Source organism: Streptomyces sp. NPDC098781 (assembly GCF_044759995.1).
In the GTDB taxonomy this organism is placed as follows: Bacteria; Actinomycetota; Actinomycetes; order Streptomycetales; family Streptomycetaceae; genus Streptomyces.
On record NZ_JBIWAK010000016.1, the window covers coordinates 57,672 to 103,509 of the forward strand.

Genomic DNA, 45,838 nt, shown 5'->3' on the forward strand with positions numbered 1-45,838 from the left:
TCCGGCAACGGCAACGACGGCAGCCGGATCACCGTACGGCAGCTGCTGAACCACACCAGTGGCCTGTTCAACTACACCGCGGACTTCCCGGTGATCAACAGCGTGGAGGGCTTCCAGGCCGACCGCTACACCACTTGGACCCCGCGGCAGCTGGTGGGCATCGCCATGCGGCACGCACCGGACTTCGCGCCCGGCACCAAGTGGGCGTACTCGAACACCAACTACACCCTCGCCGGAATGATCATCGAGAAGGTCACCGGGCGCACCTGGCAGCAGCAGGTCACTCAGCGCATCATCCGGCCGTTGGGCCTGCGCCACACCCTCGCTCCCGACACCGAGGCCCGCATTCCCGGCCGGCATCTGCACGGCTACTCCAACTTCGGCGAGTCCGGCCCGACCATCGACGTCACCGACTTCAACCCGACCGCCGCGGGGGCCGCCGGTGCCATGATCAGTACGACGGCCGACCTCAGCCGCTTCTTCTCGGCGCTGCTGGGCGGACGGCTGCTGCACCCCGCCCAGCTGGCCGAGATGAAGACGACCGTACGGGCCGCCGAACTGGACCCCGTGTGGCCCGGCGCCCGCTACGGCCTGGGCCTCATGGAGATCCCGCTGACCTGCGGCGGCGTCTACTACGGCCACGCCGGCGACCTGGCGGGCTACACCACCCGGGACGGCGTCAGCGCCGACGGCCGGCGAGTCGTGGTCGTGGAGGCGACCGGCGACGGAGCGGCCGACCTGTCCACGGAGCAGGCGCAGAACGGGGTCATCGACAGGGAGCTCTGTTCACCCGCCGGCAAGTAGACCCGCCCTCCGGGACGGACCGGCGATCCCGGCCGGTCAGACCCCTTCGGCCGCCCACCCCTGTCCGCGCAGCACGGCCGACACGTCCGGGGCCTGGTAGTGCTCGCCCTTGAGGACCTTGCCGTCGGCGCGGCGGGCGACCTGGCCGTCGGGGCCCAGCTTGGTCATGTTGGAACGGTGGATCTCGGCCAGCACGGCGTCGAGGTCGATGCCGTGCACCAGGGCCGTGCCGTAGGCGACATAGACGACGTCCGCCAGCTCGTGCGCGAGTCTGTCCAGCGGGCCGGTGACGGAGACCTCGGCGACCTCCGCGGCCTCCTCGGCGAGCAGCTCCCCCCGGTGCGCGGCGAGTGCCGGAGAGACCTCCGTCGGCGTGCTGCGGGTGTCGAGCCCGAAGGCACGGTGGAACTCACGGACCAGGTCGGCGGGAGAGGCACTCATACGGCGACTGTAGCGGCGGGGTACGACAGTCCCGATCACGGCCCTGCCCGGCTCCGGCGCCCGCCCCGTGTGACCTCGGCCCTGGTCAGCACCGCGCACCGGCTGGCAGGATCGCCGCATGTCCAAGGCACTCACCCACATCAGCAGGCGCCGGGCCCTCCAGGGCTCGGCCGCCGGGGTCGTGGCCCTCGGGTTGCTGCTGTGGTGGCTGATGCCCCTGGGGGAGGACCCGCCCAGCGGGACGATCACCTTCAGCACCGGCACGCGCGCGGGTGTCTACCAGGAGTACGGCGAGCTCCTGCGCAACGAGCTGGCCAGGGACATGCCGCAGCTGAAGGTACGGCTGCTGACGAGCGCCGGGTCGCAGGAGAACGTGGAACGGGTGGCGACCGGCAAGGCCGACTTCACGATCGCCGCCGCCGACGCGGTGGACACGTACCGGACGGGCGGCAGGCCCGCCACCGACCGGCTGCGCGGTGTCGCCCGGCTGTACGACGACTACGTACAGCTCGTGGTGCCGCCGGACTCGGACATCCGTTCCGTCGCGGACCTCAAGGGCAAGCGAGTGGCCATAGGGCTGCCCAACTCCGGCGTACGGCTGATCGCCACCCGCGTCCTGGAGGCCGCCGGCATCGACCCGGAGAAGGACATCACGCCGAGGGCGGACGGCATCGACACCGGGCCCAAGCGGCTCGGGCACGAGCTGGACGCGTTCTTCTGGTCGGGCGGCGTGCCGACGGACGGGCTGGAGAAGATCGCCGAGTCCTCCGCGTTCCGGTTCGTGCCGATCGACTCCGCCCTCGTCGCCAAGGTGCACGCCCAGGGCGACACGGCTCACTTCTACCGCGCGACCAACATGCCGGAGTCGGCGTATCCCACCGTCCAGAACGGCGACACGGTCCCGACGATCGCCGTCTCCAACTTGTTGATCACCCGCAAGGACATGGACCCCCGTCTCACCGAATGGCTCACCCGTACGGTGATCAAGAGCCGCGACGGCATCGGCGCCCACGTCCACTCGGCCCAGCTCGTGGATCTGCGTACGGCGATCTACACCGACCCGCTGACCCTGCACGACGGCGCCCGGCGCTACTACCGCTCGGTCAAGCCCTAGGACCTGTCGTTTGGATCATGCCGGCGTCGCGGGGTCTGGCACGCACATCTGCCGCGTTGTCGTCACTCGCCGACGCTCCGCGTCGACTCCCTCCTCCGCCTTGCAGCTGCACGCACCAGACCCCGCTCGGCTCGGCCGACAGGCGCAGTTCCTCTCAGCCGACCTGATCCAAACGACAGGCCCTAGGGGCGCGGCCCGCCGGCCGACGCTACGGCGTGGGCCCCGACCTGGGCACGGTCACCGTCACCCGCAGCCCGTGGGGCTCGTGAGGGCCGTACGCGATCGAGCCGCCGCCCGCAGCGAGCAGCGCCCTGGAGATCGACAGCCCAAGGCCCGAGCCCTTGATGTTCTGATGCCGGCCGCTGCGCCAGAAGCGGTCGCCGATGCGGGCGAGCTCCTCGTCGCTGAGGCCGGGGCCGCGGTCGGTCACCTCGATCGTCGACACGGTGCCGTTGGAGGTGACGGTCACCTCGACCCGCTCCTCCTTCGGCGTGAACTTGACCGCGTTGTCGATCACGGCGTCCAGCGCGCTGGACAGGGCGACCGGGTCGGCCCAGGCGGTGGTCGGCGGGCAGTCCCCCACCAGCCGTACGCCCTTCGCCTCAGCGGTCGGCGCCCAGGCGGCGACCCGCTCGGCGGCCAGCGCGCCGACATCGGTCAGCCGGAGGTCGGCCGCGGTGTGCTCGGCCAGGGCGAGGTCGAGCAGGTCGTCCAGGACCTGCGCCAGCCGCTTGCCCTCGGCCTGTACCGAGGCGATCTCCTCATTGCCCTCGGGCAGCTCGAACGCGAGCAGTTCGATGCGCAGCAGCAGCGCGGCGAGCGGGTTGCGCAGCTGGTGGGAGGCGTCGGCGACGAAGGCGCGCTGCTGCTCCAGCACGTCCTCGACGTTGTCCGCCATCTCGTTGAACGACCGGGCCAGCCGTCTGAGTTCCGGCGGGCCGCTGGCCACCGCGACCCGTGACTTCAGCCGGCCGCTGGCGATCTCGTGCGTGGTGACGTCCAGCACCCGTACCGGCCTGAGCACCCAGCCGGTCAGCCGCAGGGCGGCCCCCACGGCCACGAGCATCGCGGCCGTCAGCCCCGCACCGATGATCAGCCAGCCCTCGAGGATCCGCGAGCGCATCTGCCCGGTCGGCGAGTCGGTCACGACGACCGCGACGACATCACCGTCCCGGATCACGGGCGAGGCGACCACGAGGCGCCCGCGCTGCCAGGGCCACACCTGCTTGGGGTCGTGGCTGCGCCGGCTGAGCAACGACTCCTCGAAGGCGTCGCGCACCTCGCCGGTCTCGGGCAGGAACCAGGTCGTCGGCCCGTTGGCCAGGGGCGTGTCGTTGGGCAGGAAGACGCCGGCCCGGATGCCGTAGACGTCGTAGTAGCTCTCCAGCTCCCGGCTCAGGATGCGCAGGTCGTCGCGGGATCCGGGGGTGACATCGGCGGCAGGGCGGGCGATGGCCGCGAAGTACGCCGTGTCGTCGATCCGGTCGACGACCACGTCCTGCTGCTGGGCCGAGGCCAGGCTGACGGCGAGCGGCACGCCGAGGGCCAGCAGGACGGCCGCCATCAGGACGATGAGCAGCGGGAGGAGTCGAGTGCGCACCGTGCCCGCTACGAGGCCGGGGCGACGAGCCGGTAGCCGACGCCACGTACGGTCTCGATCAGGGCCGGCATACGCAGCTTGGCGCGCAGGGACGCCACATGCACCTCAAGAGTGCGCCCGGTCCCCTCCCAACTCGTGCGCCACACCTCGCTGATGATCTGTTCCCGACGGAACACCACCCCGGGGCGCTGGGCGAGCAGAGCCAGCAGATCGAACTCCTTGCGGGTCAGCTGGACGACCGAACCGTCGACGCTGACCTGCCGCGTGGGCAGTTCGATGTGCACGGCGCCCAGACGCAGCACACCGTCGCCGCCCGTCCCGGTGTCCTCGGGCGCGGTACGCCGGCTGACGGCGTGGATCCGGGCGAGCAGCTCCCCGGTGTCGTACGGCTTCACCACGTAGTCGTCCGCCCCGAGGTTCAGGCCGTGGATGCGGGAGCGGACGTCGGACCGCGCGGTGACCATGATCACCGGGGTGCTGGTGCGCTTGCGGATCTTGCCGCAGACCTCGTAGCCGTCCTGGTCGGGCAGGCCGAGGTCGAGGAGGACGACACCGAAGCCGTCGCCCTCGGGGACGAGCGCCTGAAGGGCCTCCTCGCCGCTGCGCGCGTGCGTGACGTCGAAACCGTGTCGCGCCAGGACCGCGGACAGCGCGGCGGCGACATGGTTGTCGTCCTCGACGAGGAGGAGTCTCATCCCGGCCTCCCTCAGTTCACCGGCCGTACGGTCAGGGCAGTTACACAGTGCGTGCACACGCGCGCGTGCACCATGGAAGTCACGCTGATGGACGCGGATGGCGTCAAGCGGGTTCCGGTTTCGGGCGGCTTCCGTTATCCAGCCGGTACGCGCCCAGGTGGCAAGTGCTACGACACGTGTCCGATTGCTATCGGATCGTGATGCTCAGATTCACCTCAGAACTAATGACGCAGGTCGGATACGGTTATTACTGTCCTCCGAAACCGAGGAGGACGGAGCCTGAGAGCGATGACCGAAGTATCGGTGGCCAAGGAAGATGTGGCCGCGTCCGGCGACCTGGTCGTCCTGAAGAACGTGAACAAGCACTTCGGCGCCTTGCACGTGCTGCAGGACATCGACCTGACGATCGCCCGCGGTGAGGTCGTCGTGGTCATCGGACCCTCTGGGTCCGGGAAGTCCACCCTGTGCCGCACCATCAACCGCCTCGAGACGATCGACTCCGGCGCGATCGCCATCGACGGCAAGCCGCTGCCCGCGGAGGGCAAGGAGCTGGCCCGGCTGCGCGCCGACGTCGGGATGGTCTTCCAGTCCTTCAACCTGTTCGCGCACAAGACCGTGCTCGAGAACGTGATGCTGGGCCAGATCAAGGTCCGCAAGACGGACAAGAAGAAGGCCGAGGAGAAGGCCCGCGCGCTGCTCGACCGCGTGGGAGTGGGTACGCAGGCCGACAAGTACCCCGCGCAGCTCTCCGGTGGCCAGCAGCAGCGTGTGGCCATCGCGCGAGCCCTGGCCATGGACCCCAAGGTCATGCTCTTCGACGAGCCCACGTCGGCGCTCGACCCGGAGATGATCAACGAGGTCCTGGAGGTCATGCAGCAGCTCGCCCGCGACGGCATGACCATGATCGTCGTCACCCACGAGATGGGCTTCGCCCGTTCTGCCGCCAACCGGGTGGTCTTCATGGCGGACGGCAAGATCGTCGAAGAAGCCGTACCGGATCAGTTCTTCAGCAATCCGCGCAGTGATCGCGCGAAGGACTTCCTGTCCAAGATCCTGCACCACTGACGGACTGCGTTCGCGCACCACTGACGGACTGCGTCTCGCACACTGACGGACCGCGTCTCGCAGTCGACGACCTGCGTCGACCGCCGCACTTGACGGCACACATCTCTTCTTCACACCAAAGGATGTTCACCATGAAGCTCCGCAAGGTCTCCGCCGCGGCCGCCGCTGCCGTCGTCCTCGCCCTCACCGCCACCGCGTGCGGTGGCGACGGTGACAGCGACAGCGGGTCGGGCAACGGTGGCGGCGACACGATCAAGATCGGCATCAAGTACGACCAGCCCGGTCTGGGCCTGAAGGAGCCGGGCGACAAGTTCTCCGGCTTCGACGTGGATGTCGCCACGTACGTGGCGAAGGAGCTCGGCTACGAGCCCGACCAGATCGAGTTCGTCGAGACGAAGAGCGCCGACCGTGAGAACGCGCTGGCGCGTGGCGACGTCAAGCTCATCGCCGCCACCTACTCGATCACCGACGAGCGCAAGGAGAAGGTCGACTTCGCCGGGCCGTACCTGCTGGCTCACCAGGACCTGCTGGTCAAGTCGGACTCGGACATCACCGAAGCGACCGACCTCAACGGCAAGAACCTGTGTTCGGTCACGGGTTCCACCTCGGCGCAGAACGTCAGGAACGACTTCGCCCCGAAGGCCAACCTGAAGGAGACCGGCGGCTACTCGGAGTGCATCGCCGGCCTCCAGAGCGGTTCCGTGGACGCCCTGACCACTGATGACTCGATCCTCGCCGGCTACGCCGCGCAGGAGCAGTACAAGGGCAAGTTCAAGCTCGCGGGTCTGAAGCTCAGCAACGAGAACTACGGCATCGGCGTCAAGAAGGGCGACACCGAGACCGTGAACAAGGTCAACGCCGCCCTGGAGAAGATGGTCAAGGACGGCGCCTGGCAGAAGGCAGTCGACGAGAACTTCGGTCCGGCCAACTACAAGAACGAGCAGGCCCCGAAGATCGGCGTCATCGTCCAGTAAGCGCACGGGTCCACCGGCGCGCCGCCGTCCACCGCGATCAGGGCGGCGGCGCGCCGCGCTATCCACGTACGCCACCCACCCGGAAGCGCGGGAGATCGTGTTCGATTTTCTTTCTGACTACAACGACCCGACCCTGTTGGGTGCCTTCTGGATGACGGTGAAGCTCACCTTCTTCTCCGCCATCGGCTCCATGATCTGGGGCACCCTCCTGGCCGCGATGCGGGTCAGCCCGGTCCCGCTCATGCGTGGATTCGGCACGGCCTATGTGAACATCGTCCGGAACATCCCGCTGACGGTGATCATCATCTTCACCTCGCTGGGCCTCGCCGACATCTTCGGCGTGACGATGGGCGCCTCCGACTTCGACATCCGGGGCTTCCGCCTGGCGGTCCTCGGTTTCGTCGCCTACACCGCGGCCTTCGTCTGCGAGGCGATTCGTTCCGGCATCAACACCGTGCCGCTCGGCCAGGCCGAGGCGGCTCGCGCCATCGGACTGACCTTCACCCAGACCCTCCGGCTGATCATCCTGCCGCAGGCCCTCCGCTCGGTCATCGGCCCGCTGGCCAACGTGTTGATCGCCCTGACCAAGAACACCACCGTGGCGGCCGCGATCGGTGTGGCCGAGGCGGCCTACCTGATGAAGGAAATGATCGAGAACGAGGCTGAGGTGCTGCTCATCGGCGCGATCTTCGCCTTCGGTTTCGTGGTACTGACCCTGCCCACCGGCCTCTTCCTCAATTGGCTGAGCAAGCGACTGGCGGTGAAGCGATGAGCTCCGTTCTCTACGATGCTCCGGGCCCCCGCGCCAAGCGGCGCAATGTGCTCATCTCGGTGGTCTTCTTCGCCCTGCTCGCCCTGCTCTTGTGGTTCATCTGGGCCGCGATGGACGACAAGGACCAGCTGGAGTGGGCCCTGTGGAAGCCGTTCACCCAGTCGGAGGCCTGGACCACCTATCTGCTGCCGGGTCTCGCCAACACGCTGAAGGCCGCGGCACTGGCCATGGTGATCGCCCTTCCGCTGGGCGCCTTCTTCGGCATCGCGCGCCTCTCCGACCACCGATGGGTACGGTGGCCGTCGGCGTGGGTGATCGAGTTCTTCAGGGCGATCCCGGTCCTGCTGCTGATGCTGTTCGCCAACGAGTTCTACGACCGCTGGACGAACGTCAGCAGTGAGCAGCGGCCCCTCTACGCGGTCGTCACCGGCCTCGTGCTCTACAACGCCTCCGTTCTCGCGGAGGTCGTACGGGCCGGCATCCTCTCGCTGCCCAAGGGCCAGTCGGAAGCCGCCATGGCGATCGGCCTGCGCAAGAGCCAGACGATGCGCACCATCCTGCTGCCGCAGGCCGTCACGGCCATGCTGCCGGCCATCGTCAGCCAGCTCGTGGTCATCGTGAAGGACACGGCGCTGGGCGGCGTGATGATCGGGTTCACCGAGCTGCTCAATTCGCGTGCGACGCTGGCGGCCTTCTACGCCAACGTCATCCCCAGCTTCATCGTCGTGGCGATCATCTACATCATCCTCAACTTCATCCTCACCAGCTTCGCGAGCTGGCTGGAGAAGAGGCTGCGACGCAGCAAGCGGGGCACGGGTGCCGTGCTCAGCGCCGAGGACATGGAGGAGCTGAACCCGGCGGCGACGGGTGGCACCTACGGGACGGGTGCCGCGACCTGACCCTCGGTCACATCTCCTGCGCGCGGAGGGCAGTGGCATGATCGCCACTGCCCTCCGTCACTTGACGCAAGCACCGGCAATGGGTTGCATACGTTCTGTGATCGTGCACCCTGCTCCAACTTTCTGTTCACTTGTGTTCCTGGGGACACCGCTGCGGGCAGGGGGCACCGCGCCATGGACCCGGTGATCATCGTCGGAGCGGGGCCCGTCGGGCTCACGCTCGCCCTGGCCCTGGCCCGTCAGGAAGTGCCGTGCGTGGTCCTCGACGAGGGCCCCGGCAAGGACGAACCCCGTCTCGCGCGCACCGTCGTCCTACGCGAGGACACGACCGCCCTCGTCGAGCGCCTGACGGATGTGCCGCTCGGCGAGATCGGGACCCGCTGGGCCGGATGGCGGTCGATGCGGCGCAAGCAGGTGATGCGCGAGGTCAGTTTCGACAGCGTCGGCGAACAGCCCGCGAGCCTCACCAACCCCGCTCCCCTGCACATCGCCCAGCACGTCCTGACCGGCGCCCTGCGCGCGGCCCTCGGCGACGAACCCCTCGTCAAGGTCGCCGTGGACAGCCGCCTGGACGCCGTCGAGCAGGAGCCCTCCGGCGTCACCGTCCACACCCGCGGGCCCAAGGGCACCTGGTGGCGCGGCAGTTATGTGGTCGGCTGCGACGGCCCCCGTTCCACCGTGCGCAAACTCATGGACATCCGCTTCCCCGGCCGTACGGCGGTGGAGCGACACGCCGTGGCCGCGCTGCGCGTGGAACTTCCGTGGCAGGGCCAGGCGTTGCTTCATCGGATGCCGCCGTGGCGGACGTCCGGACCCTCGAGCGGGGAGGTGACCGGGCGGCCGCTCCCGGAGGGGGTGTGGCGTCTGGACTGGCTGCTGCCGCCGGGCAAGGACCTGGTCACCCCCGAGCTGCTGGTGGCGCACGTCCGCGAGACGCTGGCCGGCTGGTCCGACGGGCCGACACCGTCGTACGAGCTCCTCGACACCGGAGTGCACACGGTCCACCACCGGCTGGCCCGGCGTTGGCGCGTGGGCCGGGTCTTCATCGCCGGGGACGCGGCGCACTGCCTCGGCACGCTCGGCACCCACGGCCTCGACGAGGGGCTGCGGGACGCCGACAACCTCGCCTGGAAGCTGGCTCCGGCCTGGCACCACGGATCGCACGAGGCGCTGCTCGACAGCTACCAGGCCGAGCGGCGCGCCGCCGTGGCCGCCCGGCTGCGCGCCGCCGACCAGGCGCTGCCGCTGCTGCGCGGCGGCGGAGGGCTGCGCGCCGTCGTCGCCGGCTCCGGCCGGGGCCATGACGCGCTGCTGATGGACGGCCACCTCGGGCAGGGAGCCATCGGCGCGCCGGGTTCGTACGCCGACTCTCCGCTCGCACCCCCGCAGCTGGAGGGCGAGGTCCCGGTGGACACGCCACCCGGCACGCCGGTCGTGGACGTTCCGGTCACCGCGGAGGACGGTTCCTTCGTGCGGCTGCGGGACCGGCTCGGGCGCGGCGCGCTACTGGTGCTGCTGATCGCGCCGGGCACGGGCGTCTGGGAGCGCAAGCACTGGGCCACCGCCGGCCTCATGCCCCGGCTCGCGGCCGCGGTGACGGCGTTGCCGTATCCGGCCGAGCTGCTGGTCGCGGAGAGCTACCCGGGCGCGGCGGCGCACGCCGTCCTGCTGGTGCGGCCCGACGGACACCTGGTGACGGCGCTGAGCGGAGTGCGGCCCGCCGACCTGTACGCGGCGGCCGAGGCGGCGCTCGGCGGGCCGGTCAAGGCTCCGGAGGAGGCGGGGGCGGCGGCCGGCTCGCGCTGAGCTGCCCGCACAGCTCCTGATCCACACCGGTCGAACCGTGCTCACCTCCGAACCGGAACTCACCTGATACTCACCTGATGGCAGCACTCACCGTCACTGTGCGGTCCGCATAGTGACAGTGAGTTGACCCGCCCACACCGGCATGGTGTACTCCGGATCGTGACCGACACCTGTGTGCGCCTGTGGCGGAGGGTCCATATGGACCTCGTCCGCTATGCGGGCTGCGTGTGTCGCCCGTCCTGCTGAACTCGCATCCCCCTTCTTCTTCCCGCACGCGCCGCGCCCTCGCCCGGCGCCGTCGCGGGCTCTTCGCGAACTCACTTCAGGACGGTGCCCGTGTCTGTCCCCCCTGCCGCCTCTCCTGCCGCCGCTACCACGTCCGAGCCGGTTCCCACGCCGGATTCCGCGTCGAAATCCGCGCCTGTCGCCGTCTCGGCCTCCGGACCCACGTCCGTGACGGCTTCCGCGCCGACGCAGGCGGACCTTCTCGACTTCGTACGGCGTACATCGGCCGACGCCGAGCTGATCGCCTCGCTTCCGCTCGACCCCGAGGGCCGTACCTGGGTACGGCTCGAAGGCCCCGGCGGCAGCGAGGCCTGGCTGATCGGCTGGCCGCCCGGGACGGGCACCGGCTGGCACGACCATGCCGAATCGGTCGGCGCCTTCGTCACGGCGGCCGGCGAGCTCAAGGAGCACTCGCTCGCCGTACGCCTGCCCGCCGACGGCTGGAAGACGCTGGAACTGGCGGAGGACGTGGACCGGTCCCGCCGACTGCCCGCCGGCAAGGGCCGCTCCTTCGGCCGACACCATGTGCACGAGGTCCTCAACGCAGCCGCCGACCAGCACGCGGTCTCCGTTCACGCCTACTACCCGCCCCTCCCGCAGATCCGCCGCTTCAGCCGCAGCGGGCCGATGCTGCGTCTGGAGCAGGTGGAGCGTCCGGAGGACTGGCAGTGAGCGGGGTGCGCGGGGCGGGAAACGAATCCGTGGTGCGTGACGGCGGCGAACGGCCGGTTGGCGAAGACGAGTTGAGCGTCGGCGGCGTGAGCGATCACCCCGTCGGCGGGGGTGAGGTGAGCATGAGCAACGGCGGCAAGAAGGAACGGCCGGTCGGCATCGACGAGTTGCTGGAGCGGGTGCGCGCGGGCTACGAACGGATCAAGCCCCGGCAGGCCTACGAGGCCGCACAGGGCGGCGAGGCGCTACTGGTCGACATCCGGTACGCGGCCCTGCGCGAGCGGGACGGCCTGATCCCAGGCGCCCTCGTCATCGAGCGCAACGAACTGGAGTGGCGGCTCGACCCGCAAGGCAGCCACCGCGCCCCCGAGGCCACGGGTCACGGCCTGCGGGTCGTGGTGATCTGCAACGAGGGCTACGCGTCGAGCCTGGCGGTCGAGTCACTGCGGCGCCTGGGACTGCGCCGGGCCACGGATCTGGTCGGCGGCTTCCAGGCCTGGCGGGCGGAGGGGCTGCCGGTGACGTCGGGGGCGGGTGCGGCGGCCTAGGGCGGCCGGTCGGTCGGCCGGCCGAGGGATGTCGCCTGGGTGGCTGATCGCCGCGCACGGAGGCCCGGTCACGTTGTCCACCCCTGATCGCCGCTCAGCGCTTCAGGGTTACCCCCGTCCCACGGTGACCCCGGCCCCACGGTGACCCCGGCCCCACGGTGACCCCGGCCCCGATGCGATGGGCGCCCCCGCGCGTCCACCGTGCCGGGCCCGGGACCCCGCGATCGCCCAAAAGCCCGGGGCTCCCCGGACCTGGAGGGGCCGAGCCCGCAGAGGCCGGTCCCCGCCACCATCAGAACCCCTCGCCCCCGAGGAACTCCGTGTCCTCGCCCTCCTCCTCCAACGCCTGTCGGACCACCCTCAGGGCCATGCCCTCCGGGTAGCCCTTGCGGGCGAGCATGCCCGCGAGGCGGCGCAGGCGTTTGTCGCGGTCGAGTCCGCGTGTGGACCGCAGCTTGCGGGCCACGAGTTCACGTGCGGTCGCCTCTTCCTGCTCCGAGTCGAGCTGGGCGACGGCCTCGTCGATCAGTGTGGAGTCGACGCCCTTGGTGCGCAGTTCCTGGGCGAGCGCGCGCCGGGCCAGCCCCCGGCCATGGTGCCGGGACTCCACCCAGGCGTCCGCGAACGCACCGTCGTTGATGAGGCCGACCTCCTCGAACCTCGACAGCACCTCCTCGGCGGCCTCGTCCGGGATCTCCCGCTTGCGCAGGGCGTCCGCGAGCTGCTTGCGCGTGCGCGGGGTCCCGGTGAGCAGGCGCAGGCAGATCGCCCGTGCCTGCTCCACCGGGTCCGCTGGGGGCTTCCTCTCCTCGGCCCTCGACGAGGAAGAGGCGCCTCCGTCCTCACCGGACGGCTCTGTACGGCCACGCCGACGCCGCCCGCGTGAACCACCCGGCCCGCCCGGCCCACTCGAGCCGCCCGAGCCGTCCAGGCCCCGAGCTCCGCCGGCCCCACCACGGCCGCGCCGCGAGCCGCCACGGGGGGCACCGGCGCCGTACACCGAGCCGCCCTCCGGCCATGCCTCGCTGTCGTTTCCCCCGTCCGCGTCTTGGATCCCGTCCCCCTCATGGGCGTGGCCGCCCACGAAGGGCGAGCCCTCGTCGCCGCCCCTCGTTCGCTCCGACGGAGCGTCCGGGTAGGCGGCGTACTCGGCCCAGTCCGTTCGCCGTGTCACCGGTCAGCTCTTGGCGGTCGCGGCCTTGGTCTTGGTGGCCTTGGCCGCCGCCGCAGGTGCGGGCACCGACTTCGCGGCGTCGTCCGGAGTCGCGGAGACCGCGGCGTCCGCGCCCGGCACGGCAGCCGGCTCCTCCGGCCGTACGCCGACGCCCAGCTTCTCCTTGATCTTCTTCTCGATCTCGTTGGCCAGGTCGGGGTTGTCCTTCAGGAAGTTGCGCGCGTTCTCCTTGCCCTGGCCGAGCTGGTCGCCCTCGTACGTGTACCAGGCACCGGCCTTGCGGACGAAGCCGTGCTCCACGCCCATGTCGATCAGGCCGCCCTCGCGGCTGATGCCCTGGCCGTAGAGGATGTCGAACTCGGCCTGCTTGAAGGGCGGCGCAACCTTGTTCTTGACGACCTTGCAGCGGGTGCGGTTGCCGACCGCGTCCGTGCCGTCCTTCAGGGTCTCGATGCGGCGGATGTCGATACGCACCGAGGCGTAGAACTTCAGCGCCCGGCCACCGGTCGTGGTCTCCGGGGAGCCGAACATCACGCCGATCTTCTCGCGCAGCTGGTTGATGAAGATCGCGGTGGTCTTCGACTGGTTGAGCGCGCTGGTGATCTTCCGCAGCGCCTGGCTCATCAGTCGGGCCTGAAGACCGACGTGGCTGTCGCCCATCTCGCCCTCGATCTCCGCGCGCGGGACGAGCGCGGCGACGGAGTCGATGACGATGAGGTCGAGGGCGCCGGAGCGGACCAGCATGTCCACGATCTCCAGGGCCTGCTCGCCGTTGTCGGGCTGGGAGAGGATCAGGTTGTCGATGTCGACGCCGAGCTTCTTCGCGTACTCGGGGTCGAGGGCGTGCTCCGCGTCCACGAAGGCGACCTGTCCACCGGCCTTCTGCGCGTTGGCCACGGCGTGCAGGGTCAGCGTGGTCTTACCGGAGGACTCCGGTCCGTAGACCTCCACCACACGGCCGCGCGGCAGACCACCGACGCCAAGGGCGACGTCGAGCGCGGTCGACCCGGTGGGGATGACCTCGATGGGCTCGTTCGGCCGCTCGCCCAGGCGCATGACCGCACCCTTGCCGAACTGCCGTTCAATCTGTGCGAGCGCGGCGTCCAGGGCCTTCTCGCGGTCGGTACCTGCCATGGGTTCCACCCGGTTTGCTTGAGTCGATCGCTTCACGTCAAAGACGCTAACGCCTGCCACTGACAATGCGCCCCGACGCCCGTCCGGCCTGTGGATAACTCGGGCACTTCTCCTACGAAACCGTGGCGAAATGCCCGCCGAGCGCCTCGCCGGCACCCCTATAAGAATGGATGTTCGATTTTCGTGTCAAGCGCACCACGCGGCACTTCGGCCCGCCCGACCCATCGCGTCGGTCCACAACCTGAGCCCGCGCCGGTCAGCGATCGAGTACCCCTTTGGGCGGCCGCTCCAGTGCGTGAGAACAACCGTGGGCTCAACGGCGGCCGACTGGGTACTCGGGAGCGACAAGCACCGCGGCCGACCTTCCACGAGCGGGGGTCACATCCGCAGTGCGCGGAGGACGGACAACCGGGGACGACGCGAAGAGGCACACGATGCGGGAGCTCTACCACGAAGAACTGGATTCGATCACGGACGGCCTCGTGGAGATGGCGAACCTGGCCGGCTCGGCGGTGGGCCGGGCCACCACCGCCCTCCTCGACGCCGATCTGCGCCTTGCCGAGGACGTGATCTCGGGCGACGAGACGATCGACGCCCTGCACCGGACCCTGGAGCAGCGGGCGATCACCCTGCTGGCCCGGCAGCAGCCGGTCGCAACGGACCTGCGGCTCGTGGTCACCTCGCTGGGGATGAGCGCCGCTCTGGAACGGTCGGGCGATCTGGCTCAGCACGTGGCCAAGCTGGCCCGGCTGCGCCATCCCGGGTGCGCGGTTCCGCTCGATCTGCGCGGCACGATCCAGGAGATGGGAGAGCTCGCCCAAAGCCTCATGGCACGTGCCGCCGAGGTGCTCGTCAGCCACGACGTCGACCTTGCGCTCCGGATGGAGCGGGACGACGACCGCATGGACGAGCTGCACAGCACGATCTTCCGGCACCTCATGGACGACCGTTGGCAACACGGTGCCGAGGCGGCCGTGGACGCCACGCTCGCCGGTCGCTACTACGAACGGTTCGGCGACCATGCCGTGACGGTGGCCCGAGACGTCGTCTACCTCGTCACGGGCGAGCACGCGGAGGACTTGCCGCCTGCCGCGCCCGTGGCCACCTGACCGGGCACGACCCCAGCGACACCCGGTGCCCCGGGACCCCGGCTCCGGACGCCCGACCCGGCAGCAGTCTCTTCCCGGTCGAACCCGTCCGTCCACCGCTCGGGGTGTCATACGCTGCGAGCGTGGCTCGCATCCCGTAGGCAGACGTGTCCGCCTTACCCGCCGACCTACGGGAGTGGCATGCGAAGCTGCCACCCGACTCGCACCTGTTCATGATGGTCGCCCACGCCGAGGCGACCGCCGGGACGCTGATGCAGCTCGGCTCGCAGCAGATCACCCGGCTCCAGCTGCCCGCGCGGCTGCGCGAACTCGCGGCGAACGCGACCGCGTGCGTGCTCGGTGCGGACTTTCTGCGTGTCCGGCACGTCCCACCGGGCGACCCGGTCACGTCGGTGGAACGCGACGCGATCCACCGCGGCGACCACTCCGGCTTCAGCGGCGTCGACCTGGCTGTGCTCACGTTCGCGACGGAGGTGGCACGCGGGACCGCGGTGGACGACGCGACGTTCGCGCCGGTCCGTGCCGCGCTGAGCGACCGGGAGATCGTCGAACTGGTGCAGGTCGTGGGCTACTACTGGATGTTCGGGCAGTTCGCGAATGTGCTGGCGATCCAGGCGGAGCCGTACGCGTGAACGACGGGGACCCGGGACTGTTCTCGGAGACCGCCTGGGACCGACCCCACTGGGCTGGGGCTGCGGACTGAGGCTGCGGGCTGGGCCTCTCAGCCCGAGCCCTCCTCGGAATCCCCCGCCTCGGTCGCAGACTTCTGCCCGCGCCGGCGTATCCACAGCGCACGCGCGCGGGCGAACAGGCTGCGTCCCGTTCTCCGCTCCCGCTGCCCGTGGACGCGGGGGTCGTCCGTGACGTCGTAGCGCTTCACGTAGGCCCCCAGGAACGCCTGAAGCGTGGCGATCACCGGAATGGCGATCAGCGCGCCCACCGCGCCGAGGAGGGCGGTGCCCGCGACGACCGAGCCGAAGGCGACCGCCGGGTGGATGTCGACGGTCCTGGCCGTCAGTTTGGGCTGAAGCATGTAGTTCTCGAACTGCTGGTAGATCACGACGAAGATCAGCACCCACAGCGCGTACCAGGGATCGACCGTGAACGCGATCAGCATCGGCAGGGCGCCCGCGAGATACGTGCCGATGGTGGGGATGAACTGCGACACCAGGCCGACCCACACGGCGAGCACGGGCGCGTACGGCACGTCCAGGCTCGCCAGCAGGATGTAGTGGGCGATGCCGGAGATCAGCGCCATCAGGCCGCGCGAGTACAGGTAGCCGCCCGTTTTCTTGACGGCGATCTCCCAGGCGCGCAGCACCTCGGCCTGCCTGGCGGGAGGCAGAACGGAGCACAGGGCGCGGCGCAGCCGGGGGCCGTCCGCCGCGAAGTAGAACGAGAACAGCGTGATCGTCAGGAGCTGGAAGAGACCGCCTAGGACCTGGGCGGAGACGTCGAGGACACCGGAAGCGCTGTTCTGCACGTAGTTGCGCAGCCAGTCGGACTTGAGCAGGCCCTCCTGGACGTCGACCCGGCGCAGGTCGGTGTGGAAGTGCGTGTTGATCCAGTTGATGACGGAGTCGAGGTAGTTCGGGAAGTCCTCGACGATCTTGATGATCTGGCCCGCGAGCATGGAGCCCAACAGGGTCACGAACCCGGCCGACACGACGATCACGGCGAGGAAGACGATGCCCGTGGCCAGGCCTCGGCGCATCCCGCGCGCGGCCATCCAGCTCACCGCCGGCTCGATGGCGAGCGCCAGGAAGAACGCGATGAAGACGTTGATCAGCAGCCCGGTGAGCTGGTGGAAGGCCCAGCTGCCCAGCTGGAACACGCCGACCAGCGCCAGCGCCAGCACCATGGCGCGTGGCAGCCAGCGCGGCATGCGGGCGTTGGACCCGGCGTCGCCCGCGCCCGGAGGCGGATCGGGCGGCGTCGTGCCGAACGGGGACCCGTGCCGGGGCAGCTGCCCGGTCTCGTCAGTGCGTGCCACGAAGCAAGTCTCGCCCACGCCACCGACAATCGGCCCCTGTCCTGCGATCTTCGTTACCGGTCAGCGCTTCTCTCCCGGAACGTTCATGACGGCACACACCACACGCCATACGTCCTTGGCCTCCCAGCCGGATTCCAGGGCCGCGTGCACCGTACGCCCGCCGAGCTCCGCCATCACATGGTCGCGCGCGAAGGTGTCGGCGTACCCCGCTCCGAAGTGATCCGCCATCCGCTGCCAGAAGACCGTCAACCGCATGCGTCCAGTATCCCGCCCCTGGGGTGGGCCTGTGCCGGGACCACTTGCCGAGACCGCTTTCCGCCCTACGGTCTGACGCATGCCCGAAACCGGAGCCGCCCCGCTCCCCCCGACGCCCCCGGCGCGTTCTCCGCTCTTCCGCGCCGAGCAGTTCATCTGGCTCACCGCGCGCGTGCTGGAGCAGCGCCTGTTCGCGTACCACTTCCTGAACGGCGCCGCCGACCCGGTGGAGGTCGCTCTGGACGCCTACCGCAACGAGGACGGCGGGTACGGCCACGCGCTGGAGCCGGACCTGCGCGGCCCGGTCAGCCAGCCCCTGCACACCCTGAACGCGCTGCACGTCCTCGACGCCATCGAGCGCTGCGGCGGACAGCGCGTGGACCGCGTGTGCCGCTACCTCACGTCGGTCTCCACCCGGGACGGTGCCCTCCCGGCGGTCGCCCCCGGCCAGCGCGGCTACCCCGCCGCCCCCTCGCTGCCGATCATGGACGACGCCCCCAGCTCACTCCTCGCCACGGGCCCGGTGGTCGGTCTGCTGCACCGCAACGACGTGTGGCATGCCTGGCTGTTCCGCGCCACGGACTTCTGCTGGCAGGCGGTCGAATCGCTGGAGAAGTCCCATCCGTACGAGATCGAGGCCGCCGTGGCCTTCCTGGACTCCGCTCCCGACCGCCCGCGCGCGGAGGCGGCTGCCGACCGGCTGGGCCGCCTGGTGCGCGAGCAGAACCTCGTGGCACTGGAACCCGACCAACTCGCCACCCGTCCCGTCTCCGCCGGCTATGGCCCGGCCGAGCACCACTTCCCGCACGACTACGCGCGGGCCCCCGGCTCCCTCGCGCGCGCGTGGTTCACGGACGCCGAGATGAACCGCTCCCTCGACCACCTCGCGACCGGGCAGCGGGACGACGGCGGCTGGCCGGTCGTCCGGCTCCCGTGGACACCGGGCGTCCCCCTGGAGGCCCGCCCCATGGTGACCGTCCAGGCGCTGCGCACACTGAGGGCCTACGGCCGCCACATCGGCTGACCGGCCTCAACCGCCCATGGCCCGCACCCCCGCGGTCACCACCACGGCCGCCGCGACGACGAGCAGGAACGGGGCCCGCAGCATCAGCACCAAGGCTGCCGCGGCAAGCCCGGCGGCCCTCGCGTCCAGCACCAGCGCCTGCCCGTCACCGAACGTCTGCTGGGCGGTGAGCGCGGCGAGCAGCGCCACGGGCAACAGCGCGGCGAGGCGTCGTACGACAGGCCGTTCCAGAGCACCCGCGGGCACGAGCAGCCCGGCGAGCTTGACGGCGTAGCAGCCCAGAACGGTGGCACCGATGGCTATCCAGGTGTTCATCGCACACCCTTCCCCGCACGTCGTCCCCGCGCCCACAGCAGGGCCGGCGCCGCGAGGGCGGCCACCAGAACGGGCACGCCGGCGGGCAGCACCGGGAGGAAGCCCAGCCCCAGAACCACGGCCAGCCCGGCCACAGCCCGCTCGGTGGCGGACGTCAGCATCGGCGCGAGCAGCGCCAGAAACACAGCGGGCCCCGCCGCGTCCAGCCCCCAGGCATCGGTGTCCCCGATGGCTTCGGCCCCGAGCCCGCCGAGCAAAGTGGTGAGGTTCCACAGCACATACAGACTCAGCCCGGTCACGACGAACCCGATCCGTGCGCTGCGCCGCGTCGGCTGTGCCAGCGCGACGGCCGCGGTCTCGTCGATCACCCATTGCGCGGCGAACGGCCGCACCGCGCGCGGCAGCCGCAGTACCTGGGACAGCCGCAGCCCGTAGAAGGCGTTGCGCACCCCCAGAAAGAACGCCCCGGCGGCCGCGGTCAGCGGAGTGCCTCCGGCCGCGAGCGCCCCCACCAGCGCGAACTGCGACGCCCCGGTGAACACCAGCAGGCTGAGCACACAGGTCTGTAGGAGGGTGAGCCCGCTGCCCGCCGACGTCACCCCGAAGGCGAACCCGGACAGCCCGACGGCGACGCCGACCCCCAGGGCGTCCCGCACGACGGCGGCATCGGGTTTGTCGCCACCCGCGCGGGGGTCCTCAAGAATTCTCTGTTCTGGCACGCCCTCGAAGGTATGCAGCCCGCTGGCGCAGGTCTTGTACGTTCTTGCGCTCCCGCTGATAGGCCCCTGGGGGCACACCGACGATCCGGGTGAAGTGCCGGTTCAGATGGGGCTGATCGGTGAACCCCACGGCGACGGCCGCCTCGGCCGGCGAGACACCCGCGTCCAACAGCCGTCGAGCCCGCCGTACCCGCGCATCCGTCAGCCAGGTGTGCGGCGGCATGCCGTACACATCCCGAAAGGCCCGCAAGAGCGCGAACGGGCTGGTAGCGAGGTCGGCGGCCAGCCGTTCCAGACTCGGCGGCCCGGCCAGCCGCCCTTCCAACACCTCACGCGCGCGTACGGCCGCCCGGGCCCCCGCCGTGCGCACCTCCCGCTGCGGCAGCACCCCGCCGTTCAGCCGCAGCAGCCGGGTCACGGCGACCCGGAGCAGGGTGTCGGCGGCCAGGGCGTTGCCCTCGTCGGCGGCCCGCAGCACCTGATGCACCAGGCTCACCGCGTAGGGGTCGTCCAGTACGGGCCGGACGAAACCCGGCGTACCCCGGACCGTGGTGGTCTCGGCGGCGATCTCCCCCACCACCTCCGGGGACGGATAGACGGCCCCGTACCGCCATCCCTCGGGAACCCCCGCCCGTCCCGTGTGCGGCGTGTCCGGATTGACCAAGGCAAGGGCGCCGGCCCCCGCGGACACATCGGTCCCCCGATGATGAAAGACCTCCACACCATCGGCGATGGCGGCGATCACGAAGTGCTCATGGGTGTGCCGCACAAAGGTCTTGCGTATGTACCGCGCCCGCAGCAGATCGACCCCGGGCAACTCGGCGTACTGCCAGTGCCGCGCCCGCTCGCCTGAAGCTGCCATACCCCCATTCTCCGGGACCGCGGCCGGTGCACCCACACTCGGCGGCACCCGCGTACGGTCCCGGCCCCCCACCACACCCGCCTCCGCGCGACCCCGCACCCCAACCGACCCCGCGCAGGCCGCCGCAGGCCCCCGCCCCACCGACCCCGCGCAAGCCGCCGTAGGCCCGGCGGACAAGCCTCCGCAGGCACCCCGCCCACCGACCACCGCCCAGGCACCACCCGTTTCCCCAGCTCAGGCCGCATTGTCAGTCCCCGGGTGCAGGATGGACACATGGTCAGCAACCCACGCCAAGCCCTAGCCGGCTTCTCCCCCGCCACCCGCGGCTGGTTCACGGGCGCCTTCTCCGCGCCCACTGCGGCCCAGGCGGGCGCGTGGCAGGCCATTCAGGAGGGCTCGGACGTCCTGGTCGTGGCCCCCACCGGCTCCGGCAAGACCCTGGCCGCCTTCCTCGCCGCCCTGGACCAGCTGGCCTCCACACCCCCGCCCGCCGACCCCAAGAAGCGCTGCCGGGTCCTCTACGTCTCGCCTCTCAAGGCCCTGGCGGTGGACGTGGAGCGCAACCTCCGCAGCCCCCTCACGGGCATCCGCCAGGAGTCCGTACGCCTGGGCCTTCCGGAGCCCGAGGTGAAGGTCGGCATCCGCTCGGGCGACACCCCGGCCGCGGAGCGCCGCGCCCTGTCGACCCGTCCCCCGGACATCCTCATCACCACCCCCGAGTCCCTCTTCCTGATGCTGACGTCGGCCACCCGCGACGCCCTGACCGGCATCGAGACAGTGATCATGGACGAGGTCCACGCGGTGGCGGGCACCAAGCGCGGCGCCCACCTCGCGCTCACGCTGGAGCGCCTGGACGAACTCCTCCCGAAGCCGGCCCGCCGTATCGGCCTCTCCGCGACCGTCCGCCCGGTCGACGAGATCGCCCGCTATCTCTCCCCCCGCCGCAAGGTGGAGATCGTCCAGCCGAAGTCCGGCAAGGAGTTCGACCTCTCGGTGGTCGTCCCCGTGGAAGACCTGGGAGAACTGGGCGGCTCCCCCGTCGCCGACGGGTCCGAAGGCACGGAGCGCCCCTCGATCTGGCCGCATGTGGAAGAGCGCATCACCGACCTCGTCCAGGCCCATCGCTCCACCATCGTCTTCGCCAACTCCCGCCGCCTCGCCGAGCGTCTCTGCAACCGCCTGAACGAGATCGCCTACGAGCGCGCCACCGGCGAGACCCTGGACGAACACCACGCCCCGGCCGAGCTGATGGGCGGCTCGGGCGCGGCTCAGGGCGCGCCCCAGGTCATCGCCCGCGCCCACCACGGTTCGGTCTCGAAGGAACAACGCGCCCTCGTCGAGGAGGACCTCAAGGCGGGCCGCCTCCCCGCGGTGGTGGCGACCTCCAGCCTCGAACTCGGCATCGACATGGGCGCGGTGGACCTAGTGGTCCAGGTCGAGTCACCACCGTCCGTGGCCTCCGGCCTCCAGCGCGTCGGACGCGCGGGCCACCAGGTGGGCGCCGTCTCCACCGGCGTGGTCTTCCCGAAGTACCGCGGCGACCTGGTCCAGGCGGCGGTCGTCACCGAGCGCATGCGCACCGGCGCCATCGAATCCCTCAAGGTCCCCGCGAACCCCCTCGACGTCCTCGCCCAGCAGGTCGTCGCGATGACGGCGATGGACACCTGGCAGTTCGACGACCTCCTCGCCACCGTCCGCCGGGCCGCGCCCTTCGCGTCCCTCCCCGAGTCCGCCTTCACCGCGGTCCTCGACATGCTGGCCGGCCGCTACCCGTCCGACGCCTTCGCGGAACTGCGCCCGCGCGTGGTCTGGGACCGCGTCGCGGGCACGATCACCGGCCGCCCCGGCGCCCAGCGCCTCGCCGTCACCTCGGGCGGCACCATCCCCGACCGCGGGCTCTTCGGGGTGTTCCTCGCCGGATCGGACCCGAAGAAGGGCGGCGGCAGGGTCGGCGAGCTCGACGAGGAGATGGTCTACGAGTCCCGAGTGGGCGACGTCTTCACGCTGGGCACGAGCTCCTGGCGCATCGAGGACATCACCCGCGACCGTGTCCTGGTCTCTCCCGCCCCGGGCGTACCGGGCCGCCTCCCCTTCTGGAAGGGCGACCAGCTGGGCCGCCCGCTCGAACTGGGCCGCGCGGTGGGCGCGTTCCTGCGCGAGGTCGGCTCGCTGCCCAAGGACGACGCCCGTCTGCGTCTCGTCACCGCGGGCCTGGACGCCTGGGCCGCGGACAACGTCCTGTCGTACCTGGACGAGCAGCGCGAGGCCTGCGGCCACATCCCGGACGACCGCACGATCGTGGTCGAGCGCTTCCGCGACGAACTCGGCGACTGGCGCGTCGTCGTGCACTCTCCCTTCGGCGCCCAGGTCCACGCTCCCTGGGCGCTCGCCCTCGGCGCGAAGCTCTCCGAGCGGTACGGCATGGACGCGCAGGTCATGCACGCCGACGACGGCATCGTGCTGCGCCTGCCCGACGCCGACCTCATGGGCCTGGATCTGCTGGACCAGGAGCCGAGGAAGGCCGGCACGGAGTACGACGCCGACCAGGCGCCCGTGGGCGCGGCCGACGTCGTCTTCGACAAGGGCGACGTCGACCAGATCGTCACCGACCAGGTCGGCGGCTCGGCCCTGTTCGCGTCCCGCTTCCGCGAGTGCGCCGCCCGCGCGCTGCTGCTGCCGCGCCGCAACCCCGGCAAGCGCACCCCGCTGTGGCAGCAGCGCCAGCGGGCCGCCCAACTGCTTCAGGTGGCGGGCGAGTTCGGCTCTTTCCCGATCGTCCTGGAGGCGGTCCGCGAGTGCCTCCAGGACGTCTTCGACGTCCCGGGCCTGACAGAGCTGATGGGCGATCTGGAGTCCCGCCGGGTGCGCCTGGTCGAGGTCACCACCCCCGAGCCCTCGCCGTTCGCCCGCTCCCTCCTCTTCGGATACGTCGCCCAGTTCCTGTACGAGGGGGACTCCCCGCTCGCCGAGCGCCGCGCCGCCGCCCTGTCGCTGGACTCGCGGCTGCTGGCCGAGCTGCTCGGCCAGGCGGAGCTGCGTGAGCTGCTCGACGCCGAGGTGCTGACCGAGCTGGAGCGGGAGTTGCAGTGGCTCACCGAGGACCGCCGCGTCAAGGACGTCGAGAGCGTCGCCGACGTCCTCCGGCTCCTCGGCCCGCTCACCGACGCCGAGTTGGTCGAGCGGGGCGCGGAACCGCACTGGGCCCAGGAGCTGGCCGGTGCCCGCCGCGCCATCAAGGTCCGCGTCGCCGGAACCGACCACTGGGCGGCGATCGAGGACGCCGGCCGGCTGCGCGACGCGCTCGGCACGGCGCTGCCCGTCGGCGTCCCCGAGGCCTTCACCGAGCCCGTGAAGGATCCGCTCGGTGATCTCCTCGCCCGTTACGCCCGTACCCACGGCCCCTTCACCTCGGCGACGGCGGCGGCCCGCTTCGGCCTGGGCGTGGCGATCACGGACGGCGCGCTCCAGCGGCTGGCGGCGAGCGGGAGGGTCGTTCAGGGCGAGTTCCATCCGGCCGGCATCGGCCAGGAGTGGTGCGACGCGACGGTCCTGCGCCGCCTGCGCCGCCGCTCCCTCGCGGCTCTGCGGCACGAGCTGGAGCCGGTGCCGCCGGCCGCGCTCGCGCAGTTCCTGCCGCAGTGGCAGCACATCGGCAAGGGGCACGGACTGCGCGGCATCGACGGCCTGGTGCGCGCCATCGAGCAGTTGCAGGGCGCCTCCGTGCCCGCCTCCGCCCTGGAGAAGCTCGTACTGCCGTCCCGCGTCGCCCAGTACACCCCCGGGATGCTCGACGAGCTCACCGCAGCCGGCGAGGTCGTCTGGGCGGGCGCGGGCTCGCTCCCCGGCAAGGACGGCTGGGTCTCCCTCTACATGGCCGACACGGCCCCGCTGCTCCTGCCGCAGCCCCACCCCCTGGAGCTGACCGCGCTGCACGAGTCCGTCCTGAACACCCTCTCCGGCGGCTACGGCCTGTTCTTCCGCCAGATCGCCGACCAGGTCCGCGCCACCACCCACCCCGACGTCACCGACCCCCAGCTCGCCGACATCCTCTGGGAGCTGGCCTGGTCGGGCCGCCTCACCAACGACACCCTCGCCCCCATGCGCTCCCTGCTCGGTTCCGGCCGCACCGCGGGCTCCACGGCCCACCGCGCCAAGCGGACCGTCCCCCGCGGCCGCTACGGCTCGCTCACGGCCGCGGCGCGCCCCGCCTCCCGCACCGGCCCACCCACCGTCGCCGGCCGCTGGTCCCTGCTCCCGGCACACGAACCCGACCCCACCGTCCGCGCCCACGCCCTGGCCCGCGCCCTCCTCGACCGGCATGGCGTGGTGACGCGGGGAGCGGTCGGCGCGGAGGGCGTCGAAGGCGGCTTCTCGGCGATCTACCGCATCCTGTCCGCCTTCGAGGAGAGCGGACAGGCACGACGCGGTTACGTGGTCGAGGGCCTGGGTGCCGCCCAGTTCGCGATGGACGGCGCGGTGGACCGCCTGCGGGCGGTGTCCAACGCCCGCGACCGGGGCGAGGACCTGCCGGGCCCCGCCATCCCCGACTTCCCCGACGGCTCCGGGACGCCCGAACCCTTCGGTGCCTCCGACGCCTTCGGCGCCACGCAGGACAGTCCGGACGGCACCCCCGCCTACGACATCCCCGACCTCGACCACGACTTCCTCGACAGCCACCTGGAACAGCTCGGCCCGGGCGACTACGTCTCACCCCGAGACCTCGCCCCCCAGGACGCCGGCCGCACTCCCCAGGGCAACCGGTGGCAGAACACCCGCACCCCCTACGGCCCCGGATCCGCACCCCACCGCTCCCGATCCGCCCCCGACACCCGAGCCGTCGTCCTGGCCGCCGCCGACCCGGCGAACGCCTACGGCGCGGCCCTGGCCTGGCCCGAGCCCCCCACCGGCGCCGGGCACAAGCCGGGTCGCAAGGCGGGCTCCCTCGTGGTCCTGGTCGACGGCGAGCTGACCCTTTACATGGAGCGCGGCGGCAAGACCCTCCTGGCCTGGCCCTCGGCCCCGGACACGGAACCCACCGACGACCCCCGCCTGCACACGGCGGCGGAAGCCCTCGCCGCGGCAGCCCGCGCGGGCTCCCTCGGCACGGTCACGGTGGAACGGGTGAACGGCGCCTCCGCGCTGACGTCCCCCCTGGGCACCCTCCTGGAGGGAGCGGGCTTCATCGCGACCCCCAGAGGCCTGCGCCTACGCGCCTGACGCCCTCCCCTCGGGCCCGGCCCGCCGCCTCACCCGTCCCCCGCCCTCACCCCATGCCACCCTTGACCCATGCCCGAAGGAGACACGGTCTGGCAGACCGCGAAACGGCTCCACACCGTCCTCGCGGGCAAGACTCTGATCCGCACCGACTTCCGGGTCCCCAAGTACGCCACGGCCGACCTCACCGGCCGCACCGTCCTGGACGTCACCGCACGCGGCAAGCACCTCCTCACCCGTGTAGAGGGCGGTCTCACGGTCCACTCGCACCTCGGCATGGAGGGTTCCTGGAAGGTCTACGCCGACGAGCAGCGCTGGACGGGCGGCCCCGCCCACCAGATTCGCGTGATCCTCACGGCCGAGGCCGCCGCAGCCGCCGTACCCGCTTCCACCCCCGGCGCCCTCCCCACCCACACGGCGGTCGGCTACCGCCTGCCCGTCCTGGAACTCCTGCGCACCGCGGAGGAAGACCGCGCGGTCGGCCACCTCGGCCCCGACCTGCTGGGCCCGGACTGGGACCCCGACCGTGCCCTCGGCAACCTGCTCGCGGACCCCGCCCGCCCCCTCGGCGAGGCCCTCCTGGACCAGCGCAACCTCGCCGGCATCGGCAATGTCTACAAGAGCGAACTCTGCTTCCTGCTCCGCGTCACCCCCTGGCTCCCCGTGGGCGCGCTTCCCGCCGAGCACACCGCCCAGCTGCCGGTGCTCGCCAAGAAGCTCCTGGAAGCCAACCGCGACCGCCCGATCCGGACGACGACGGGCCGCCGCGGCCAGGACCTCTTCGTGTACGGCCGGGCCAAGCGCCCCTGTCTGCGCTGCTCCACCCCGATCCGCGTAGCCGACCAGGGCGACGGCTCCCGCGAGCGCCCCACCTACTGGTGCCCGAGCTGCCAGGCCGGCCCGGCCCCGAGCAGGACGCGGGGCACCGCCGCACACCGCGGAACCCAACACCGTACGAACAATTGACGACCCGTCAGAAACCCTCGTACCGTCGCCTCATGGCCGTCAAGGCGTACGACCTCACCGGACGCACCGCATTCGTCACCGGCGCCGCCAGCGGCATAGGCCGCGCGTCGGCCGTGCTGCTCGCCGAAGCAGGCGCCGCCGTGCACTGTGCCGACCGTGACGCACAGGGCCTGCACGACACGGCGACCCTGATCAAGGCGGCCGGCGGCACGGCCCGTACCCACCACCTCGACGTCACCGATCGCGAACAGCTCCGCCGGGCCGTCGCCTCCTGCGAGCGGCTGGACGTGATGGCCGCGGTCGCCGGGATCATGCACAGCAGTCCGGTCCTGGAGACCCGCGACGAGGACCTCGACCGTGTGCTGGACGTCAACTTCAAGGGAGTGCTCCACGCCTGCCAGGAAGCCGCCCGCGCGATGCTCGCGCAGCGCGTCCGGGGCAGCATCGTCACCATGGCCTCGGGCGCCGTGGACACCGGAGGCCCCGGCCTGCTCTGCTACGGCGTGGCCAAGGCGGCCGTAGTGCAGCTGACGAAGACGCTGGCGACGGAGATGGGCCCGCACGGCATCCGGGTCAACGCGGTCGCTCCGGGGTGGATCCGCACCCCGATGACCGACCGGCACGACAGCGCGGCACAGACTCAGACCGAGGGGTTCATGGCCCGGATGTCGCCGCTGGGCCGGGTCGGCGAACCCGAGGACATCGCACACGCGGTGCTGCACCTGGCGTCGGACGCGTCGTCCTTCACCACGGGGCAGATCCTGCGTCCGAACGGCGGTGTGGCGATGCCTTGGTAGTCGGCGCCGGCCGTCTCACCCGCCCTGCCCGCCAGGCCCGCGCCCACCGACGGGCGTCCACGGCCCCCTCGGCCCGCGACTTCGGCACACAGTGCACCGGCAGGAGACTCAGCCCCCACCCCCCGACGGCGACGGCCGCCTCCAGCTCGCCCGCGCCCGGCACCAGCGCGAGCCGCAGCACGGCCCACCACCACAGCGCCCCGAACGCGAGAGCCGCCCCCCAGCGCGCTATCGGCCGTGCCATCCGCTCACCTCCAGCCCGAGGCTAGGCCGCCCGTGCAGCGGCCGGGAGGGCGCACCCACGGCACGCGCGGGCGGCGCGGCCCAACGCCTTCACCACCCGTCGAGCGCCGCCACACCGCGCCTCACCGTCCGTAGGGAGCCGTCACACACGCCGTCACGCCCCTCCCACCATGACCGCCCACCCAGACGACGGCAAGCGGACCGGAGGGACCCGGAACAGCACGAAACCCCGACCGCTCTCCCCCAGGTCTCCCCGGAGAAGCCCCGGCCGGGGCCTCACACAACTCCTCAGCGCATGGTCACGCCATACGCAGTGGCGGCACCGTCACGCGGCGACCACGTCCACCGCCTCGGCGGGCGCCTTGATGGTCACCCGTTCCGGTGGCACACCGGTCACCGACACGGAACCCAGCATCGGGCGGACCGACGCGGGTACAGGCTCGCTGGGTGTGGCCGCAGCAGACTGGGCCAGCTCGGCGAGGGCGAGCTCGTCGCTCACTTCTCGCATGAGCTCGGACATCCGTACGTCCAGCGCGTCGCAGATAGCGGAGAGCAGCTCGGAGGAAGCCTCCTTCTGCCCCCGCTCCACCTCGGAGAGATAGCCGAGTGAGACTCGGGCGGACGAGGAGACTTCGCGCAGAGTACGGCCCTGGCGCTGGCGCTGCCGACGCAGCACGTCACCCAGCAGGCGACGGAGCAGAATCATCGGTGGCTCCCTCCTCGGACCGCGTAGCCGCATCCTTCACGCCCCACCGTACCGCCTTGCGCCGCGGCCGTGCGGGGAGCGATGTCGTGTTCACTCAGGGCTGCAAACATCAAAACCCCCCGTTCTGTTCCGTATCCTGTGCCCGCTCATTCCCACTGTGTTCGCTCGCAAGCTCCTTCAGGAGGAGTGCGAGTACGCTCCGTACACTCTCCATACGAATTTCCTCGCGGCCGCCGTTCAACCGCAGGGCCTCCACTTTTCCGCCACCGGCAGAACCGGAACCGACGCCGACCGGCCCGTCGACCGCCACGAAAACGGTCCCCACGGGGTGTCCGTCCTGCGTATCGGGCCCCGCCACACCGGTGGTGGCGATGCCCCAGTCGGCCCCGAGAGCCTTCCGGACACCGGCCGCCATCTGGGCCGCGACCTGCGGATTCACCGCTCCGTGCCGCTCCAGCAGGGCGGCGTCGACGCCGAGCAGTCCCTGTTTGAGTTCGGTGGCGTAGGCGGTCACCGACCCTCGGAAGGCCTTCGATGCCCCTGGGACGGCTGTGATGTCCGCCGCAACCAGTCCGCCGGTCAGCGACTCGGCGACAGCGAGCGTCTCACCCTTCACTGTGAGTAGTCGCACCACGTCGGTGGCCGGGGAACTCACGCTTCGGTCTCCTCCAACGCGGCCTTGCGCTCGGCGATTCCCTGCCTGCGCAGCACAATGGCCTGTCTCACATAGTCGAGCCCGGTCACCACGGTCAGCACGACCGCCGCGGCCATCACCCACCACCGCAGGGTGGCCAGCCACCCCGTCAGCGCCAGGATGTACATCCCGACGGCCACGCCCTGCGTGAGGGTCTTGAGCTTGCCGCCCCGGCTCGCCGGGATCACTCCGTACCGGATGACGATGAAACGCAGCAGGGTGATCCCGAGTTCCCGGCCGAGGATGACGATCGTCACCCACCACGGCAGGTCGCCCAGTGCCGACAGACAGATCAGCGCCGCCCCCATGATCGCCTTGTCGGCGATGGGGTCGGCGATCTTTCCGAAGTCGGTGACGAGGTTGTAGGTGCGCGCCAGATGACCGTCGAACAGGTCGGTGATCATGGCGATGGCGAAGGCCGCCCAGGCCAGCGAGCGCCACGCCGGGTCATAGCCGCCGTCGGCCAGCATCAGCGCGACGAAGGCCGGCACCAGGACCAGCCGGAGCATGGTCAGCAGGTTGGCGACGTTCCAGACGCTCGCCTGGTTGACGGCCGCGGCCGCGATCTTCCCGCCGCGCGGGGGTTTCGCACCGTCCTGGCCGCCGCTCTCGGCGCCGGTGGCCGACGGACCGCCCGCCTTCGATCCGCCCACTTTCGAACCGCCCGCCTTGGACGAGCCGGCCCTGGAGGCACCCAACGAGCCGGCGGCGTTGCCCGCCGCACCCGCCTGGGAGGGGCCACCCGCGGCGGACGCCGGAACTCCGGTCATCTGGCCGCCTCCTCACTACACGCGAGCGTGCCCAGCAGCGGCTCGGCCACCAGGTCGACACCTTCCGTACCGACCACCTTCGCCTCGACCATACGACCCACCCGCAACCCGGCGCCGCTCGTGAGCAGCACCTGGCCGTCGGTCTCGGGCGCCTGGTGCGCGCCTCGGCCGTACGCACCCTCGTCCCCGTCCTCGGAGCCGACCGACTCGACCAGCACCTGCACGGTCTCCCCGAGCCGCTCCTCGGCCCGCTGCGAGACGAGTTCCTCGGCCAGCCGGGAGACACGTGCCAGCCGCTCGGCGACGACGTCCTCGTCGAGCTTGTCGTCGTACGTCGCGGCCTCGGTGCCCTCCTCGTCGGAGTAGCCGAAGACGCCGATGGCGTCCAGCCGCGCGTGGTTCAGGAAGCGCTCCAGCTCGGCAAGATCGGCCTCGGTCTCGCCGGGGAAGCCGACGATGAAGTTGGAGCGGACACCGGCCTGGGGCGCCTTGCCGCGGATGGTGTCGAGCAGTTCCAGGAAGCGGTCGGTGTCCCCGAAGCGGCGCATCGCGCGCAGCACGCCGGGCGCGGAGTGCTGGAAGGACAGGTCGAAGTACGGGGCGACCTTCGGCGTGGAGGTCAGCACGTCGATCAGGCCGGGGCGCATCTCGGCCGGCTGGAGGTAGCTGACGCGCACCCGCTCGATGCCGTCGACCTCGGAAAGCTCCGGCAGCAGGGACTCCAGCAGGCGGATGTCGCCGAGGTCCTTGCCGTAGGAGGTGTTGTTCTCGGAGACCAGCATGATCTCCTTCACGCCCTGTTCGGCCAGCCACCGCGTCTCGTTCAGCACATCGCTGGGCCGGCGCGAGATGAAGGAGCCACGGAAGGACGGGATGGCGCAGAAGGAGCAACGCCGGTCGCAGCCGGAGGCGAGCTTCACCGAGGCGACCGGGGCGCCGTCGAGGCGGCGGCGCAGGGGCGCGCGGGGGCCGGAGGCCGGGGCGAGGCCCTCCGGAAGGTCGGCGGGGGCGTGGCCGGGGAGCGCGACCTCGGCCGCGGACTCCTGCCGCTCGGCCGGGCTGATCGGCAGCAGCTTGCGCCGGTCGCGCGGGGTGTGCGCGGCGTGGATACCGCCGGACAGGATGGTCTGGAGACGGTCCGAGATGTCCGCGTAGTCGTCGAAGCCGAGCACGCCGTCGGCCTCGGGAAGCGCCTCGGCGAGGTCCTTGCCGTACCGCTCGGCCATACAGCCCACCGCCACGACGGCCTGGGTTCTCCCCTGGCCCTTGAGGTCGTTGGCCTCCAGGAGCGCGTCGACGGAGTCCTTCTTGGCGGCGTCGACGAAGCCACAGGTGTTGACCACGGCGACGTCCGCGTCCGCGGCGTCCTCCACGAGGTCCCAGCCGTCCGCCTCCAAACGGCCTGCGAGCTCCTCCGAGTCCACCTCATTACGGGCGCAGCCAAGGGTGACGAGTGCGACGGTACGGCGTTCAGGCATGGGCTCAAGACTACTTTGTCTCACTGACAGCCCACGTCGACGGGGTTGGCTGATCTTGGCCAACCCCGTCTGCGGCTCACCCCTTCAGCCGGACTTAGCCGGCCTGCGGGTCGCCCTTGGTGTAGGTGAGGCGCTCCACGGCGCCCGGCTGCCAGTCGTCCTCGATCTTCTTGCCGTTGACGTAGAGGTCGATCGCACCGGCGTCGCCGAGGACGAGGTTGATCTTCTCGTTGTCCTGGAAGGTCTTGGAGTCGCCCTGCTTGAGCAGGCCGTCGAAGAGGAACCGGCCGTTGTGGTCCTTGGCCGCGATCCAGCTCCTGCCGTCGGCCGCGGTGACCTGAACGGTCACCTTGTCCTGGGGGACGGCGGCGATGGCGCTGTCCGAGGGCTCCGGCTTGGGGTCCTTGGGCTTGTCGGTCTTCGGGGTGGGTGTGGTCTTGTCGGACGTCGGCGTCGAGCCGCCCTCGGCGACGGCCGACTTGCCACCGTCGTCCTCGCCCTTGAACGCGGTGAACCCGACGAACCCGACCACCGCGACGATCGCGGCGACCATGGCCGCGGTCCAGTTCGGCCCGCGGCGTTCGGGACGGATGCGCTCCGCCTCGAACAGGGGGGCCGCCGGGGTCGGCGCCGGCCGTCCGCCGTGCGAGGCGTCGTACTGGGCGAGAAGGGGGGCCGGATCGAGATGGACGGCCTTGGCCAGGGTCCGGATGTGGCCGCGGGCGTACACGTCGCCGCCGCAGGGGGCGAAGTTGTCCGCCTCGATGGCCTGCACGATGGCGATGCGGACCCGGGTGGCACTAGTGACGTCGTCGACGGTCAGCCCTGCGTCGATACGAGCCTGCCGGAGGGCACGGCCGATCGAGGGGCGGGCTTCCTCGGACACGTCTTCGAACGGACGCTCGTCTTCAGGGGAGTTGCCGATGGACACGGGGGCGCCTTTCGAGCGTTTAAGCCACCTGTGCTGGAGGTTCAGTCTAGGGGGGTAACGAAAGGGTGGGGCAACCGGGCGGTGGGACTTTATACGCCATCAGAATGGCCGGACACGCTGATGGTGGGGTAGGCGATTGTCGCTTCGCTCAACTTGACGTACGTCGAAGGGAAACGGTTGCTCAATGATCCCTTACGGGTGAGTCACGATCAGACATCGGCTCCTCAGGCACCCGCCCGCAAGGCGACCATGGCGTCCGTTTTCCCCCTCGGAGTGTTGTTAAGCCTCCCCGCGGATCACGGCGAGCACGCCGTCCAGCTCATCAGCTTTCACAAGAACGTCACGAGCCTTGGAGCCCTCGCTGGGCCCGACGATGCCCCGTGACTCCATGAGGTCCATCAGCCGCCCCGCCTTGGCGAACCCGACCCGCAGCTTGCGCTGGAGCATGGACGTCGACCCGAACTGCGTGGAGACCACGAGCTCGGCCGCCTGGCACAGCAGGTCGAGGTCGTCGCCGATCTCCTCGTCGATCTCCTTCTTCTGCTTGGTCCCCACGGTGACGTCGTCCCGGAAGACGGGCGCCATCTGGTCCTTGCAGTGCTGGACGACGGCCGCGACCTCGTCCTCGGTCACGAAGGCGCCCTGCATACGCGTGGGCTTGTTGGCCCCCATCGGCAGGAACAGCCCGTCGCCCTTGCCGATCAGCTTCTCGGCACCGGGCTGGTCGAGGATGACCCGCGAGTCCGCGAGCGAGGAGGTGGCGAACGCGAGCCTGGAGGGCACGTTCGCCTTGATGAGACCGGTGACGACGTCCACCGAGGGCCGCTGGGTGGCGAGTACCAGGTGGATGCCGGCCGCGCGCGCGAGCTGCGTGATGCGCACGATCGCGTCCTCGACGTCCCGCGGGGCGACCATCATCAGGTCGGCGAGCTCGTCCACGATCACCAGCAGATACGGATACGGCTGGAGCTCGCGCTCGCTGCCCTCCGGCGCCTTCACCTTGCCGGCCCGAACGGCTTCGTTGAAGTCGTCGATGTGCCGGTAGCCGTACGCGGCCAGGTCGTCGTAGCGGAGGTCCATCTCGCGTACGACCCACTGGAGCGCCTCGGCGGCCCGCTTCGGGTTGGTGATGATCGGCGTGATCAGGTGCGGGATGCCCTCGTAGGCGGTCAGCTCGACGCGCTTGGGGTCGACCAGGACCATGCGGACGTCCTCCGGGGTCGCCCGCATCATCACCGAAGTGATCAAGCAGTTGATGCAGGACGACTTACCGGAACCGGTCGCACCGGCGACCAGAACATGCGGCATCTTGGCGATGTTGGCCATCACATAGCCGCCCTCGACGTCCTTGCCGAGCGCGACCAGCATCGGGTGGTCGTCCTCGGCGGCGGCCGCGAGGCGCAGCACATCTCCGAGGTTGACCATCTCGCGGTCGGTGTTGGGGATCTCGATGCCGACCGCGGACTTGCCGGGGATCGGGCTGATGATCCGCACGTCCGGGCTGGCGACGGCGTAGGCGATGTTCTTGGTCAGGGCGGTGATCCGCTCGACCTTCACGGCCGGCCCGAGCTCGACCTCGTAACGCGTGACCGTCGGCCCGCGCGTGAAGCCGGTGACACGGGCGTCGACCTTGAACTCGGTGAAGACGGTGGTGAGCGAGTCGACGATGGCGTCGTTGGCGGCGCTGCGCGACTTGCCGGGTCCGCCGCGCTCCAAGAGGTCGAGCGACGGCAGCGAGTAGGTGATGTCGCCGGACAGCTGGAGCTGTTCGGCGCGCGGCGGCAGGTCGCGCATCTCGTCGGGAGCGGCCTTGGTGAGGTCCGGCACCTCCGACTTGTCCAGGTCCGCGGGCTCGCTCTTCGGCAGCTTCTCCTGCTTGGGCCGCGCGGCCGGCACGGGCGTCGGCACCGGGGTGGTCTCGGCGCGGTCGCCCACGCTGACGCCCTGGGTGAGGTCCGCGACGATCGGCGAGGGCGGCATTCCGTGCAGTACGGCGCCGTCGAGCGCGGCAGCGGCGGCCGCCGCGACGTCCACGGCGTCCATGGGACGGTCCATCTCGGGCTGCGGCACCGCGGAGCGCCTCGGACGCCCGCGACGCCGCGAGAGGGCTTCCTGTTCGGCGCCGTCCGGGTCGTACGCCGCGGGGGCCGGCCCGCGCTTACGACTGCGCGAGGCGGGCACCGACTCCCGCCACTGGTCGTCGTAGCGCTGCTCGTCCTCGGTGTACTCGTCCTCGTCGTCCTCGGGGTCGGGCAGGATGCCGAGCTTGATGCCCAACTGCCGCAGCCGCTGCGGGATGGCGTTGACCGGCGTGGCCGTGACCACCAGCAGTCCGAAGACCGTGAGCAGCACGAGCAGCGGCACGGCGAGGACCTCGCCCATGGCGTACGTCAGCGGAGTCGCCGCGCCCCAGCCGATCAGCCCGCCCGCGTCCCTTATGGCCTGCATCCCGGCACTGCGGGCCGGCGAGCCGACGGCGATGTGCACCTGGCCGAGGACGCCGATGACGAGCGCGGACAGGCCGATGACGATCCGGCCGTTGGCCTCGGGCTGCTCGGGGTGCCGGATGAACCGTACGGCGATGACCGCGAGCAGTATCGGCACCAGCAGGTCGAGCCGGCCGAAGGCGCCGGTCACGATGATCTCTACGAGGTCGCCCACGGGACCGCGCAGATTGGACCAGGTACCGGCGGCGACGATCAGCGCCAGGCCCAGCAGCAGCAGCGCGACGCCGTCCTTGCGATGGGCCGGGTCGAGGTTCTTCGCGCCCTGCCCTATGCCACGGAACACCGCGCCGACCGCGTGCGCGAGCCCGAGCCAGACGGCGCGCACGAGCCGGTAGACGCCCCCGGTGGGGTTGGGCGCGGGCTTCGGCGGCGCGACTTTCTTCGCCGCGGCCTTCCTGGCCGGCGCCTTCTTCGCGGGGGCTTTCTTGGCAACGGCCTTCTTCGCCGGAGCCTTCGCGGAAGCGGCCGCCTTCTTCGCCGGCGGCTTCTTGGCTGCGGAGGAACGTGAGGCCATGGAGGTGAGGTTACCGGTGTGGAGGACAGCGGACACGTGTGCCCACTGCTTCACCCGTTCGTGTCGCCCTTGCCGGGGCGGCGAACTGACGCCGGTTCACCGACCCGTCACACCCCGGACGATCCGGCGCCGCTCGTCGGCCAACCGGCGCCTTCGCGCCGTCAGTTCTGCGAGGACACCGAGGAGGTGCTACCGGTGCCGGGCTCCAGTGCGTCCAGCGCCCGCCGCAACCCGGTGAGTTTGCGTTCGAGATGGGCCGCCGTGGCCACCGCCGCCGCGTCCGCGGACTCGTCGTCCAGCTGCTTCGACAGCGCCTCGGCCTGCTCCTCGACGGCGGCGAGCCGCGCGGACAGCTCGGCGAGCAGGCCCGCCGGCTCCTTCGGCTCCGCGCCCGTCGACTTGCCGCCGCCCTCCAACTGGAGCCGCAGCAGCGCCGCCTGCTCCCGCAGCTGGCAGTTCTTCATGTACAGCTCGACGAACACCGAGACCTTCGCCCGCAGCACCCACGGGTCGAACGGCTTGGAGATGTAGTCCACCGCGCCCGCCGCGTAGCCGCGGAAGGTGTGATGCGGGCCGTGATTGATCGCGGTGAGGAAGATGATCGGGATGTCCCTGGTCCGTTCCCGCCGCTTGATGTGCGCAGCGGTTTCGAAACCGTCCATTCCCGGCATCTGGACGTCCAGCAGAATGACCGCGAAATCGTCCGTCAGAAGTGCCTTGAGCGCTTCCTCCCCGGACGATGCCCGCACCAGGGTCTGATCGAGCGCCGAGAGGATCGCCTCCAGCGCCAGCAGATTCTCCGGCCGGTCATCGACCAGGAGGATCTTGGCCTTCTGCACCATGGCCCGCCCTCCTCGCCCCGGCAGTGCACCGGGCTCCGCCCCAGGGGACGACTCCCTTACGCCGCCCGCCCTCGTGCCGGTCATGGTAGCCGCACCCTGCCTGTCGCCACACCCTGTCACCGCGATGTCACTGTGCACGTAGCAGAAACGCAGCAGGAGACCAGAAGGTTCCCCGTATCCCGCACTTCTACACGGCTTCGAGCACACTGAGTCAGCAACTCCGTGTGAACACTGTCGGCTGTCGTCACTGATCCCTCATCCACTGGTCCATCACCGCCAGGAGATGATCGGGATCGACCGGCTTCGTCACGTAATCGGACGCGCCCGACTCGATCGCCTTCTCCCGGTCGCCCTTCATCGCCTTCGCGGTCAGCGCGACGATCGGGAGCCCGGCGAACTGCGGCATCCTGCGGATCGCCGTCGTCGTCGCGTACCCGTCCATCTCCGGCATCATGATGTCCATCAGGACGACCGCCACGTCGTCGTGCTGCTCCAGCACCTCGATGCCCTCACGGCCGTTCTCGGCGTACAGCACCGACAGGCCGTGCTGCTCCAGGACACTGGTCAGCGCGAAGACGTTGCGGATGTCGTCGTCGACGATCAGCACCTTCTCACCGCCGAACCGGATGCCCCGGCGCGACTGCGGAGCCGCGCTCTGCTCCGGTGCCGTCCACTGCTCCAGCTGGGCAGGACGCTGCTCCAGCTCGTTGGCGGCCCTGCGGCGGCGCCTGAAGAGCGCGGCGGCGCCGTTCTGCGTCTCCCGGTACGACCGCACCTCGGCGGGCGTCTCGATCTCGACGTCGGACAGCTCCGCCAGTTCGGCCGCCGAGGCCACCAGGTCGCCCGCGTCCAGGGCCGGCAGCTGCTGCTGATAGCCGTGCGGAGGCAGTTCGCTGGGGTGCAGCGGCAAATACAACGTGAACGTCGAGCCACGTCCGGGCTCGCTCTGGGCGTGGATCTCACCGCCGAGCAGCTGGGCGATCTCCCGCGAGATCGACAGCCCCAGACCGGTGCCGCCGTACTTGCGGCTGGTCGTGCCGTCCGCCTGCTTGAACGCCTCGAAGATCACCCGCATCTTGCTGGCGGCGATCCCGATGCCGGTGTCGGTCACCGAGAATGCGATCAGCGGCGCGTCCGCCTCGGTCAGCGAGCCGGTCTCCAGCAGCTGCTCCCGGATCGTCTGCGGGACATCCATCCCGGCGGGCCGGATGACCAGCTCGACCGACCCGGAGTCGGTGAACTTCACCGCGTTGGACAGCAGGTTTCGCAGCACCTGGAGGAGGCGCTGCTCGTCCGTGTGCAGCGTGGCCGGCAGCTCCGGGGAGACCCGTACGGACAGGTCCAGGCCCTTCTCCGCGGTCAGCGGCCGGAAGGTGGCCTCCACGTAGTCCACGAGCTGGACGAGCGCGATACGCGTCGGCGAGACGTCCATCTTGCCCGCCTCGACCTTCGACAGGTCCAGGATGTCGTTGATCAGCTGCAACAGGTCCGAGCCGGCGCCATGGATGGTCTCGGCGAACTCGACCTGCTTCGGCGAGAGGTTGCCCTCGGCGTTGTCGGCGAGCAGCTTGGCGAGGATCAGCAGCGAGTTCAGCGGCGTCCGCAACTCGTGCGACATGTTGGCGAGGAACTCGCTCTTGTAGCGCATGGACACGGCCAGTTGCTCGGCGCGCTCCTCCAGGACCTGCCGCGCCTCCTCGATCTCGGTGTTCTTCACCTCGATGTCGCGGTTCTGCTGGGCCAGCAGCTCGGCCTTCTCCTCCAGCTCGGCGTTGGACGCCTGGAGGGCCTTCTGCCGGTTCTCCAACTCGGCCGACCGCTCACGCAGTTGCTCGGTCAGCTCCTGCGACTGCTTCAGCAGCACCTCGGTCTTGGTGTTGACGGAGATGGTGTTGACGCTGGTCGCGATCATCTCGGCGATCTGGTTGAGGAAATCCTTCTGGATCTGCGTGAAGGGGGTGAAGGACGCCAGCTCGATGACACCGAGCACCTTGCCCTCGAAGAGCACCGGAAGGACGATCACTTGCGCCGGAGGCGCCTCGCCGAGCCCGGAGGAGATCTTCAGATAGCCGCTGGGCGCGTTCTCCACGAGGATCGTGCGCTTTTCCTCGGCGGCCGTCCCGATGAGCGCCTCACCCGGCCTGAAGGACGTCGGCATGGAACCCATCGAGTAGCCGTACGACCCCAGCATCCGCAGTTCGTACTGGTCGTCGTTCTCGGCGGCCAGGTCCTTGCCGTCGAGCAGCGGCATGGCGACGAAGAAGGCGCCGTGCTGCGCGGTCACCACCGGCGTCAGCTCGCTCATGATCAGCGAGGCCACGTCCGCGAGGTCGCGCCGGCCCTGCATCAGCGCCGAGATCCGGGCCAGGTTGCCCTTGAGCCAGTCCTGCTCCTTGTTGGCGATCGTGGTGTCGCGCAGGTTGGCGATCATCTTGTTGATGTAGTCCTGGAGTTCCTGGATCTCGCCGGACGCGTCGACGTCGATCTTCAGGTTCAGGTCGCCTCGGGTCACCGCCGTGGCCACGCGCGCGATGGCGCGCACCTGCCGAGTAAGGTTTCCTGCCATTTCGTTCACGGACTCGGTGAGGTCGCGCCAGGTGCCGTCGACGTCCCGCACGCGGGCCTGGCCGCCGAGCTGTCCCTCGGTGCCCACCTCGCGGGCGACTCGGGTCACCTCCTCGGCGAAGGACGACAGCTGGTCGACCATCGTGTTGATCGTCGTCTTCAGCTCGAGGATCTCGCCGCGCGCGTCGATGTCGATCTTCTTGGACAGGTCACCCTTGGCGATGGCGGTCGTGACGAGGGCGATGTTGCGCACCTGCCCGGTCAGGTTGGACGCCATCTGGTTCACGGACTCGGTGAGGTCCTTCCACGTACCGGCCACACCGGGTACGTGCGCCTGACCGCCGAGGATGCCGTCCGTGCCCACCTCGCGGGCCACCTTGGTGACCTGGTCGGCGAACGAACTCAGCGTCTTCACCATCGTGTTGAAGGTGTCGGCGAGTTGCGCGACCTCACCGCGCGCCTCGATCGTCACCGTCCGCGTCAGATCGCCGTTGGCGACCGCCGCCGCGACCTGGGAGATGTTCCGCACCTGCATGGTCAGGTTCTTGGCCATCAGGTTGACGTTGTCGCTGAGGTCCTTCCAGATACCGACGACGCCCGGCACATGCGCCTGGCCGCCCAGGATGCCCTCGGTGCCCACCTCACGGGCGACTCGGGTCACCTGCTCGGCGAACGACGACAGCTGATCGACCATCGTGTTGACGGTGGTGACGAGTTCGAGGATCTCGCCCTTCGCGTCGACGGTGATCTTCTTGGACAGGTCTCCCTTGGCGACCGCGGTGGTGACCTCGGCGATGTTGCGCACCTGGATGGTCAGGTTGTTCGCCATGAAGTTCACGGACTGCGTGAGGTCCTTCCAGGTGCCGGAGACACCCTGCACCTCGGCCTGACCGCCGAGCTGACCCTCCGTGCCCACCTCACGGGCGACCCTGGTGACCTCCTCCGCGAACGACGACAGCTGGTCCACCATCGTGTTCAGCGTGTTCTTGAGCTCCAGGATCTCGCCGCGTGCGTCCACGGTGATCTTCTGGGACAGGTCACCGCGCGCGACCGCCGTGGCGACCTGCGCGATGTTGCGGACCTGGGCGGTGAGGTTTCCTGCCATTCCGTTCACGGAGTCGGTCAGGTCCCGCCACACACCGGCCACACCGGGCACCTGCGCCTGACCGCCCAGCCGGCCCTCGGTGCCCACCTCGCGGGCCACCCGGGTCACCTGATCGGCGAAGCCGGAGAGCTGGTCGACCATCGTGTTGATGGTGTTCTTCAGCTCCAGGATCTCGCCGCGCGCGTCGACGTCGATCTTCTGGGACAGGTCACCGCGAGCCACCGCGGTGGTCACCTGGGCGATGTTGCGCACCTGCGCGGTGAGGTTTCCTGCCATTCCGTTGACGGAGTCGGTGAGCTCCTTCCACGTGCCGGCGACCCCCGGTACGACGGCCTGACCGCCCAGCCGGCCTTCCGTACCCACGTCCCGGGCCATCCGCGTCACCTGGTCGGCGAAGGACGACAGCTGGTCCACCATCGTGTTCACGGTGTTCTTCAGCTGGAGCATCTCGCCGGAGACGTCCACGGTGACCTTCTGAGAAAGGTCGCCGTTGGCCACCGCCGTGGTGACCTGCGCGATGTTCCTCACCTGTCCGGTGAGGTTCCGGAACGCGGTGTTGACGGAGTCCGTCAGGTCCTTCCACGTCCCCGCCGCACCTGGCACCTGCGCCTGTCCGCCCAGCTCACCCTCGACACCGACCTCACGCGCGACCCGCGTCACCTCGGCACCGAAGGACGACAGCTGGTCGACCATGCCGTTGACGGTGTTCTTCAGCTCCAGCATCTCGCCGGCCACGTCGACCGTGACCTTCTGCGACAGGTCACCGTTGGCCACAGCCGTCGTCACGGCGGCGATGTCCCGCACCTGAATGGTGAGGTTCCGGAAGACCGTGTTGACGGAGTCCGTCAGGTCCTTCCACGTCCCCGCGGCACCCGGCACGTTCGCCTGGCCGCCCAGGCGTCCCTCGGCGCCGACCTCGTTGGCCACGCGCGTGACCTCGTCGGCGAAGATCCGCAGCGTCTCGGTCATCTGGTTGATCGTGTCCGCGAGCTGGGCGACCTCGCCCCGCGCCGACACGGTCACCTTCTGCGACAGATCACCGTTGGCGACCGCGGTCGTCACCTGCGAGATTCCTCGCACCTGCGCCGTCAGGTTGCCGGCCATGAGGTTCACCGAATCGGTGAGGTCCTTCCACACGCCGGCCACACCCGGCACCTTCGCCTGCCCGCCGAGCTCACCCTCGGTGCCCACCTCCCGGGCGACTCGCGTCACCTCGGATGAGAAGGAGGACAGCTGGTCCACCATCGTGTTGACGGTGTTCTTCAGCTCCAGCATCTCGCCGGCCACATGCACGGTGACCTTGCGGGACAGATCACCCTTGGCGACCGCCGTGGTCACCAGCGCGATGTCCCTCACCTGCGCGGTCAGCCGGTACGCCATGGTGTTGACGGAGTCCGTGAGGTCCTTCCACGAACCGGACATCCCACGCACGCGTGCCTGCCCGCCGAGCTTGCCCTCGGTGCCCACCTCGCTGGCCACCCGCGTGACCTCGTCGGTGAACGTGGACAGCTGATCGACAAGGTTGTTTACAGTCCGCCCGACCTTGAGGAACTCACCCCGAAGCGGATGACCGCCCCCCTCCTGACCCTGCGACCGCAGCTCCATACGCGGCGACAGATCACCGTCGGCCACCGCGGACAGCACCCGGCTGACCTCGGAGACGGGCCGTACGAGATCGTCGACCAGGGCGTTGGAGTTGTCGATGGCGGCGGCCCAGGAGCCCTCACAGGCGCCCGTCTCCAACCGTTCCGTGAGCTTGCCCTCACGCCCGACCATGCGCCGTACCCGCGCCAGCTCACCCGTGAGGTGGATATTGCGGTCGGCCACCTCGTTGAAGACGGCGGCGATCTCCGCCATCACGCCGTCCCCGGACACCGTGAGCCGCTTCCGGAAGTTCCCGTCGCGCATCGCCACGAGGGCCGCCAGCAGCCGGTTCAAGGCAGCCGTGTCCACGGCGGTGGTCCCGCCACGCGCCTTGCGCTCGTTCCTCAGGGACTGTCCGCCTTTCGCGCGCGTCTTAGTGCCCCGCGTCGCTGCGCCAGACTCCACTGTGTCCCTCCCGCAGGGGTCGACCGTCACTGCCGTGCTCGAGTTCTACTGTTCGGCGTACCCATTACCGATGAGTATTCCTGCCGGATATACCAGGCCACACCACGTGCTGCTGCCCGCGGTACGCGAATGACACCCAGCCTGACCGGACCTTCACAAGAAGCTTGCCCAGTGTTTCACCCCTGCTGAACCCGGCCATAACAGTTCGGCAGCTTCGCACATCGTCCGCACACCCTCCGGGCGGAAACACTGCCGACCGGCATCCGCATGGACGGCGAAGGTAAGTAACCTTGCATGCGGCTGTCCAGCCGCGCCGGTCCCGTCCGGCCTGGGCGGTGACAGGAGGAGTACGAGCGGGCATCGGAGGGGCAGCCGGACATGACCACCGGACTGATCCCGGGGGGACAATCCCCGGAGCGGCCGACGGGCGCGCAGATGCCGCACCAGCGGCACGAGCCGGGCGGCCACGGAGCCCTGCATGGAGACAATCGGACGAGGAGTTCAGTGATCACCGCGCGTGCGGCAGCCAGCTTCGATCCCGTCGGGCGATCGGTCGCGAGCGCCCGCTCCTTCGTCCGCGACACCCTCCAGGGCTGGGGCTTCGCCGACATCGTCGACGACGCCGTCGTCCTCACCAGCGAACTGGTGACCAACGCCGTCGTGCACGCGGGCACTTCCGCGGACGTCCTGTGCTTGCGCAGTGAAGATGGCGTACGAATCGAGGTGGCCGACCGGTATCCCGAGCGCGAGATCCCGCTCCAGGCCTCGCCCGTCAACATGGGCAGCCCTGACCGCGAGGGCGGCCGCGGCCTCCAGCTGTGCGCGGCCCTGGCCGGCCGCTGGGGCGTCGAGTACACGCCCACGCACAAGCAGGTCTGGTTCCAACTCGAGCTCCCCGAACGCCCGGTGGGCACCCGCGCGGCCGGCCCGTCGCTGCCCTCGGACCTCCTCCCGCTCGCCGACGGCCGCGTCCGCGTCGCCGTCGTCCAGATCGACCGCACGGGCGCCATCTCGTCGTGGAACGAGGACGCCGAGGAACTCTTCGGCTATGCCGCCGAGCAGGTCATCGGCAAGCCCCTGACCGACCTCGCCGCCTGGCCGCACACCCCGGGCACCAGCACCGGCATCGCGGAGGCGCTCCAACTCTCGCGCTGGGAAGGCAGCTACGGCATAAGGGGCGCCAACGGCCGCGTCACCCCGGTGTACGCCTCCCACCTCCGCGTCCGCGACACCGACGGCGACCCTTCCACGGTCTGCCTCCTGGTCCGCAACCACGAACGCGCCGTCCTCCAGACCCCGTTGCGCGTCCCCGCCTCCGACACCGCCTCCGAGTCCCAGAGCACCGACCCGTTCGAGGTGTTCATCGGCTCCCCGGCCCCGGACGACCTCGACGGCCTCCTCCAACGCACGGTGGAACGCGCCCGCGACATGCTCGACGGCGACTCCGCCTTCCTGCTCCTGGCGACCGACGACGAGACGGAACTGGAGGTCCGCGCCTCCACCGGCCTGCCCTCCGCCCGCCAGCGCTTCGCGCGCGTGCCCGTCGAAGCGGGCCCCGGCCGCTACGGCTCCGCCCGCATGCCGGCCGTCCACGAGGACCTCACGATGGTCCCCGGCGCCGTACCCCTCCTCAGGGGCACCGGCATGCGCTCGGTCGTCACGGTCCCCCTCAAGGTCGAGGGCCGCCTCACCGGCTCCCTGGGCGTGGCCGCCGAGGGCCCCGGCAGATACTCCAACGAGGAGGCACTGCGCCTCCAGTTCGCCGCCGACCGCATCGCGCTGGCGGTCGAGTCGGCCCGCCTCGGCGAACTCGAACGCCTGCGCCGCGGCTCCCTCAGCTTCCTCGTCGAGGCCTCCGACCTCCTGGCCGGCACCCTGGACCGCGACCAGACCCTGGCCCTCATGGCCCAGATGACGGTCCCGACCCTGGCCACCTGGTGCGCGGTCTACACGATCGCCGACCAGGCCTCCGAGCCCTACCTCTCCTACGTCCTGCACGAGGACGAGGAGCTCATCGACGGCATCAAGTCGCTGCTGTCGAAGATCTCCCCACCGGAGCCGATCGCCACCCCCGGCGCCCGCGTCTGGTCCGCCCCCGCCGAGTCCGCCCACCAGGCGGCCCTGCGCACCTCCATGCGCAGCCTCGGCCTCGGCGAACCCATCGGCCGCATCAGCGCGGGCATCGGCCCCACCCTCGCCACCGCGTCCGCTGTGGGCGGCGAGACGGTCGTACTGCCCCTGGTGGCCCGCAACCGAGTCATCGGCATGCTGACGCTCGGCAAGCCGACGGACGAACACTTCCGCCAGGAAATCCTGGAGTTGGCCGAGGACCTCTCCCGAAGGGCCGCCCTGGCCCTGGACAACGCCCGTCTCTACTCCGAGCGCACCGCCATCAGCCAGTCCCTCCAGCGCAGCCTCCTGCCGCCCGAGCTCCCCGAGATCGGCGGCGTCGAGGTCGAGGTCATCTACCGCGCGGCCGGCGAGGGCAACGAGGTCGGCGGCGACTTCTACGACCTCTTCCCCATCAGCGACGGCGCCTACGGCTTCGCCATCGGCGACGTCTGCGGTACGGGCCCGAACGCCGCGGCGGTCACCGGCCTCGCCCGGCACGCCCTGCGCCTCCTCGCCCGCGAGGGCCTCAGCGGCCCGGCGGTGCTGGAGCGCCTGAACTCCGCCATCCTCGACGAGGGCGCCCGCAGCCGCTTCCTGACGCTGCTCTACGGCGAGTTGAGGCCGCAGGAGGACGGCAGCGCCGAACTCAAGGTGGTCTGCGCCGGCCACCCGCTCCCGCTCCGCCTCCGCCAGGACGGCACGGTCGAGCCGGCCGCGGAGCCCCAGCCGCTGCTCGGCGTCATGGAGGACCTGGAGCTCTACGAGCAGACGGTCACCCTCGACCCCGGCGATGTCCTCCTCTGCGTCACGGACGGCGTCACCGAGCGCCGCGAGGGCAGCCGCATGCTCGGCGACGACGGTCTCACCGACGTCCTCACCACCTGCACCGGCCTCACGGCGGGCGCGGTGGCGGCTCGCATCATGCGCGCGGTCGAACGCTTCGCCTCTGACGCCCCGTCCGACGACATGGCGATCCTGGCCATGCGTGTCCCGGGTCTCCACAAGGACTGAGCGCAAGATCGGCAAAAGGGCATGAAAAAGGCCCCGCCCGAATGGGCGGGGCCTTTCTGGTGGAGCCCCCAAACGGAATCGAACCGTTGACCTTCTCCTTACCATGGAGACGCTCTACCGACTGAGCTATAGGGGCCTGCTGCCTTTTGCGAAGTTCCCCTCGCGGCAACGGAATAGATCATACCCCGAACACACCCGTGCCCCAAACCCATCAGAAGGCGGGCTGGAGCAGTCCTCCGAGCGCGTTGCAGGCGGACACGACGCGCTGCATGTCCCGCTTGGTCAGCGAGGCGTCGACGGGCAGAGCCAACGTTTCGTCAGCGGCCCGCTCGGTCTCCGGCAGCGACACACACCGCCGGAACTCGGGAAGCCGATGCACCGGAGTCTTCACCGGCACCCGGCACTCAACTCCCCTGGCCCGCACGGCCCGAGCGAACGCGTCGCGATCCGGCCGCCCGTTCCCCGGCACCCGCACGACGTACTGCTGATAGGTGTGCCCGTCACCGCCATCGGGCGTGAGCACGCCCTTCAGCTTCGCATCCAGGTACGAGGCCCGCTGCCTGCGCTGAGCGATCTCGTCGTACGGAACCTCGGACTCACCCTGCTCCAACACCAACAGCCCGTGCCGCTGGCCGACTTCGTGCAACCGAGCGATATCGGCAGACCGACCGAATCGGTGTACGGCCACCACGGCCGCCGTACGCGAGGTGACGGCCGCCTCGACGGCGACGCCGTCCAGGCAATAGGTCAGCGGATCTATGTCTGCGAACACCGGCAGAGCCCCGGCCAGGACCACGGCCTCGGCGACTTCGGCGTTCCCGAAGGCCGGTACGACGACCTCGTCACCGACTCCGACGCCGGCGGCCCTGAGCATTGCAGCAGTACCCATGTGGGGGATGTTGGTTGCGTTACGTGAACTTCAGGTGACGCACAACAAAAAAGGGTTGGACCCGGAACGGAAGTTCCGGGTCCAACCCGATAAAAGGAGTTCGGCGGTGTCCTACTCTCCCACAGGGTCCCCCCTGCAGTACCATCGGCGCTGTAAGGCTTAGCTTCCGGGTTCGGAATGTAACC

General features: G+C 70.4%; 37 protein-coding genes, 1 tRNA gene and 1 rRNA gene (1 of these 39 running past the window's edge). 17 read left to right on the top strand and 22 right to left on the bottom strand.

Going from position 1 to position 45,838, the window contains the following annotated elements:
* Positions 1 to 804: the 3' portion of a serine hydrolase domain-containing protein gene (locus tag ACIQWG_RS39630; RefSeq protein WP_404105640.1), read on the top strand. Its footprint begins 372 nt before the window's first position; the window shows 804 of its 1,176 coding nt (coding positions 373-1,176); the start codon falls outside the window, past its left edge; its stop codon occupies positions 802 to 804.
* A 36-nt stretch (positions 805 to 840) separates the two neighbouring features.
* Here ACIQWG_RS39630 and ACIQWG_RS39635 read toward each other — a convergent pair whose 3' ends face one another.
* The gene (locus ACIQWG_RS39635; protein WP_404105642.1) at positions 841 to 1,245 is read right to left on the bottom strand and encodes a MazG nucleotide pyrophosphohydrolase domain-containing protein; all 405 of its coding nucleotides are present in this window, start codon (positions 1,243 to 1,245) and stop codon (positions 841 to 843) included.
* A gap of 118 nt (positions 1,246 to 1,363) precedes the next feature.
* Here ACIQWG_RS39635 and ACIQWG_RS39640 point away from each other — a divergent pair, with 118 nt between their 5' ends.
* Positions 1,364 to 2,359 (top strand): TAXI family TRAP transporter solute-binding subunit, encoded by a 996-nt coding sequence (locus tag ACIQWG_RS39640; RefSeq protein WP_404105645.1) that lies wholly within the window; start codon positions 1,364 to 1,366, stop codon positions 2,357 to 2,359.
* Between the two features lie 208 nt (positions 2,360 to 2,567).
* Here ACIQWG_RS39640 and ACIQWG_RS39645 read toward each other — a convergent pair whose 3' ends face one another.
* Together ACIQWG_RS39645 and ACIQWG_RS39650 are read right to left on the bottom strand one after the other, a co-directional pair.
* Positions 2,568 to 3,959 (bottom strand): ATP-binding protein, encoded by a 1,392-nt coding sequence (locus tag ACIQWG_RS39645; protein ID WP_404105648.1) that lies wholly within the window; start codon positions 3,957 to 3,959, stop codon positions 2,568 to 2,570.
* Between the two features lie 8 nt (positions 3,960 to 3,967).
* Positions 3,968 to 4,654 (bottom strand): response regulator transcription factor, encoded by a 687-nt coding sequence (locus ACIQWG_RS39650; RefSeq protein WP_404105651.1) that lies wholly within the window; start codon positions 4,652 to 4,654, stop codon positions 3,968 to 3,970.
* A 288-nt stretch (positions 4,655 to 4,942) separates the two neighbouring features.
* On the opposite strand from ACIQWG_RS39650, the gene ACIQWG_RS39655 reads away from it, so the two are divergent.
* The 8 genes from ACIQWG_RS39655 (at position 4,943) to ACIQWG_RS39690 (ending at position 11,675) form a co-directional block, all read left to right on the top strand.
* Positions 4,943 to 5,719 carry an amino acid ABC transporter ATP-binding protein gene (locus tag ACIQWG_RS39655; protein WP_403447694.1) on the top strand — a complete coding sequence of 259 codons (777 nt, stop codon included), beginning with the start codon at positions 4,943 to 4,945 and terminating at the stop codon, positions 5,717 to 5,719.
* Between the two features lie 131 nt (positions 5,720 to 5,850).
* Positions 5,851 to 6,693: a glutamate ABC transporter substrate-binding protein gene (locus tag ACIQWG_RS39660; protein ID WP_404105655.1), complete on the top strand. Its 843-nt coding sequence runs from the start codon at positions 5,851 to 5,853 to the stop codon at positions 6,691 to 6,693.
* A 97-nt stretch (positions 6,694 to 6,790) separates the two neighbouring features.
* A complete protein-coding gene (locus ACIQWG_RS39665) occupies positions 6,791 to 7,465 on the top strand; it encodes an amino acid ABC transporter permease (RefSeq protein WP_404105659.1) in 675 nt (224 codons plus the stop codon).
* Positions 7,462 to 8,364, top strand: a complete 903-nt coding sequence (locus ACIQWG_RS39670; RefSeq protein WP_404105662.1) for an amino acid ABC transporter permease — start codon at positions 7,462 to 7,464, stop codon at positions 8,362 to 8,364. Before ACIQWG_RS39665 ends, ACIQWG_RS39670 begins: the two co-directional genes overlap by 4 nt.
* A 174-nt stretch (positions 8,365 to 8,538) precedes the next feature.
* Positions 8,539 to 10,170 (top strand): FAD-dependent monooxygenase, encoded by a 1,632-nt coding sequence (locus tag ACIQWG_RS39675; protein WP_404105665.1) that lies wholly within the window; start codon positions 8,539 to 8,541, stop codon positions 10,168 to 10,170.
* 174 nt (positions 10,171 to 10,344) lie between these two features.
* Positions 10,345 to 10,416 carry a putative leader peptide gene (locus ACIQWG_RS39680; RefSeq protein ID WP_309544753.1) on the top strand — a complete coding sequence of 24 codons (72 nt, stop codon included), beginning with the start codon at positions 10,345 to 10,347 and terminating at the stop codon, positions 10,414 to 10,416.
* Positions 10,417 to 10,623: 207 nt separating this feature from the next.
* Positions 10,624 to 11,127 (top strand): cysteine dioxygenase, encoded by a 504-nt coding sequence (locus ACIQWG_RS39685; protein WP_404105668.1) that lies wholly within the window; start codon positions 10,624 to 10,626, stop codon positions 11,125 to 11,127.
* A gap of 122 nt (positions 11,128 to 11,249) precedes the next feature.
* Entirely contained in the window at positions 11,250 to 11,675 is a 426-nt protein-coding gene (locus ACIQWG_RS39690; RefSeq protein ID WP_404105736.1) for a rhodanese-like domain-containing protein, read from the top strand.
* Between the two features lie 292 nt (positions 11,676 to 11,967).
* Here the strand turns inward: ACIQWG_RS39690 and recX are convergent, their stop codons facing one another.
* Positions 11,968 to 12,849: a recombination regulator RecX gene (gene recX / locus ACIQWG_RS39695; RefSeq protein WP_404105671.1), complete on the bottom strand. Its 882-nt coding sequence runs from the start codon at positions 12,847 to 12,849 to the stop codon at positions 11,968 to 11,970.
* A 3-nt stretch (positions 12,850 to 12,852) separates the two neighbouring features.
* Positions 12,853 to 13,983: a recombinase RecA gene (recA, locus tag ACIQWG_RS39700; RefSeq protein WP_404105674.1), complete on the bottom strand. Its 1,131-nt coding sequence runs from the start codon at positions 13,981 to 13,983 to the stop codon at positions 12,853 to 12,855.
* Between the two features lie 434 nt (positions 13,984 to 14,417).
* Here recA and phoU point away from each other — a divergent pair, with 434 nt between their 5' ends.
* Both phoU and ACIQWG_RS39710 read left to right on the top strand, forming a co-directional pair.
* The gene (gene phoU, locus ACIQWG_RS39705) at positions 14,418 to 15,092 is read left to right on the top strand and encodes a phosphate signaling complex protein PhoU (RefSeq protein WP_404105677.1); all 675 of its coding nucleotides are present in this window, start codon (positions 14,418 to 14,420) and stop codon (positions 15,090 to 15,092) included.
* Positions 15,093 to 15,238: 146 nt separating this feature from the next.
* Complete coding sequence (locus tag ACIQWG_RS39710) at positions 15,239 to 15,724, top strand: carboxymuconolactone decarboxylase family protein (RefSeq protein WP_404105679.1); 486 nt, start codon at positions 15,239 to 15,241, stop codon at positions 15,722 to 15,724.
* 89 nt (positions 15,725 to 15,813) lie between these two features.
* Here the strand turns inward: ACIQWG_RS39710 and ACIQWG_RS39715 are convergent, their stop codons facing one another.
* A complete protein-coding gene (locus tag ACIQWG_RS39715) occupies positions 15,814 to 17,085 on the bottom strand; it encodes an AI-2E family transporter (protein ID WP_404105682.1) in 1,272 nt (423 codons plus the stop codon).
* A 60-nt stretch (positions 17,086 to 17,145) separates the two neighbouring features.
* A complete protein-coding gene (locus tag ACIQWG_RS39720; protein ID WP_404105685.1) occupies positions 17,146 to 17,340 on the bottom strand; it encodes a DUF3046 domain-containing protein in 195 nt (64 codons plus the stop codon).
* Between the two features lie 79 nt (positions 17,341 to 17,419).
* Between ACIQWG_RS39720 and ACIQWG_RS39725 the strand changes: the two genes are divergently transcribed.
* Positions 17,420 to 18,364 carry a hypothetical protein gene (locus ACIQWG_RS39725; protein WP_404105687.1) on the top strand — a complete coding sequence of 315 codons (945 nt, stop codon included), beginning with the start codon at positions 17,420 to 17,422 and terminating at the stop codon, positions 18,362 to 18,364.
* Positions 18,365 to 18,370: 6 nt separating this feature from the next.
* Here ACIQWG_RS39725 and ACIQWG_RS39730 read toward each other — a convergent pair whose 3' ends face one another.
* The 3 genes from ACIQWG_RS39730 to ACIQWG_RS39740 are packed head-to-tail and all read right to left on the bottom strand — an operon-like array spanning position 18,371 to position 20,260.
* The gene (locus ACIQWG_RS39730) at positions 18,371 to 18,679 is read right to left on the bottom strand and encodes an AzlD domain-containing protein (RefSeq protein ID WP_404105690.1); all 309 of its coding nucleotides are present in this window, start codon (positions 18,677 to 18,679) and stop codon (positions 18,371 to 18,373) included.
* Positions 18,676 to 19,398: an AzlC family ABC transporter permease gene (locus ACIQWG_RS39735; RefSeq protein ID WP_404105692.1), complete on the bottom strand. Its 723-nt coding sequence runs from the start codon at positions 19,396 to 19,398 to the stop codon at positions 18,676 to 18,678. The genes ACIQWG_RS39730 and ACIQWG_RS39735 overlap by 4 nt, the downstream gene beginning before the upstream one ends.
* A complete protein-coding gene (locus ACIQWG_RS39740; RefSeq protein WP_404105695.1) occupies positions 19,376 to 20,260 on the bottom strand; it encodes an AraC family transcriptional regulator in 885 nt (294 codons plus the stop codon). The genes ACIQWG_RS39735 and ACIQWG_RS39740 overlap by 23 nt, the downstream gene beginning before the upstream one ends.
* Before the next feature lie 273 nt (positions 20,261 to 20,533).
* On the opposite strand from ACIQWG_RS39740, the gene ACIQWG_RS39745 reads away from it, so the two are divergent.
* The 3 genes from ACIQWG_RS39745 to ACIQWG_RS39755 all read left to right on the top strand — a co-directional run bounded on the left by ACIQWG_RS39745 (position 20,534) and on the right by ACIQWG_RS39755 (position 27,237).
* Positions 20,534 to 25,477: an ATP-dependent helicase gene (locus ACIQWG_RS39745; RefSeq protein WP_404105698.1), complete on the top strand. Its 4,944-nt coding sequence runs from the start codon at positions 20,534 to 20,536 to the stop codon at positions 25,475 to 25,477.
* A gap of 69 nt (positions 25,478 to 25,546) precedes the next feature.
* Positions 25,547 to 26,440, top strand: a complete 894-nt coding sequence (locus tag ACIQWG_RS39750; protein WP_404105701.1) for an Fpg/Nei family DNA glycosylase — start codon at positions 25,547 to 25,549, stop codon at positions 26,438 to 26,440.
* Positions 26,441 to 26,472: 32 nt separating this feature from the next.
* The gene (locus ACIQWG_RS39755) at positions 26,473 to 27,237 is read left to right on the top strand and encodes an SDR family NAD(P)-dependent oxidoreductase (protein ID WP_404105704.1); all 765 of its coding nucleotides are present in this window, start codon (positions 26,473 to 26,475) and stop codon (positions 27,235 to 27,237) included.
* Here ACIQWG_RS39755 and ACIQWG_RS39760 read toward each other — a convergent pair.
* From ACIQWG_RS39760 to ACIQWG_RS39800, 9 genes are all read right to left on the bottom strand, one after another.
* The gene (locus tag ACIQWG_RS39760; protein WP_404105706.1) at positions 27,185 to 27,481 is read right to left on the bottom strand and encodes a hypothetical protein; all 297 of its coding nucleotides are present in this window, start codon (positions 27,479 to 27,481) and stop codon (positions 27,185 to 27,187) included. The genes ACIQWG_RS39755 and ACIQWG_RS39760 overlap by 53 nt on opposite strands.
* Positions 27,482 to 27,805: 324 nt before the next feature.
* Positions 27,806 to 28,186: a helix-turn-helix domain-containing protein gene (locus ACIQWG_RS39765; protein ID WP_062650917.1), complete on the bottom strand. Its 381-nt coding sequence runs from the start codon at positions 28,184 to 28,186 to the stop codon at positions 27,806 to 27,808.
* A 109-nt stretch (positions 28,187 to 28,295) separates the two neighbouring features.
* Positions 28,296 to 28,841: a CinA family protein gene (locus ACIQWG_RS39770; protein ID WP_404105709.1), complete on the bottom strand. Its 546-nt coding sequence runs from the start codon at positions 28,839 to 28,841 to the stop codon at positions 28,296 to 28,298.
* Positions 28,838 to 29,650, bottom strand: coding sequence for a CDP-diacylglycerol--glycerol-3-phosphate 3-phosphatidyltransferase (gene pgsA, locus ACIQWG_RS39775; protein ID WP_404105711.1), 813 nt, complete (start codon positions 29,648 to 29,650; stop codon positions 28,838 to 28,840). Before pgsA ends, ACIQWG_RS39770 begins: the two co-directional genes overlap by 4 nt.
* Positions 29,647 to 31,128: a 30S ribosomal protein S12 methylthiotransferase RimO gene (gene rimO, locus ACIQWG_RS39780; RefSeq protein WP_404105714.1), complete on the bottom strand. Its 1,482-nt coding sequence runs from the start codon at positions 31,126 to 31,128 to the stop codon at positions 29,647 to 29,649. The genes pgsA and rimO overlap by 4 nt, the downstream gene beginning before the upstream one ends.
* Positions 31,129 to 31,222: 94 nt before the next feature.
* Positions 31,223 to 32,059: a helix-turn-helix domain-containing protein gene (locus ACIQWG_RS39785; protein WP_404105717.1), complete on the bottom strand. Its 837-nt coding sequence runs from the start codon at positions 32,057 to 32,059 to the stop codon at positions 31,223 to 31,225.
* Between the two features lie 279 nt (positions 32,060 to 32,338).
* Positions 32,339 to 35,080: a DNA translocase FtsK gene (locus ACIQWG_RS39790; RefSeq protein WP_404105720.1), complete on the bottom strand. Its 2,742-nt coding sequence runs from the start codon at positions 35,078 to 35,080 to the stop codon at positions 32,339 to 32,341.
* Between the two features lie 161 nt (positions 35,081 to 35,241).
* A complete protein-coding gene (locus ACIQWG_RS39795) occupies positions 35,242 to 35,922 on the bottom strand; it encodes a two-component system response regulator (RefSeq protein ID WP_383409177.1) in 681 nt (226 codons plus the stop codon).
* Positions 35,923 to 36,166: 244 nt separating this feature from the next.
* Positions 36,167 to 41,641: a HAMP domain-containing protein gene (locus ACIQWG_RS39800; protein ID WP_404105724.1), complete on the bottom strand. Its 5,475-nt coding sequence runs from the start codon at positions 41,639 to 41,641 to the stop codon at positions 36,167 to 36,169.
* Positions 41,642 to 42,019: 378 nt separating this feature from the next.
* On the opposite strand from ACIQWG_RS39800, the gene ACIQWG_RS39805 reads away from it, so the two are divergent.
* Positions 42,020 to 44,764, top strand: coding sequence for a SpoIIE family protein phosphatase (locus tag ACIQWG_RS39805; RefSeq protein ID WP_404105727.1), 2,745 nt, complete (start codon positions 42,020 to 42,022; stop codon positions 44,762 to 44,764).
* A gap of 60 nt (positions 44,765 to 44,824) precedes the next feature.
* Here the strand turns inward: ACIQWG_RS39805 and ACIQWG_RS39810 are convergent.
* From ACIQWG_RS39810 to rrf, 3 genes are all read right to left on the bottom strand, one after another.
* Positions 44,825 to 44,900 (bottom strand) — tRNA-Thr (locus tag ACIQWG_RS39810).
* A 75-nt stretch (positions 44,901 to 44,975) separates the two neighbouring features.
* The gene (locus tag ACIQWG_RS39815) at positions 44,976 to 45,638 is read right to left on the bottom strand and encodes a DegT/DnrJ/EryC1/StrS family aminotransferase (protein ID WP_404105740.1); all 663 of its coding nucleotides are present in this window, start codon (positions 45,636 to 45,638) and stop codon (positions 44,976 to 44,978) included.
* A 113-nt stretch (positions 45,639 to 45,751) separates the two neighbouring features.
* Positions 45,752 to 45,838 (bottom strand): 5S ribosomal RNA (rrf, locus tag ACIQWG_RS39820); the annotation flags it as partial.

Coding starts and splice junctions, on each gene's coding strand:
- ACIQWG_RS39635 (WP_404105642.1), bottom strand. CDS start 1,245: ATGAGTGCCTCTCCCGCCGACCTGGTCCGTGAGTTCCACCGTGCCTTC.
- ACIQWG_RS39640 (WP_404105645.1), top strand. CDS start 1,364: ATGTCCAAGGCACTCACCCACATCAGCAGGCGCCGGGCCCTCCAGGGC.
- ACIQWG_RS39650 (WP_404105651.1), bottom strand. CDS start 4,654: ATGAGACTCCTCCTCGTCGAGGACGACAACCATGTCGCCGCCGCGCTG.
- ACIQWG_RS39655 (WP_403447694.1), top strand. CDS start 4,943: ATGACCGAAGTATCGGTGGCCAAGGAAGATGTGGCCGCGTCCGGCGAC.
- ACIQWG_RS39660 (WP_404105655.1), top strand. CDS start 5,851: ATGAAGCTCCGCAAGGTCTCCGCCGCGGCCGCCGCTGCCGTCGTCCTC.
- ACIQWG_RS39670 (WP_404105662.1), top strand. CDS start 7,462: ATGAGCTCCGTTCTCTACGATGCTCCGGGCCCCCGCGCCAAGCGGCGC.
- ACIQWG_RS39675 (WP_404105665.1), top strand. CDS start 8,539: ATGGACCCGGTGATCATCGTCGGAGCGGGGCCCGTCGGGCTCACGCTC.
- ACIQWG_RS39690 (WP_404105736.1), top strand. CDS start 11,250: ATGAGCAACGGCGGCAAGAAGGAACGGCCGGTCGGCATCGACGAGTTG.
- recA (WP_404105674.1), bottom strand. CDS start 13,983: ATGGCAGGTACCGACCGCGAGAAGGCCCTGGACGCCGCGCTCGCACAG.
- phoU (WP_404105677.1), top strand. CDS start 14,418: ATGCGGGAGCTCTACCACGAAGAACTGGATTCGATCACGGACGGCCTC.
- ACIQWG_RS39720 (WP_404105685.1), bottom strand. CDS start 17,340: ATGCGGTTGACGGTCTTCTGGCAGCGGATGGCGGATCACTTCGGAGCG.
- ACIQWG_RS39725 (WP_404105687.1), top strand. CDS start 17,420: ATGCCCGAAACCGGAGCCGCCCCGCTCCCCCCGACGCCCCCGGCGCGT.
- ACIQWG_RS39730 (WP_404105690.1), bottom strand. CDS start 18,679: ATGAACACCTGGATAGCCATCGGTGCCACCGTTCTGGGCTGCTACGCC.
- ACIQWG_RS39740 (WP_404105695.1), bottom strand. CDS start 20,260: ATGGCAGCTTCAGGCGAGCGGGCGCGGCACTGGCAGTACGCCGAGTTG.
- ACIQWG_RS39745 (WP_404105698.1), top strand. CDS start 20,534: ATGGTCAGCAACCCACGCCAAGCCCTAGCCGGCTTCTCCCCCGCCACC.
- ACIQWG_RS39750 (WP_404105701.1), top strand. CDS start 25,547: ATGCCCGAAGGAGACACGGTCTGGCAGACCGCGAAACGGCTCCACACC.
- ACIQWG_RS39755 (WP_404105704.1), top strand. CDS start 26,473: ATGGCCGTCAAGGCGTACGACCTCACCGGACGCACCGCATTCGTCACC.
- ACIQWG_RS39760 (WP_404105706.1), bottom strand. CDS start 27,481: ATGGCACGGCCGATAGCGCGCTGGGGGGCGGCTCTCGCGTTCGGGGCG.
- ACIQWG_RS39765 (WP_062650917.1), bottom strand. CDS start 28,186: ATGATTCTGCTCCGTCGCCTGCTGGGTGACGTGCTGCGTCGGCAGCGC.
- pgsA (WP_404105711.1), bottom strand. CDS start 29,650: ATGACCGGAGTTCCGGCGTCCGCCGCGGGTGGCCCCTCCCAGGCGGGT.
- rimO (WP_404105714.1), bottom strand. CDS start 31,128: ATGCCTGAACGCCGTACCGTCGCACTCGTCACCCTTGGCTGCGCCCGT.
- ACIQWG_RS39790 (WP_404105720.1), bottom strand. CDS start 35,080: ATGGCCTCACGTTCCTCCGCAGCCAAGAAGCCGCCGGCGAAGAAGGCG.
- ACIQWG_RS39795 (WP_383409177.1), bottom strand. CDS start 35,922: ATGGTGCAGAAGGCCAAGATCCTCCTGGTCGATGACCGGCCGGAGAAT.
- ACIQWG_RS39805 (WP_404105727.1), top strand. CDS start 42,020: ATGACCACCGGACTGATCCCGGGGGGACAATCCCCGGAGCGGCCGACG.
- ACIQWG_RS39815 (WP_404105740.1), bottom strand. CDS start 45,638: ATGCTCAGGGCCGCCGGCGTCGGAGTCGGTGACGAGGTCGTCGTACCG.